Here is a 57,671-nt window from a genome sequence, read left to right as displayed (position 1 = left end):
TGCCTAATTTACCTACTCGCACCTCCACCCCTCACCCTGCTACTTTGGAGTCACAGCATGAGTCATAAAGTGGTCTTAAAAGCAGACAACCTACACAAGCATTACCCGGTATCGCAAGGATTGGGCAAGCCTAAAGCGTATGTTAAAGCCCTAAATGGCATCTCGTTTGAGCTTGAAGCGGGCAAAACGCTGGCGGTCGTTGGTGAGTCAGGCTGTGGTAAATCAACGCTTGCCCGCCAGTTGACCCTCATTGAAGAGCCCACTGACGGCGAGTTATTTATCAACGATGAAGCAACGACCGGTTATAGTAGAAAAGCATTAAAAGAGTTGCGTACCGAAATCCAGATGGTATTCCAAAACCCTTATGGCAGCCTAAACCCGCGTCATACGATTGGTTATCAATTGACTGAGCCTTTAGATATTCATACCAAGCTATCTAAAGAAGAAAAGCGCGACAAAATAAACGAGATGATGAGGCATGTCGGTCTACGTCCCGAACATGCGGGCCGTTATCCACATATGTTTTCAGGTGGACAACGCCAACGTATCGCCCTCGCCCGCGCGATGATGCTTAATCCTAAAATTGTCGTCGCTGATGAGCCAACCTCAGCGCTCGATGTGTCGATTCAAGCACAAGTATTGAATCTATTTATGGATTTGCAAGACGAATATCATACTGCGTACGTTTTTATCTCGCACAACTTATCAGTAGTACGCCATGTCGCCGATGATGTGATGGTGATGTACTTAGGTCAGGCCGTCGAACACGGCCCCAAAGAAGCGATCTATAATGCGCCAAAACACCCGTATACCATCGCCCTATTGGCGGCTGCCCCCACAGTAAATGGTCATAAAAACGATTTAACCCTACAAGGTGAGCTGCCAAGTCCGCTTAATCCACCAAGTGGCTGTGCACTACATAAACGCTGCCCCTATGCCAAGCAGCAATGTAGCGAAATAGAGCCACAACTGCGCGAATGGGATGGTCGATTGGTTGCTTGTTTACGCTTGGAAGAGATATATGGGTGAGAGATTCTAATAAATAATAAAACTGCTGCAATGGCGGTTTTATTATTTGTCAGCTTCAAACCAATCTTTTTTCTATCGAGATGTATTTTATAAAAATGTCTATCTTTCAATGTGCATCGCCGCTTCTAATGCAGCGGTGTCTTCGTGCATACGATATAAGCAAATCTTGCCTGCCTTATCAAAACGAACAATCATGGTCCAAAGACTGTTGAACACGTTGCCAGTATCCTTGACTGTGTGAGCCAATTCGCCAAACCTAACAATGTAATCATCGCTTGCGATAGAATCTTCCATCTCAAAAGTACCAAATTCAAACATCTGAGCCAGATTTTTAAAAAATACAGTGCCTGCCTCTCGACCAATGTGAGCGCCATAAATCGGCACTTGGCTGTCTCTCTCTTCTCGAAAGACCACAAATTTCACGTCTGCGTCACACAGCGCCATGGCTTGCTCGTAAGCCCCTGTAAAGACATGAGTGACGAACTGATCAAGGGTTTGGGTATTTACGGTTGTCTGCATAGGTTTTCTCACTATCATAGATGAATTCAATCGTGGCGTGTTGAGCTACCAGCGAGTGATACTCAGTCTAATGAGAAAAATGATAGATAAACAGACGACACCCACACGTCAACTGTGCAAATATGCACAATAGAATTTGCTAAGATAAAAGACTTATAACACAAGAGAATCGATATGCACTGGGACGATTTGGCTTACTTTGTTTGCTTGGTAGAAAAACAAACACTGACTGCGTGCGCTGAGGACATGAATGTGCAGCACAGTACGGTGGCTCGGCGTATCGAACACCTTGAGCAAACATTAGACGTCAACCTTTTTGATCGGCTGGGCAAACGCTACGTGTTAACTATCGAGGGCGAGCGGCTCTACCATCAAGCGGTAGAAGTCAAAAAAGAGATGGTCACTTTTCAAAGAATGGCAATCGATCAGAACGCTCTACAAGGCAAAGTGGTGGTATCCGCCCCACCTGTATGGGCAAATGAGGTGCTCATACCTGCTTTGGCTGACTTTCACCAGCGCTTGCCAGATATCGTATTGGCTTTAAGCGGTGATGTCAGTATGAGCAATTTACATCAACGAGAAGCCGATATCGCCATACGAACGCGCCGCCCCACTCAAGAAGACTTGGTTATTCGTACATTAGGGTCGTCGACTTATCGATTTTATACCCATAATAAATACCTCAAAGACACCAGACCTGAGCAATGGCAACTCATAGAGTTTCAAGCCAACGCCAGAGTGCTTGCTTGGTCGCAAGCGTTTATGCAGCAGCAAGACTATACGATTGCGTTTAGTACCAATGACTTATATATGGCGTGTCACGCGGCGCGTCAAAAAATAGGATTTGCGCTATTACCTGACTTTTTAGCCTGTCAGTACCCAGAACTGATAGCGGTTGACCCTATTAACAAAATCCCGATAACTACCTTAAAAGCTCATTCCTCAGCGAACAATTACGCGGCGGCTGAGCCATTACAACCTGAGCAGTTAGATACACAATCACCTATACCACTAGCACAATCGTATCCACTCTATTTGGTCATGCACCCAGATGTTCGGCGCTCAGCCCGAGTCAGAGCAGTAGCAGATTGGTTAATTGATTGTTCTAATCGATTAGAAGGGTTTGCGTAATATTTTGCTATTATTAAAATTTATTAATCGTGAAAAATCGTGAAAAACGTGATTTACACGAGCTATTATTGCAGGTATACTTCGCTAAAGTCATTATTTAACGAGAGGTATCCAATGTTGGAAAAAGAAATAGAATATTTAAATATTGTTACTCAGACCCTTATAGAAGAAGAGTTACTAGGCAATACTGTTTTAAGACAATGGCAAGTCATTACCAACTTAATAAAAGAGACTAGAACACTCAATATTAATAAATCTACGCTTATTAATATGACTGAAAAAGAAATGGGCAAAGTCACACCTACTAACTTTCGCAAACGCATTAGTATGCTAAACCAAGAGTTTGACGAGAATGATCTAGGTATTAATATCGAGAATAGTAAAAACAGTGTGGTTATCGCCATTGTTCAAGAAAAACTTAATGAAAATATTAATCAAAAGACTGCTGATTTTATTAAACAAAGCAATGTTCACAATGAGCTAAAAAATGATAAATTTGTAGCACCAAAGGCAAGTCCAAAACTTAACGAAACTAAAAGACAAGTATTATTTAGTTACTCATGGGAGTCAGATAAAGAAGAACTTACTATTCAGCGAAAATTTGCAGACATGCTAGAAACTGGTCTTAGTAATCCACCTGCTAAATATAAGGACAGTCCCAGAGTATCTTTATTCATTGACCATAAAGGTTTTGAATTAGGCGAAAATCAAACAGAACAGCAAGATACTATGTGTCAAATTACACCTGTTGCTGTTGTCTGCTACACACAGAAATATCTCTATTCTAAGGCTTGTCAACGTGAGATAGATTACTATTTATCAGAAGAAGGTCGAAATATTGTTAACCGTCGTGCTATCGTTGTACCGTTTGATTGTTCATACGGCGATATGGATAGTCGATTTCAGCAAAATCTTGCGCTCTCGCCTCCCAATACTTTCACTAATGGTCTAGATTTTTTTGACAGTGCATCACCTGCTGATAGAAAAATTTTTATCAATCATTTAGTTGAAAACATATACGATTGGTTTGAAAAAAATCCAAATCCACCAAAATTCGATAAACATTATGATGTTAAGAAAACCTTGCGAGATACAGGGAACAGTGTAGACCTGTCATCTGAAAAACCAGAATTTTTAAAAGGTAATACTCAACAGCATCAATACGAGGGTGCAATTGATATTGTTGACTATATGTATGAGTGGGCAACTAATACAACTGGTAAAGAAACACGGTTGTTCTATTTACTTGGTGACTTCGGTTCGGGAAAATCAACCAGCTGTCAAATGTTAACTAAAAAATTGATGAGTAACTATAATCAGCAAAAGCCTGAAAGCCGTCCTGTTCTACCCATCTACCTAGATCTAAAAAAATTGCTTAATGCATTCGGCAAGCAAGAAGATATTGTCACTCAATCTGTGAATAATTTGCTTGAAACTATGCTGAGTATAAGTGGTATTAACAATAATGTATCAGGGAGTACTATTATACAATTTGTTAAGGAATATCCTTGTCTTTTAATATTTGATGGATTTGATGAAGTAGGTCAAAAGCTCAACGCAGAGCAACAAACAGGTTTACTTAACAAGCTAATAGAAATATTCCCTAAAAGTATTTATCAGAAAGACCTTGAGCGTCTTCGTGAAGATGATGATGTAAAAGAACAGTCCACTGTTCCTGTCAATTCACGTATTTTAATAAGCTGCCGTACGCATTTTTTTAAAAGCTATGCGCAACAAGAGGCTTTTCATCAACTTTACTATCGTAATGAAACCAGCATTAGCGCTGGCGAAATTAAAAATTATCAAATCTACTATTTACTTCCCTTTACTAAAGAGCAGATCCAGAGCTATCTTATAAACTGGCTTGGTAAAGAAGATGCAGAAAAAGCAATAACATTCATTAATAACGTTCACGATTTATCAGGTTTATCCGAACGTCCCTTGATGTTAAATCTTATTCGAGATTTATTACCTGAATTACAGGAAGAGTTCAAAACTAACCCTCATATCAATGCTTCGACGCTTTATAAACTATTATTCGATAAGGTCGGATACCGCGATAACGAAAAGCATCTCATTCCTTTAGATGAAAAACGTAAGCTGTTAGGACGTTTTGCTTTATATCTTTGGCAACAAGGCGTGACTACCTTATATGTAGATGATTTAGACAGTTGGATGCTAGAACATCGGAACGATTACCCACAATTAAGTATCAAACTCAACTCAGGTCAATATGATCCCGAGTTAATATTGCAAGACTTACATAATGCTAGTTTATTGGTTAGAGATAATGATGACGAGTATCGTTTTGCACATACTTCATTCTTAGAATTCTTTGTAGCTGTGGGTATATTTGATACTGTCATAGGTTCAGATAATACAGAACAAGGTTTCGACTCTATATTCACACGAGACAACCTTAGTTATGAGATTGTTCAGTTCTTAATAGATTGGCGACTGGCTAGTCGAGAAGCCGAACAAATCAAATTTGATCAGAAATGGCAATTGCTTCAGCAGGCTGATAGTAGTGTTTCCGCTCGGCAAATAGCTTTTGATATTTGGTATTTTACTTACTACATGCGTCAAAACTTTACAACTTTAGAGAGTCCTAACTGGCAGTACCTGACACTTAATGATCTAAGATTTAATTCACACTTAGAGAATAATCCTTTAAACCTGAAAACTATCGATTTAACAGGGGCTAGTATTAGAGGATGCAATTTTACTTTTGTCAATTTTTCAAGTTTAAACTTAAAAAACGCTTACTTAGTACAAAATAAGTTTGAACATTGCATAGTGGAGAACGTTTCGTCTATCCAAGCTAAGTTTTATGGAAATAGACTGTATCGATGTAAAATGTCAGAAAAGTGTAGAAGTAACTTTTCTATATCGTCTAATATGGTAATCCCTTCTTCTTATAATAATCTGAACAAGCTTTTACCTATATCTCAACAACTAATAAATGAAACAGTACATTCCACTTCATTTAGTCTTCATCCAAATAGTATTCAAATATTGATAGGCGGACGTAGTGGTGCCACTATTTGGGAAATTCGTAAAGAAGATATAGTTTGTACTCATCAATTTGCTTGTGGGAAAAATATAAAAAGCTGTGAATTTAGTCCTGATGGTAGCCAGATAATTGTAATGGATTACGAAGAAGTCACTGTATATAAGGTAAATGAAAATAATATTAAAAAATTATATACCTTTCAACTAGAAAATTCTGTAGAGAAATGCCGATTAAATTCTGACTGTTCTAAAATATTTCTAGATGGAAGGCAGGGCGCTTATATTTGGGAAGTAAAAGAAGGGATGCCTAACTGTATATACCAAAATAAGGAAATTGAGAATGTAGTAAAGTATGAGTTAAGTCCCGATGGCTCTCAAATATTGTTAATGAGTCATGAAGGATTTAGTATCAAAGAAATAAAAAAAGAAGGTAATACTTATTTTCAAAGTTTTGACGTAATACAACGTATAAATGTATGTAAGTTTAGTCCTAATGGTAGTCAAATATTATTAGGAGGTGTGCACGGTGCAAGTATATGGAAAGTAGAAGACGACAGTCTAGTTTGTATACATCAATTTTTTAACGAAAGAACTGTTCGAAGTTGCCAGTTTAGTCCTGATGGAACTCAAATTTTATTAAACAGTATTAACGAGACCAGCATTTGGAAGGTAGATGTAAACAGAATTATCTGTACTCATAAATTCACTCAAAAACTAAATATTAAAAGTTGTCAATTCAGTAATGATGGTACTAAGATAGTTTCAAATAGTCAACTTAATGAAATTAGTATATGGGAAATAAATATAGATAGAATTGAATGTATATATCAATTTAATAGAAAAATACATACACAAATCTGTAAGTTTAGTCCAGATGGGACCACTCTTTTAATCGGGGATTATGAAAGTCTTAATATTTGGAAAATACAAGAAAACGTGCTTACTCTTTCTAATCGCTTTAAAGGTATACCCTTCATTCGAAGCTGTCAATTTAGTCCAGATAGTTCAAAGTTAGTTGTAATAGATATTATTGGTAAAGTTAGTATTTGGAAAATTGACGGAGAAAATTTTGAATGTATTCAAGAGATTACAGTTAATCAAGAAGTTCAAAGCTGCGAGTTTAGTCCAAACGGTTTATACTTACTCCTAAGTACTACAAGTGGTGCTAGTCTTTGGGATATAGATAATAAAGCTATTAACAGTATATATAGCTTTGCTGATGGACAAGACATTGAAAACGCTAATTTCAATGCTGACGGCTCTCAAATATTACTCATAGGTAGCATTAGTTCTAGTATTTGGAACGTAAATAAAGAGGGTGTTAAATGTATTCATCAATTTGATGAGCTACACTTAAATAGAGGTTCTAGGTTTAGTCCTAATGGAAATTATTTACTAATGATTGATGTCAAAGGAGCTAGTTTGTGGAAGGTAAATTTAGAAAAAGTTACTTGTCTTTATCGATTTGCAGATGGACAAAATATTAGAAGTTGTCTTTTTAATAAAGATGGTACTGAATTATTATTAGGAGGAAGTGAAGGTGTTAGTATCTGGTCAATAAGTAAGAAAGGCGTTTATTGTCTAAATCGATTTGCTAATGATTTACAAGTTTTCAGTATCGACTATAATTTAAGCAATGAGCTTATTGCTGTTGTTAGCTTAGACCATATTTATGTTTATCAATTAAATGAAGATAATGTGGAACTGAAAAATATAATACAATTATTCGATGATAGTGTCATTGATTATACAGACGACAGTTTTACTAGTATTAACTCTATACAAGGTAAAGCTTGGAAGTATTTATATAATAAAATTACTTATACTGACGGTGGTATTGAGATACTACCACCTGATACGCATCCAGATTGGGATAAAGCGTATAAAACGACTTAATCTTAACATCTATTTAGTCTATGAGAACCATGCTAATATTTCAATTAATTTTAAAAATAAAAAAAGCCACCAGATTTCTCTAGTGGCTCTTTTTTTATTCATAACAAAGTCAGGTTTATTACACCAAACTATTCACTGCTTCAACCACAGCGTCAGTTGTAATACCAAACTCTTTATACAAATCACTGGCAGGTGCAGATTCGCCATAAGTGGTCATACCGATGACTTTGCCATCTAGACCAACGAACTTATACCAGTAATCTACATGCGCCGCTTCTACTGCGACGCGAGCACGGATATTAGCAGGCAATACCGCTTCACGATAGCTAGCATCTTGCTCAACGAAAATCTCAGCACATGGCATAGACACCACACGGACGCCAATACCGTTTGCGCTCAATGTCTCGTATGCTTCCATCGCTAGGCCAACTTCTGAACCAGTGGCGATGATAATGGCTTTTAGCTCGCCCTGCTCTTTTGCCAGTACATAACCACCTTTAGTGATGTTCGCTACTTGCTCATTATCACGTGCTTGATGTGGCAAGCTCTGACGGCTAAAGATCAATGCTGATGGATTGCTTTCTGATTTGATTGCTTCTACCCAAGCACTTGCAGATTCAGTCGCATCACACGGACGCCATGTGCGTAGATTTGGCGTAGTACGTAAGCTAGTCAATTGCTCAACTGGCTGATGCGTTGGGCCATCTTCACCTAGACCGATAGAGTCATGCGTATAGACATGGATGACGCGCTGCTTCATGAGTGCGCCCATGCGTACCGCGTTACGTGCGTATTCCATAAACATCAGGAAGGTCGCTACGTAAGGAATAAAGCCACCATGCAATGCTATACCATTGGCAATCGCGGTCATACCGAACTCACGCACACCATAATAGATATAGTTGCCGTCAGCATCTTTTTCGATACCTTTAGCGCCTTTGAATAGCGTTAGGTTCGAGCCAGCTAAATCCGCTGAACCACCTAGCAATTCTGGCAATAACGGCTGTAAGGTATTGATCGCATTTTGACTGGCTTTACGGCTGGCAACATCACCGCCCTGCTCTTGAGTTTGTTGGATATAATCCTGCGCTTGCTTATCAAAATCCGCTGGCAATTCACCATTTAAGCGGCGTAGTAACTCAGCAGCTAGTTCTGGATAGGCCTTTTTATACGCTTCAAAGTCCGCATCCCAGTTCTTTTGTTGCACATCGCCTTTTGCTTTAGCATCCCACGCTTCATAGATTTCGTCATCTAATTCAAATGGAGCATGCTTCCAAGATAGCGCATCACGAGTCAAGGCAATTTCATCATCACCAAGCGGTGCACCGTGGCTAGCCGCTAAGCCTTGCTTGTTCGGGCTGCCCGCACCGATAGTGGTTTTACAGATAATTAAGCTTGGCTTAGTGGTCTCAGCAATCGCTTGCTCCGTCGCTTGCGTAATCGCATCGGTATCATGACCATCGACTTTGATAACCTGCCAGCCATATGCTTCAAAGCGTGCTTGCGTGTCATCAGTAAACCAGCCTTCGACATCACCATCGATGGAGATACCATTATCATCGTAGAAGAATACTAACTTACCAAGCTCTAGCGTGCCCGCTAATGAACAAACTTCATGGCTGATACCTTCCATCAAGCAGCCATCACCCAAGAACGCATAAGTATGGTGGTCAACGATGTTATGTCCGTCACGGTTGAACTGTGCGGCTAGGGTTTTTTCAGCGATAGCAAAACCAACGGCATTGGCAATACCTTGACCTAGTGGACCAGTAGTTGTCTCAACACCTGGTGTATAGCCAAGCTCAGGGTGACCTGGGGTTTTTGAATGCAGCTGACGGAAACCTTTAAGGTCATCAACGCTCACATCGTAACCTGATAAATGTAGCAATGAATAAATAAGCATCGAGCCATGACCGTTTGACAGTACAAAGCGATCACGGTTATGCCACTGTGGATCGGTTGGGTTGTGCTTCAAAAACTTGCGCCACAGAACTTCAGCAATATCAGCCATGCCCATGGGTGCACCGGGGTGTCCTGAATTGGCTTTTTGCACCGCGTCAAACGACAGTACACGGATGGCATTGGCTAATTTACGTTCGCTAATTGGAGCTGGCATAGAGTGTCCTAAGATTAAAGGAGAGTTTATTTGATTGAAAAAAGTTATTGAACTAAATTTGCTTAGATACTGGAATAGATGGCTCATTATAAACTAAGTGGCAACAATTTTCCCTGTTACCCCTAGTCCAGAACTTGATCGGGTCACATAATAAAAAACCAACTGATCGTTAACGACTTCAATATAATGTTTCTCAAATTCTTGATAGCAAACATACTGAAGCCATTTCTCCTCTAGATAATCTGCCATTTGCTGATGGCTTACATTGTGCGCAAAGTTGCAATACAACGTGAGCATACAATTTGCATTATCATGGCGCTCTTGATAAAGAAAGTCGCAACCAAGATTGTTTTCCATACAACAGAAATACACATTGGCATCTATTTCAAAGCCTAACAAATTGTCGCCACTACTTTGACCGTGGGTGAGATATTGTGAGTAATTGAGCTGATCAATTGTAGACAATGTCTTCATGACGTTACTATTATCAAACTTCTATTCTTTCCGCACCGCCCATAAACGGACGCAGTACTTCTGGAATGGTGATACTACCATCGGCGTTTTGATGATTTTCCATCACTGCCAATAAAGTACGACCAACGGCTAGACCTGAACCGTTTAAAGTATGCGCAAGACTAGTCTGCTTGCCGTCTTTGACCCGCGTGCCCATACGGCGCGCTTGGAAATCACCACAGTTTGAGCAGCTAGAAATTTCACGATAAGTCTCTTGGCTTGGTAGCCAAACTTCGATGTCATAGGTTTTTTGCGCGGCAAAACCCATATCACCCGTACATAATTTGACTGTACGATATGGCAGATTGAGCTGCTGCAAGATATATTCGGCTTGACCTGTCATTGCTTCAAGCAATTCATCAGATTGCTCAGCGCTAGCGATATTAACCATCTCGACTTTTTCAAACTGATGCTGACGAATCAGACCACGGGTATCACGGCCGTGCGAGCCGGCTTCACTACGGAAACAAGGCGTATGGGCGGTGAATTTTAATGGGAGCTCTTTGATATCTAAACGCTCACCGCGTACCAAATTGGTCATTGGTACTTCAGCCGTCGGAATCAGATAAAAATCCATATCATCATTATTCGTATGATTGGTCAATTTAAACAAATCATCTTCAAATTTTGGCAACTGACCCGTACCTTTTAGGCTTTCAGAATTGACAATATAAGGCACATACGTTTCAGTATAGCCGTACTTGATGGTGTGGGTATTGAGCATAAACTGAATCAAAGCGCGATGCATTTGCGCAAGCTGACCTTTTAATACATTAAAACGACTACCGGTAAGCTTCGCTGCGGCTTCAAAGTCGAGCATACCGAGCGTCTCACCGATATGAGTATGGTCTTTGATGTCGAAATCAAACTCACGCGGCGTACCCCATTTGCGTACTTCGACATTATCATCTTCTGACGTACCCACTGGCACATCTGCTGCTGGAATATTAGGAATCTGCAAGGCAGCTTGATTGATACGCTCTTGCAGAGTACGCAGCTCGTCTTCTGCCGTCTTAATCTCACCGCTGACGCTTTGCATCTCAGCCAACAGCTCACTGGCATCTTCGCCCGATTTTTTTAGCGCCCCTACTTGCTTAGCACCAGCGTTACGGCGCGATTGCAACTCTTCGGTTTTGACTTGTAGCGATTTACGCTCGTTTTCAATGGTTTGCCAGAACTCCATATCAAGCGTATAGCCACGAGCAGCCAACTGCTGTTGTAAATCGCTTAAATCGCCGCGTAAGAGTTTTGGATCAATCATAATAGTTGCCTGTAACGCTGAGAGTGAATAAGGAATTTTAAGAAAATATTATCAAAACAATAATGAGCCAAGCTCATTTTACAACCTAACCTATCGTCAACCCAAAATAATATCAATACAAGAAAACCGAGTACAAGCTATACAGTACTATGTTTAGCGAAGTTGACGCTGTAGTGATTTTATAGTGGGCAGGCTATCACTTTATAACTTATGTTATGACATCTTGTTTGTCATGAGAAAATAGGTAGTCGCTATAATACCAAGACCCAGCAGATTTGACCATGTTTTGCCCCTATTTAGACGCTATTTTGACTACTTTTCGGCTATTTTCGTACCTGTGACTGTCCTGTGTTATAGCAAAGTTTTTAGTGTGACGCCATGTTTGAATGCTGCACGTTATGCCACTATCTTGCTATGAAAAATTTAAGGTTAGCTTCCACAATCAGTCCCAATCTCTATTAATGCCATTAATATGACGTCTATCAATGAACAGAGCGGCTTATATGTTTCATTTAGGAGCACTTTTCGGTAAGATAAGCGCATAGCTTTATTACACTTCTAGCCAAGTACCGCATCGCAGCTTCGCTTTGGCGATTTAAACCCAACGCTTTTACTACAAGTATTTGAGAAACCTTTATGGCCCTGTACCCCTATACGCTCCAACCTGTTGCCTTAAACCTGACCGAGGCGGAATTTCATCAAGCACAGTATGAACTGTTTGCCAGTGCCAGCCCTTCGTTTGGTCTTTCAAGTTTGAAGACCAAAGAATGGGTCATTATGGCGGTAGTCGTGATACTGGCCATTGCAGGGTTAATCTTTGTCACTGGCTATTCCACAATTATTTTTTGGGTCATGTTGGTTGCAGTCGTGGTTTATCTGTTGGTGCGTACCTTAGGTTTTAAATGGTACGTCAAAAGAGAGTTTGAAAAACAAGTGGCTGATCAAGAGATGCCAGATGAGATGCGCCAGATGAAGTTGGGTGTACAAAAACATGGCTTGGTCATGGCGATGCCAACCAATCAACCTGATATGATGAAAAACTCGCAAATGCGTGGCATGCAAATGCGTGCAGGAGCGACCCAACAAGCGGTTATTCCATGGACAGCGGTCAAAAGCTGGGACGAGACTGACGACTATATCTTTATGATGTTTGAGATGAAAGGTCAACAAGGCAGTCAAATTGTTCCTAAACGTCTACAAGCACAGAAATTTCCAATCGATACGGTACGTCAACACCTACAAGAAGTGGTTCCAGTTAAAGGTTTAAATCCTGAAAGCTTACAACCCCCTGCATAAAGGGTAATAGTCCATTTTTTGAACTCATAAGCTTATAATTTTAAAAAACCAATCATAGACTTATAATTATTGAACTTAACTTATCGACGCTGCTTTGCTATTATAATGAACATCGACAGCAAGATTATGACGGACTTAATAAATAGATCTTTATGAATTAAAATAGCGTTCTATAATTCAACACAAGAGCAAGCATAGTAGTGCATCATAGGGCTTGCTATACTCTTAGTCTGTTATAACCAGTTTCTTACATTAACACTCACACTATAAGGATAATATTATGAGTAATACTAATAATGCGACCAACCAAATCGGTTTAGAACAATCAGACATGAGCGGTGTCATCACTAAACTTAATAGCTTACTATCAAGCTATCACATGTTCTATATTAACGTTCGTGGCTATCATTGGAACGTCAAAGGTGAGCACTTCTTTACTTTGCACCCACAGTTTGAAGAGCTGTATACCAGCCTACAAGTCGAGATTGACGAAATCGCTGAACGTATTTTAACCTTAGGTGGTACACCACTCCATGCGTATAGCGACTTTACGAAACATACAAGTATTCAGGAAGATAAAAACGTCAAAGATGGCAATACTTGTGTAAAAGGCGTAGTTACTGGCCTACAAGCGCTTATCTCAGAGCAGCGTCAAGTATCAGCGCTGGCGGTAGAAGCGGAAGACCAAGGTACTGCCGATTTAGTCGACGGCTATGTGCAGCAGCAAGAAAAGCTAATTTGGATGTATAATGCTTTTTTAGCAAAATAGTTAATACTTAAAGGTAGCTGACTTTAAGAGCGACCAGCCTTAGAAGTCGGTTATAAGTAAAATTATATGTCATAAAAAAGCACCCGCTATGGGTGCTTTTTTGTGGGTGAAGTTTGGGTTATGTCTTCACATATTTATAGGGGTAAAATCTACTGTTGTACCCACTGGCGAATTTTTTCGCGTTCAGCTGGCGTTGCTTGTAGCCATAACTGCATGAAGCTATCAAGGGTATTGGTGCTTTGATTGCTCGTCCCTACTGGCGCCACGGTATAGGTATTTGAAGACATACTACCTGTATTATTCTGAGTACTCGCCGTTGGCTGATTGAGAGCTGCGATTGCGCGTTGGTTCTGTAATTCTGCATCACCGCCACCACCAAATACGCCGCCTATCGCTTTACCCAATCCAGCAAACAAGCCATCATTACCATTTGCAACGCCCTGTTGACTGGCAATAATGGCATCGTCTTGCTGTATCGCAAGGGTTGGCTGTTTGACATAATCTTTGGCTGCCTCATACTTTTCTGGTTGATTAGGCATGGTCAAGCGGTATGTCTGGTTGTCTGCCAGTTCGGCTGTCACACTCACATTGCCTGAACGCAAATAATCATGCTCGTCACGCGGCAGATTATACAAGCGGTCATACTTAGCAGTAATCGCATGCTGACCCGGCTGCAAGGTGAATTGTTTAGTCAACGCCTGAAAAGGACTCTGTTGAACTTCTTGACCATTGATAGCAGTCACTTTGATATAGTCATCAACGAGTAAAGTAACCGCGGCATTTGAGAGCATAGATACCGATCCGGCACTGATAAGTAAGGTGCTGATGGTCAGTTTTTTTAGCGAAGAAGTATTGGTTTTCATAAATGGTCCCATTGATAGTAAATGCATTGATAACAGCGACATTTTGGATAGAAACAAATGGTGTTTCTAATATTTAAAATTCAGTATTAAAAATCGAGTGGCATCGTATGTTGATCCTGACTGGCTGCCTCATTATCCACTTGTGTCTCTTGTGCAATATCCGCAAGCTCAGCTGCCAGTGTTTGCTCATCAATCGTACGCAAAGCATCACTGATGACCGCTTTAGAGATATTGCTACGCCCAAGGTTTGAGAACATTGGCTGAATATAATTGAGCACCTCCATCATAGCACCGATACGATGTGGCCCTTCGGTCAGAAGATAATCAATAATACGCTCATCAAACTGCCAACCACGGCGACGTAAGATAGACTGCAGCAAGGCTTGACGGTCAGCAAGATCGTGACCATTCGGTACTTTAAAGGTAGGCGCTTGTGCCAGACGAGTGAGCAAATCCCTCAATTGAAATGGTAACTCGCCCGCAGGCTTATTGGCAGCAAATAATAACTGGCGCTGCCCTTCACGGCTACGATTAATGAGATGGAATAAGGCTTCTTGCCATTGACTACTTTGCTCAAGCACTTCTAAGTCATCGATGGCGATAAGCGAGAAGTTCTCAAGAGAAGACAGCACATTGACATCGGTATGGATCAATTCATTGAGTGACAAACAAATCGCTGACTTGTCCATCTCAATGAATGACTCACAGATAGCGGATAGTAGATGGGACTTACCAGTTGCAGGGCTGCCAAACAGGTACAGCTGACCAATCAGGCCGACATGTAGCTGCCGCACTGCATCAATAATCGACATCCAACCGGGACCGGCAAAGTCACTGAGACTCGCATCATGCTTAATGTCCAGATTGAGACTTAGCTGTGCTTCTGCCATGAATCATCAACTCGGTTTGCGTAGCGCAATAGATAGAAAAGGAAAAGGCGTGGTAACTTTTAAAACAGGCTCAGTTTAAGTAGGCTTAATAAAATAAACGAGCTTGAGGTTTTGATTACACTCAGTCAAACATGATATTTATCAAAATTAACGACGTGTATCAAAACGCTCACAGTAACAGCTGTTAGCGTTACTACTGCGCCTATATATAACATATTTGCAAAATGACTGACAAGTCTTTTACTTACTAAGCTTTGTCAGTCATTAATTATTAAGCCTAAATGACACCCTTATTATCTAGCTATTTTATCAATTTTCAATGACGTTACACCTATTATTTTTTAAATAACACCAACTGTTTACGACCTTTATAAAAGTCCGTGGAGAGATAATAAGCATATAAGTGGCGGAACAATACGTTGAGGACGGCGGACACTGGTAGCGCGATAAGCATACCGACAAAACCCAATAGACTTGCGCCTGCTAGTACCGAAAATATAACCCATAAAGGTGACAATCCGATCTTATCGCCCAACAATAAAGGCTGTAGGATGTAGCCTTCTGCCGCTTGACCGATTAAAAATGCGCCAACGATTAAGGATAAATACGTCCAATCTAAGCCAAACTGGAACAAACACGCAATAATAGCAGCGATGAAGCCAATACCGAAGCCCAGATAAGGCACGAAGCTAGCAATACCCGCAACCATGCCGATAATAAGACCCAGCTCAAGGCCAATGAGCTGAAGTTGTACGGCATAAATGGCACCCAACAACACCATCACCAACAGCTGACCTTTGATAAACGCCATCAATGCCTGATCACACTCTTGGGCAATACCAATAACTTTTTCGCAGTACGGCCCTGGAATCGCTGTCTTCCACATCTGTATGCGTTTGTCCCAATTGAACAAAAAGTAAAAAGTCAAAATCGGTACTAAGACAATCAATCCTGCATTATTGATAAAGCTCATGCTTGAAGCAAGCACCTGACTCATCATCGAGCTGGCATCAGAGAACTTATAATGTGTTTGCAGATATTCAACCAAGGTTTCAGAGAATCCTTTGGTTTCTAGTATGGGCAAGCGGATATTGGCATTCGCAACAAACCATCCGCGAACTACCTGATTATACCAATTCAAAACCTTGGGCAGATATTCCCAAGCCGCTTGTAGCTGATGCAGCAATGTCGGTATCAGCCACCAGAGCAGCAATACCATCCCCAAGGTAATGGTAGCATAAACAATAATAATAGCTATCCAGCGCTTGATATACTTTGAGAGACGTTTGACCAATGGATTGAACAAATAAGCGAGTACAAAAGCAAAGATGAACGGCAAAATGACCGGCATCATTAAATAAAGCAAAACAACAGCAATGATGAGCACGGCGACGATAAATAAGCGCCGGAAAAAAGGGTCTATCGATTGTTTGGTCATTAAGGGCCATCCTAAAAGTAAGCTAATCGCGATAACTTATCGTTGAGATTGCAGTTTTATTGCTACAAACTCACTGTATCGTTATCGGTACGTCTACAAATTCTAAGTGCTTTGATTCTAAGTGTTTTATTATCGCAGAGTCGACAAAAAAAGCAGTCATTTTTTGTTTCTTAACTTTTTATTTATCGCTTATTTCTAATCTTGGCCGAATATTGGCAAGTTGCTTTGCGAGTGAGGTCTATTATTAGGTATAATGCGCCCACTAACTTCAAACTTTGTAACATTGACTGCTATTATTAATGTCAATAAATAATTTATCGGTTAATTCCAATTATATAGCCCCCAACTGTGAGATGACTATGAGTGACAAGCCTTCGTTAAGCTACAAAGATGCCGGCGTTGATATCGATGCAGGCGATGCATTGGTGCAACGAATCAAGTCCGTAGCAAAAGCCACGACGCGTCCTGAAGTCGTGGGTGGACTGGGTGGTTTTGGCGCGTTATGCCGTATTCCGACAGGTTACACCTCGCCGCTATTGGTTTCTGGTACAGATGGTGTCGGTACTAAGCTCAAACTCGCGCTACAGCTCAATCGTCATGAGACGATCGGCATCGACTTGGTAGCGATGTGTGTCAACGACCTATTGGTATGCGGTGCTGAGCCTTTGTTCTTTTTAGATTACTATGCAACGGGTAAGCTCGATGTGGATGTGGCTGCTACTGTTGTCAGCGGGATTGGTGATGGTTGTAAGTTGGCCAATTGCGCGCTTATAGGTGGCGAAACTGCTGAGATGCCAGGCATGTATCAAAACGATGATTACGACTTGGCAGGGTTTTGTGTCGGCGTGGTTGAAGAAGCGGAAGTCATCACTGGCGAAAATGTCGCAGAGGGCGATGTTTTAATCGCCCTTGCCTCAAGTGGCGCGCATTCTAACGGCTACTCATTAGTGCGTAAAGTCATCGAAGTCAGCGGGATTGATGTCACTAGCAGTGATGAGCAATTAGATGGTCAATCTATCCAAGACGCGCTAATGGCACCGACGCGTATCTACGTAAAAGCCATTAAAGCCTTGCAAGATACTCTTGGTAGCTCAGCTTTACATGCCATGTCACATATCACCGGTGGCGGCTTAACGGACAACTTACCACGCGTACTGCCTGAAACTCTAGCCGCTAGCATCGATACCAATAGCTGGCAGTTCTCAGAGCTGTTCACTTGGTTGCAAACCCAGGGTAATATCGAGCAAAGTGAGATGTACCGTACCTTTAACTGCGGCGTCGGCTTTGTCATTGTCGTACCAAAAGATAAAGCAGATGCTGCTATTCAAACCTTGAACGATGCTGGCGAAAAAGCGTGGCAACTAGGCGAAATGATCAAGCGCAGCACTGATGATCAGGCGGATGCCGTGGTGTACCGTTAATGTCAGACAGTCCTATCAAAACTAGCAACAATAAACCATTACGCATTGCCGTTTTAGTATCAGGTAGTGGTAGCAATCTACAAGTATTAATAGATGCAATGCAAGCAGGTGCACTACCAATTGAGATCGTCGGCGTCATTAGTAATCGTGAAGACGCCTACGCTATCAAGCGTGCCGAGCAAGCTAACATACCTGTCGCCGTGCTATCACATACTGATAGTGGCAAACGCATGGCCATCAAAACTTTTGAGACTCATGCCAGCGCCCAACTAACGACATGGCAACCTGACCTAATCGTGTTGGCTGGCTTTATGCGGGTACTTAGCGCAGGTTTCATCGACAATATGCCTCCACCGATGATTAATCTGCACCCTTCCCTGCTACCTGTTTATAAAGGCCTTGATACCCATCAACGTGCCATACAAGTAGGCGAACGTCATCATGGTTGCAGCATCCATGTCGTCACCGCTGAGCTCGATGCGGGCGCTGTGCTAACCCAAGCACTGTTAGAAGTGCATCGAAAAGATACTGCCGATAGCCTACAAGCGCGCGTCCAAAAGCTTGAACATCAACTGCTACCTTGGACAATTTTATTATTAGCTAAAGGTGTCATCAACCTGAACAGTCAGGACAAAGGAACTTTTTCTATATTGCCCACATTACCTTTAAAGCTGTATTTAGACAGTTAAAGCAGTAACAAGTAGTAAAGAAAATTAGTAATCATTTAAAACTATCAATCATAAAAAAGCCCAGTCACTCAATTAATGAATGACTGGGCTTTTCAGTATCTAATATTTAAAGCGTTTTAGCTTCAAAATCTGTACGTGCTCTTAGCTGTTATGCACGTGGACACCTTTGATGTTTACAAACTCTTTAATACCAAAACCACCATGCTCGCGACCATGACCTGAGTTTTTCACGCCACCAAAAGGTAGTGCTGGATTTGCGAGGCCATAACCATTGATATAAACCATACCGGTATCAAACTCTTCATTAGCTAAGCGAATCGCTTTGTCTTCATCTTTAGAGAAGATAGCGCCACCTAAACCATAGCGGCTGTCATTAGCGATACGTAAGGCATCATCTTGATCTTTGGCGCGGATTAGCGATGCTACTGGACCAAATAGCTCATCGTCATAAGCTGGCTGACCTTTTTCGACATTTTCCAAAATAGTCGCTGGGTAGAAGCTGCCCTTACCTTCTGGTAATTTACCACCGACAGATATAGTAGCGCCCTTACTTACACTCTCTTCTACTTGTTCATGCAACTTTTCTTGCAAGTCTTTACGCGCTAGTGGTCCAAGATCTGAGCTGTCATCCATTGGATCGCCGGCTTTTTTACTTGCAAACTCTTCAACGATACGCTCACGGAACTCGTCATACAGGCTATCAACAACGATAAAGCGCTTTGCAGCCACACAAGTTTCGCCATTATTTATCAGACGCGCTAGCGTACAAGTTTGTACTGCAAGCTCAAGATCAGCATCTTCTAAAACGATAAATGCGTCATTTGAACCCAGCTCTAGAACTGCTTTTTTGATTGCTTTGGCTGCTTGCTGACCGACGATACTACCTGCACCATCACTACCAGTGAGCGTCACACCGCGTACTTTATCATTACCAATTAATTTCTCTGACTGATCGTGGTCAATTAAAATGGTACGGAACAAATCGTTCGGTAAGTCAGACTCATGGAAGATTTTTTCAATTAGTAAGCCAGAACCAGTTACGTTTGCTGCGTGTTTTAGCAGAACGCTGTTACCTGCCATCAAATTGGCTATGGTATAGCGGAACACTTGATACGCTGGGAAATTCCAAGGCTGCATGCCATAGATAACGCCAATAGGCTGATAAGTGACAATACCTTTTTTGAGACCTTCGATGTCACGTTCATCGTCAGCAAGCGCGGCCACACCTTTTTCTGCAGTGTAATCACAAATGGCTTTACACAGATCAACTTCTTGTAGACTCTGACTATAAAGTTTACCACGCTCCTCAGTCATAAGACGAGACAGCTCTTCTTTATACTTCATCAGGGTTTCGCCAATAGAGTTAATAACCTTCGCGCGCTCTTCATGACTGGTTTTACGCCATTCTAGAAACGCTTGATGTGAGGCTTCAACGATGTTGTTGACCTCATCATTACTCATATAGTCGTAATCTTTAATATCTTCGCCTGTTGCTGGGTTTACAGTAGTAATATCTGCCATGATTGTTGCCCTTATTTATTTGTTGTTCTTAGTTAATGCTAGTTAGCTAATGCTAATTTAGAGTTGCACTTAATCAAAACTTTAAAAAGCTTCGATAGTGTCGTCTGTCTTAACAATTGATACTCTAGTTGTCTTTTTTCTTAATGTAGAGCTATCATAACAAATCATTTGCTTTGAAGTTTTACAAGATATAAAGAAGTGTGCTTAAGATGTTAAGAGTGTGACTCATTCGTTGTTAAATACATATTTGGCAGATTATTAGCATATTTATCAAAACTATTTAGGGCGTGTTGAACATTCGACCATGGCACTGACAGAGACTATTTGTGAATGTTCAACACGCCCTAATATATAACTGCTTATAGTCAAAATATCCCAAAAACGTGACGGTATTGCTGATATTGATATAACTTTTCACTGACTATATATTTATGAAATCTTTGATAATAAATCAAGCAAATAAAAAACCAGCACATGATATATGGGCTGGTTTTATCGATTGTTTAAGCGATACTTATGTTATTCACATTTTGTTAGAACAAATGATTGATAATAGGGATATCTTGAGGAGGATTCTCTTCCTCGTCAACGATTTGACGCGCTACATGCATAATGAGCTGGCGCAACCAACGATGGGCTGGGTGATGCTGCAATAAAGGCGACCACGCCATCGTTAGCTCAAATTCAGGAATAAAAAATGGTGGCTCTTCCATTTTTATACTGTCGTTATTGGCCTGCATTTTTGCCACCCGCGTCGGCAATGTCGCAATCAAATCTTTATTGGCGGCGAGCATCGCCGGCATCTGATAGTGACGCGTAAAGACGCTGATTTGGCGTTTTTGACCCAAACGTTGCAGTGCTTGATCAATTGAGCCTAGGCCGCCAGATTTTTCTGGATTGACCCCAAATCCCACGCCCATGCCTGTCTTGGACACCCAAACATGCTGGGCTTTTAGATAGTTTTTTAGATTGAAACGGTTGGCATAGGGGCTTTCTGACGACAGCAAGCAACTAAACGTATCGCGCCATACGAGTACTTGATGGAAGCTTTGCGGTATTTCATTAAAGCGGTTGATCGCCAAGTCCACCCGTCCCTGCTCCATATCGCGATAGGAGACATCGGATGGCGTCAAGAAATCCAAAATGACGTTGGGCGCTTCGGAACGTAGCGCTTTTACTAGCTTGGGTACTAAGGTCGCCTCGGCATAATCTGAAGTCATAATGCGAAAGACGCGTGAGGTACTATAAGGGCGAAACTCGGTACGTGGCTCTAACACTTGCGTGAGGTCAGCCAATATCTCGCGAATACGTGGCTGCAACTCAAGGGCGCGCTCAGTTGGGGTCATGCCCTCTGATGAGCGTACTAATAGTGGGTCATTAAACAGCTTACGTAAGCGCCTTAGAATATTACTCATCGCCGGTTGGGTAATGCCAAGCTGTTCAGCTGCACGTGTCACATTTTTTTCTCGCAACAACACATCTAAATGTACCAATAAATTCAAATCAACCCGCTGCAAATTCATATGTATTTCTCTTTGCCTTAGAATAAATACCACTATAAATATTGGTATTTTTAGTGCTGTCATAAATATTTATCGTCTATAACTGCATAATATTACTATTTTTTTGTCTAGGGGTTCCTATAATCAGCTAATTATAACGCAAACTAGCCATCATAAGACATTGTTTTTTATATATTATAACCAAATAAAATACCCAAGATAACTATCATAAATTAGATAAATCTTGGTAAGGCAGTTATAGTGAGTGACACAGACAAGCCGTCACGCAAACAATAAACCGTAGGCTGAGACGCTGATTATAAGCTTACCGACCAACATAATATTTTAATGGTCCGTATCGATAGCAAAACCTAATCAACTGCCTAGCAATCGATTTAAATAAATTTTTTGCCAGTGATATTTTTTAGCTGATTGCCTCAATGATTATTGTAACACCTCTCATCGCCAATTATAAAACCACAGCGCTATAATTGTTTAGGTAGCACACAAAACATACTGAATGAGCGTCACGCTATCACTATGTATTAGACAATTTGTTAACTGCTGAGTTCAGCAAATCTCTTGTGTTTATAGATAGGTTTGTTTAGGGTAAGTAGGGCTGGGTTCAATATACATTTATTTTTAGCTGATATAACCATTCATTCCTTTTCGTTATGTCTATATTTATTAGATGTCGAGAACCTTAATAAAAATCTTATTTTGTATCTCTCAATAACAGACAGTCGTGATCAATTTATCACTTAATTTTTCTCGTTTTTACACCCCACCAAGGAGACTATAGATGTCAACTGTTTATAAATCAGCGATCGATTTAGTACGTGAATTAAAGCAAAAGCACGGTAACTGGCAAAATATCAGCGAAACCGATGCAGCACGTATGATGGCACAAAACCGCTTCAAAACAGGTTTGGATATTGCAAAGTATACTGCAAAAATCATGCGTCAAGATATGGAAGAGTATGACAATGATACTTCTCAGTACACGCAGTCTTTAGGTGCTTGGCATGGTTTTGTTGCCCAGCAAACCATGTATGCTAAGAAAAAATACTTTGGTACCACGTCAAAAACTTACATCTACCTATCAGGTTGGATGGTTGCAGCCCTTCGCTCTGAGTTTGGTCCTCTTCCTGACCAATCTATGCACGAAAAAACCTCTGTACCTAAGCTAATTGCAGAGATCTACACCTTCTTGCGCCAAGCCGATGCTAAAGTACTAAACGATTATTTCCGTGAGCTAAACGCTGCAGAAGAAGCCGGTCAAGACACCTCAGCTATCCTAGAAAAAATCGAAAACTTTGATTCGCATGTTGTGCCAATCATTGCTGACATCGATGCAGGTTTCGGTAACGAAGAAGCGACTTACTTGCTAACCAAGCAAATGATCGAAGCGGGTGCTTGTGCTATTCAGGTTGAAAACCAAGTATCTGATGCTAAGCAATGTGGTCACCAAGCGGGTAAAGTAACTGTACCGCATGAAGACTTCATCTCTAAACTAAATGCGATTCGTTATGCATTCTTAGAGCTTGGTGTTGAAGACGGCATCATCGTTGCTCGTACTGACTCTGAAGGCGCATCACTAACGCAAAAAATCCCAGTATCAAATGAGCCAGGCGATTTAGCTTCTAAATACATCGACTTCATCGAAATGGAAGAAGTGACGCTAGAGAACGCCAACGAAAACGACAGCTTGCTTAAGCACAACGGCAAATTAGTTCGTCCAGTACGTCTAGCCAATGGTCTATATCAGTTCCGTGAAGATACGAACATCGATCGCGTTGTCCTTGACTGTGTTACTGCTCTAGAAAATGGTGCTGACCTATTATGGATCGAAACACCGACTCCAGACGTAGAACACATCAAAATGATGGTTGATCGTATCAAAGAAGAGCAGCCTAAAGCGAAGCTTGTATACAACAACAGCCCATCATTCAACTGGACGCTTAACTTCCGTAAACAAGTAATCGCTCAGTGGGAAGAAGAAGGCAAAGACATCTCTAAGTACAATAAAGATGACTTGATGAGCGCTGATTATGACGGTACTGAGCTTGATGAAGCAGCTGATATCGCTGCTAAAAACTTCCAACGTGATGCATCACGTGAAGCGGGTGTATTCCATCACTTAATCACGCTACCGACTTACCACACCACGGCACTTAGCGTGCATGAGCTTGCTAAAGGCTATTTCGGTGAAGACGGTATGCTTGCTTATGCAGCTGGCGTACAACGTAAAGAAATCCGTGAAGGCATCGCTTGTGTTAAGCACCAAGCAATGGCCGGTTCTGACCTTGGCGATGACCACAAAGAGATCTTCTCTGGTGACAATGCCCTTAAAGCTGGCGGCGGCAAGAACACGATGAACCAGTTCTAATCACCGACACTTTATAAATACTTTTTATAAGTAAAGGTTACAAGAAAAGCCGCCCTACACTATGTAGGGCGGCTTTTTTATGAGCAGATTTAGGACGTGTCCTCAATCTGAACAAAGTACCTAAAAGTGAGGACACGCCCTACTCAATTATAAAAATGCCATCACAAACTGATTGCATTGAAAAATATTTAAAAATTAGCGTCCAATAGACAAAATGCTTCAGTCATTAGAATGGCGGTCATCAATATGACTATTGCCCTTGGTTTTTATCTCAGACCTACGTTTTGCGTTGAGCTTGGCGTGGTTCATACGCCTAGTACTTCTACGAAATTTGCGATACAGCATTTTTATGAGTCTATAGACCCCATAAAATACTGCTAGCAGTACGACAAGCCACCACAGTCTAATCAAAGTAATAGCGACTTCTCTTAACATCTCCCAACCTTGTTTGAATGCCTGACTCACTTGTGCGCTAAAGCTTGGGCGTTCAGCCTCTATCAGCAGATCTATATTCTGCGTCGTTTCTTTATAACTGATATCTGGTTGTGTAAAGGTTAGGTTGATCGTACTGTATTTCACTCTATCCGTAATATTCATTTGCTCTAACTGCGCATATTCCTGCTGTTGCCGCGCAGCATAGGTGGCGGTGATCGTATCGACATTACTGGTTTGATCTTTGTCATTTTTGCTATTAAGCCGCTCTTGACTGAGATCCTTTGCCATATCACTATTGAGCTTACTTGCCAGTTGCTCGCGATATATATCCAAAGTGACATCTTGAGCCGAGAATTCCTGTTCATTCAAAAAAGCCACTTGCTGCTGCACTTGTTTTAGGAACTTGTTCACGTTTTGTCTAGGGATACGTACGGTCATCTCAGCTTGTCGATAATAAGTCGTCAAAACAACATTTTTATCCCCTTGCACAAAACCACGACTATCACGCTCCCGATTGCTAATATGACTTGATGCCACATAACCGCTTTGCTGATAGGTCAGATTCTCAATAGCGCTACTGCTCTCAACCACATCCTCTACTTTGAAGTCAGCTGCCGCCGTAATCAGTAATGTCTTCCCTGCTATTTTGATATCAGCCGCTTGGCTATTAAGGGTCTGCTCACTATCATTGGATAGGTTTTCTACTTGTAACTTAAGCGAGTCTTTATTATTGGTATCTGATATATCAGCACCCTGATCTGTTATCTCTTCAACCGCTTGTTCCGTCGTCACATATTCAGTCTCAGCGCTACTCTGTTCTGATTCATACTCCTCATTTTGTGGACTGCAGCCACTAGCGACAATAGTAGTCAAGGCTATAACGCTACATACTTTAAGCCAGTTAGCAGTTTTGTAGATAGAATCACTGTAATCCGATGCTGACGTGTTTGGTTTAAAGGTTTGCCTGACAGAAAAAGCCCTTGTCTTCTTTAATCTCGTTTTCATCGCTGCAACTCCATTTTTATCTTACTTTTGTTTAATTCCTTGCCCTGATTATAATGATTATTTGCCAAAAGTATATTGTTAGCGATAAAACGCACGCAAACAGTCAAAATTTCACTTGTGATTATGAGATAGCTTTCATACGATGTTATTAAGTTGATTATAATTATCAAACAACTAGGAATATACGATGCAAGAAATAGAGCTGAAATTTTTGGTACCGGAGGCACGGTTAAAAAGTCTAATGCGTCAAGCTCAAGTCAAATCGTCACAAGTACTGCAACTGGCCGCACATTATTTTGATACCCCTGATCAGCAACTGGCGCAAGCGGGTATTGGTCTGCGTATTCGTAAAGAAGGCGATGCTTGGGTACAGACCATCAAAGCAGGTGGTGATGGTATTGCGGCGCGCTTAGAGCACAATGCCGTATTGAATAATGAGCAGGTACAAGCAATGCTCGACAAGCATGAGCTCATGCCAGATTTAACGATTTATCAGGGCACGCCAATTGCACCAGCATTGGCGGTATTTAACCTCAAAAAACTGGCTCAGCAGCTTAATCGTCAGTATGTCACTGATGTACGGCGTACCACGCGCTTGCTGGTAGAAGAGGATAGTGAGCAAGGCGACAATATGATCGAGATGGCGTACGATTATGGCGAAATCATTCATGGTAATGATGATAATCATCGAGAGGCCATTCAAGAGATCGAATTTGAGCTAATCTCAGGAGATTTAGATTTTTTATTTATCACCGCAAAAAGCTGGTGTCAGCGTTATAAACTCTGCTTGTCTACCGTGACGAAAGCGGAGCGCGGTGGTCTACTTATCCAAGGACAGCCCCATAGCCCAGCAGTTAGCGCTAATCTTAGTCAGCTAATGGTTAAAAAAGACGGCAGCATGCCCGCCTTTGTCCGTGCGGCAGTCCATAACTGTCTGCTACAAATACTGCCAAACAGCAGTGCTATCGTCGCTGGCAGCACAGATGATGCGCATGTTCTACAATTGCGTATCGGTATTCATCGCCTGCTTACTACGCTGAAAGCCTTTGCAAGCTTCTCTGATGAGATCAACCCGGATTGGCCGCTGATACTGAAACAAACCGCCAACTTATTGGCTGATTATCAAGAGGTTGCTTATCTTGCCAGCCATATCGAGCCGAAATTACAAGAGCATGGCGCGCCTGTGGTTGATTGGTCTACAGATATGAATACGGTCAAGATTAACCCTATCGATGCAGTACGAGCCAATGACTTTCAGCTGACTTTGCTCGAGCTAATAGCTTTTACCATGAGTGACCCAAACCTTGAGCCCAAAGCTGATAAGCTTGCCCGTGATAAAATAGTAAAAGTACTTAGCAAACAGCATAAAAAAATGCTCAAAGCTATACAAAATCTTGATGATATCAATAATGCTGAACCAGATAGCTCTGACTTAGAAGGCTCTGATTTAGAAAGCCATGATTTAAAAAGCTATGATTCATATAGCAACGATAAGCAACAAGCCCAGCATAAATTACGCCATCAGCTAAAAAACTCACGTTATATCAGTGAATTTGCCACGCCGTTATTGCGTAAAAAGGGGGCTAAAAAGAAAAATAAACGCGGGTTAAAACGTCTGATCAAAGCGCAAAAAGCACTGGGGCGATACCTAGATCATAATCAATACCAACAGCGTTATCAGCAAAAATCCACAGTGGATACCAATGCTTTGTATGGCGCCGGTTGGTTTGCTGCTAGGCTAAGTGATGACTATAATCGCCATCATAAACGCTTGGCTAACGTTAAAGATAACGATATATTTTGGTAGTCACCATTAGGTAGACATATTTATATCGACATGAACGCTTAGAAAAGACAGCTCAATGCATTATGGCTATCTTTTTAGGTTTCATTGTTTATTAATACAGTACCATTGAAGGGTTTATAAGATGTCTTTCTCACTCGCTACAATCGTGACGGGTGTACCCTCTTCGACTTGTTCAAACAACTCGATAATATCTTGGTTGCGCATACGCACGCAGCCATGTGAGTAAGGCGCGCCCATCGGTTCGCTGTCTGGTGTGCCATGAATATAAATATAACGCTGATAAGTATCGCAGCCACCTTGGCTATTGCGACCTTTATTAACCCCTTCCTCAACACCGCTTAACCATAAAATACGGCTCAATATCCAATCACGCTCAGGATGTAGAGCCCCAAAGTCGGCACTATATACTTCTCCTGTAGGCACACGACCGACAAACACAGCATTACGAGGTGCGCTACTGCCTATTTTTTCTGCGATAACATGCTTGCCAAGCGGGGTACAGCCACTGTCTTGTTGGCTGCCAATGCCATTTTTGGCGGTAGAAACTAAGTATTGAGCGAGCTCTTTATTCTGCTGATATACCGTCAAGGTCTGCTGAGCGATATTAATCAGTAACGTCGTAGCGATATCTGTATTTGGAGCAAGGTCTGCGTTATTGGTCATAGCGGTCTTCCGGCTGTCATTTGGAGTATTATTAGCAAAATGATTGAGATTTTCTATTATTAAGGGATTGTATCAAGGCTTTTGGCACCGTAATATAGGGGCACACTTTTTGATGCTAGCAGATTATGACGACTATTTCACCGACACGTGTGTCGATGTATGATTTTCTATATCAAGATACCCAGCCGATGGTGTCATTATTGGCTGATGCCGCCAAGCTTTCTTTGCCGCAAGCGCGCTTGGCAATTGATTGCAGTTTGCAGGCCATTATTAGTGCCCTTCTCGCTTATCAGCAGCGCTATCAAGGTCAAGTCGTTAGCAAAAAGCTGTTTGGACGCAGTGCTGTCAAAGAGCTTAGGCAATACAACTCGATGAATTTTGCGACCATCAGTGCGACGTTATACCATCGCCACGATGCTGCAGACGCCATATTTAACGATAGTGCTCGCGTGATAAAGGCCAGTGAGTACATTGCAAACCGCATTGATGCTACGACGCCACAAGTGCAGATTTTACTGACATCGCTATGCGTGATTGTGCTGCGCGAGCTGGCTATTTTAGCGGAATACAGTCAGCTTGATAATGATGAAATTAATAAATGGTTTGCATTGCAGCCACAGTTTTTGTCGATAGATCGATTCGCCGCCGACCAGACCCAGATAATGCCTACGACCTTAGCCGACACTGATAATAACAAAAGCAGCACTTTGTCTTCAGACGCTACAGAAATAGTATCGGAAGATGGTGCAGAATGTGAGTTGTTAGATGCAGAGCAACTCTTAAGTACGCCACCACCTTTCGATCCTTATTGGTACAAACTGAATAATTTTAAAGCTGATAATTATGAGCCGGCACAAGATATGCAGCTGGCTACTGGCAATTACTTAAAGGCGATTGGCCGCTCTACTGAAAACATTCAGCAAGGTGGACACAATGATTTATTGATGTTTGCAGAAATGACTGCCGTTACCTTACCGCATCAGCGCTGGCTATTGCAGTTGGCCAAGATTTCAGAAATATATTTACAACGTAATCGGCTACGTATTACCTCGGAACCTGCTACCCCGCCAAAACCGCCGCTGGTTAGCTTAGGGTTGATCGGTGGGAACAATGACAATACACCGGCCACTACCAGTGAAAAACCGATTGAATATGATGCGGCCACACCACTTTGGAAAAACCCAGTGATTCTTATCATTATTGTGGTCATTGGTGTGCTTGGGGCGCTGGCTACTTTAAAATACCAAACGCAAAAATCTAACGGTGCCGTTCCAGCAACCGAAGAGGTCTTAGCGCAAGAACGCAGCGAGGAACGTCAGCAGCAAGATGTGGCCATTGTCATAGTAGATGATGAAGCAGCTGGTGGCACAGAAAAAGCGAAAACTGAATAGATATCAGCAATACCGTCGCGTTTTTAGAGTATTTTGGCGATACAGTTTCACCAATCACTATCATCCATAAAAAAGCAGAGACACTATCAATATAGGTCTCTGCTTTTTTTGTGATTTATCAGCTCAATTAACTATTATCTAACGATAAATAGCTAGAAAGCTTATACCATGCACAAAAATTAGAGTAGTAAGGAAAAAGAGTGCAAATACTACGCATTGTAGGTTAAGCGATTTTGACACAGCTAATCGTCTTTTTGGCGTTTGGTATTATTTTGATAAATCACGACCACGGCTGGCTTCAATTGCTAGACGTAAGCCATTCAAACGAATGAAACCTTCTGCGTCTTTTTGATCATAAGCACCAGCATCATCTTCAAAAGTGGCAATTTTTTCATCGAACAATGAATCATCAGACTTACGACCGACGACGCTCACAGCGCCTTTATACAGCTTCACACGTACGGTGCCGTTGACATATTCTTGTGACTTGTCAATTAATGCCTGTAGCATCATACGCTCAGGGCTAAACCAGTAACCATTATAGATAGTCTTGGCATAACGAGGCATTAGCTCATCTTTTAGGTGTGCCGCTTCACGGTCTAGCGTTAGCGACTCAATACCGCGATGCGCTTTTAGCATAATCGTACCCGCTGGCGTCTCGTAGCAGCCGCGTGACTTCATACCGACATAACGATTTTCGACGATATCTAAACGACCGATACCATGCTTACCACCAATCTCGTTGAGCTTAATCATTACTTCATAAGGCTTGAGCGCTTCGCCATCAATCGCAACGATGTCGCCTTTCTCATATTCTAGCTCTAAATACTGTGCTTCGTCAGGGGCTTGTTCTGGGCTAACTGACCAGCGCCACATGTCGTCTTCTGCTTCGGCATACGGATCTTCTAGGATACCGCCCTCATAAGAGATATGCAGCAAGTTGGCATCCATTGAGTACGGAGATTTTTTCTTATTGCCCGCATAATCAATCGCAATATCATGCTCTTTGGCATATTCCATCAAGCTCTCACGACTCGATAAATCCCATTCACGCCAAGGTGCGATTGTCACTACATCTGGTGACAAGGCAACGGCACCTAGCTCAAAACGTACTTGGTCGTTACCTTTACCAGTCGCGCCATGACTGATGGCATCAGCGTTATGTTCTTTAGCGATTTCAACCAAGCGCTTGGCAATGAGTGGACGCGCAATAGAAGTACCTAGCAGATACTCGCCTTCATAAATGGCATTGGCACGGAACATTGGGAATACGTAATCACGAGCGAACTCTTCACGCAAGTCTTCGATATGGATATGTTTGATACCCATGGCTTTAGCTTTGGCACGCGCCGGCTCCACCTCTTCGCCCTGACCGATATCAGCGGTAAAGGTAATCACTTCGGCATCATAGGTTACTTGTAGCCACTTCGCGATGATTGAGGTGTCAAGACCACCTGAATAGGCCAGTACGATTTTATTAATATTTTTTGGATCAAGCTGAGCCATGAATAACTCCTATTATGAGAATTTATTGTCGAATACATTTAATAAGACGTAAAAATGCGAATGATGAGATAAAATCAATAAAAGATATATTGCTTGCTCAGTGTACAGCATATTTACTATTGGCAAAAGTGTAACTGCCACAAGGTACTAGCTTTTGCTGTCAATGCCTCTGTCATCCCTCTGCATTATTTGTCCAAAAATACACACTCATGATGATAAGAACAATAACCCATGAATGCTGCAAAGACATTTTGCCGCTTATCTCGTCACGTATTTAGTCGCACTGACAAATCTGTTATTATAGCCACACAGTATCATTCCCTATTATTCCCAATACGACGATATAGAGCGCGACGACACTATGACTGATTCGATTACAGAATTGACCATCCTTCAGCCAGATGATTGGCATATTCACCTTCGTGATGACAGCGCCTTAGCTACTACTGTACCGCATTCAGCCAGTAGCTTTAACCGTGTTATTTGTATGCCAAATCTAGTGCCGCCTGTCAAAAATGTTGACGATGCGCGTGCCTATCGCGCACGGATTATGCAGCAGCTACAAGCCAGTGACTTATCTGCTGAGCGCCAAGCCGCATTTGACCCGCGTATGACGTTATACTTAACGGACAGAACGACAGCACAAGATATCGAAATGGCAGCACAATCGGGTATCGTCCAAGCAGTCAAGCTCTACCCTGCTGGTGCTACCACCAACTCTGCGGATGGTGTCACTGATATCAACGCCTGCGTAGATGTCTTTGAAGCGTTAGAAAAACACAACCTACCACTGCTATTACATGGTGAAGTGACGCAAGACCATGTGGATATTTTTGATCGCGAAAAACGTTTTTTAGATGAGGTACTGGCACAAATTATCGTTAAATTCCCAACACTAAAGATTGTGGTAGAGCATATTACCACCAGTGATGCCGCTGACTTTGTCTTGGCGCAAGGCAACCATATCGCTGCTACCATTACGCCGCAGCATTTGATGTTTAACCGCAACCATCTATTGGTCGGTGGCATCAAACCGCACTTTTATTGCTTGCCTATCTTAAAGCGTGAAAGCCATCAAAGAGTATTGTTGGATGTTGCTACCAGTGGCAATCCGAAATTTTTCTTAGGCACTGATTCTGCTCCGCATGCCACAGATAAAAAAGAGGCTGCGTGTGGCTGTGCCGGTTGTTATAGTGCCGCTACTGCGCTACCGTTATATGCCACCGCTTTTGATAGTGTGGGCAAAATAGACAAACTTGAAGGCTTTGCCAGTCGTTTCGGTGCCCAGTTCTATGGGCTGCCTGTTAATGACAGCACAATTACCCTCATCAAAACACCTATGCAAGTACCCGCAGACTACCCATACTTTGACGGTAGCTCACTGACACCGCTTATGGCTGGTGAGACGTTGCCTTGGTCTCTTAAAGTGTAACGCTTGCTCAATGCTAACAGACCCTAGTTTATTCTAAAGTATCAGTGATACCCTTGTGGCAAGCGGTGTGGCTGATATTTTAGTTTGTTCTTGATTTCATTTTTTAATTCAATACCACTGCACGACTGATAAAAGCGATTTAACTTAATATGACCACTCAAACCGATGCGACCTTGCCTGCAGACGACCCATCAAATAACGTCGCTAATAGTCATCCAAATAGTGACTTAGCGACTGATAACACTGATAACGTTAATAACATTGATACTAGTAGCGTCGACGCTAACAACACCGACAGTAAAGTGGTGCCAGATAATGACACCCAAACACCGATGAGTCTAAGAGACCGTTTTCGTAAGTTTATGCCTGTCGTGGTCGATGTCGAAACCGCGGGTTTTAACTCGCAGACCGATGCTTTATTAGAGATAGCTTGTATTCCGATTTTGCTGAATGAGCACGGTGTATTTTATCCCGGTGACGCTTTTAATGCCCATATTGAGCCTTTTGAAGGTGCCAATTTAGAACCAAGTGCCCTCGCCTTTACGGGTATTGACCCCAATAACCCAATGCGGAAAGCCATTGCAGAAGATGAGAAAACGGCACTACGCCGCATTTTTAAGGGTTTAAAAGAAGTGCGCCGCGCTGAAGACTGCCGTCAATGCGTGTTGGTCGGTCATAACGCCCACTTTGACTTGGGGTTTTTAAATGCAGCGGTGCTACGTACTAACAGTAAAAGCCACAACCCTTTCCATAACTTTTCCGTCTTTGATACCGTAACCCTCGCCGCGCTTGCTTTCGGTCAGACAGTATTGGCACGCGCCTGTAAAGCTGCAGGTCTTGACTTCGATGGTAAAGACGCCCATTCAGCCTTATATGATACCCAAAAAACAGCCGAGCTGTTTTGTCATATCCTTAACCACTATCCTATGTTGTCTAATGCTTTACATACCGAACAAAGCAAAGTAGAGTTAACAGATAACGACGCGCAATAAAAGGTTATTTTTACAGTAATAACTGATCGTTTGCTAAAGTTGACGATAGTAATTTTGCAACACCTTGATGACTTTGACATCTTGATTTCACAATCAATAAGGATATGATTGATACCATGATAAGTAAGGTGGCTACTTGGGCCAATGTCATGTAGCGCTGTTAAAAGGAATTAATAGCTCACTTACTTGCCACTATTTTGCTCTCAAACAACACCTTTATATCCTATAGATGGTTTAAGTCGCTCACACTGCCCTGATAGCTGAGGTTATTGATATCGATAATGCCCCTGCTGTTAAGGCTTAATAAGAGGGACTTTATTATGGATCCACAGCTTAAATTATGGGGCACCATCATCGGTTATATGCTGCTCGCCTTAACCATTAGTGGCTGCACATCTTTATGGATTCGCCACCATTTAAAGAGTAATGACCTACATCCAAGTCGTGCACTCAAAAAAAGATACTTAATATTAAAAAGACGAAGAAAAAGGCTTGACAGCAAACGCAGACGCCATTAAAATACGCACCACTTCAGCATAAATGGTGAAAGCAGCTGAAGCGTTGTTACTAGTCCCCATCGTCTAGAGGCCTAGGACACCGCCCTTTCACGGCGGTAACGGGGGTTCGAATCCCCCTGGGGACGCCACTATTTGGCGTCACTGATTAGCACTTTTGCTGTAAAGCATAAAATAAGACTAATAAGCGTACCATCAAAAAGTCCGGTCACATTCTATTGTGACTGGACTTTTTTTATCTCTGTATATTCTCTTAATATTTCAGATGACTACACTACTAACGCTGCCAGCTTACAACCCTCTCCACTCTCAAATATAGACGGGCATGGATACGGTATCACTGACTAGCCACTTATTAATTGTTTGATTATCTATTTCGAGCGCTGATCTTCTGATAAAAAAGTGCCTTATCAAATTTTTATCGCAAAAAAGCCAGCAATCTTAGCTGGCTTTTTTTATAAGCTGTCTATCCATAATATCTTAAAAATTATGGCAAGCTAAAAAATCTTGTCTGATAACACAAACCAAAGAAGTGCCAATATAATGAGTGCACCCAATACCGTCTGAATTAAGAAAAAGGCTTGGTGCTGACCAACGACTTTACCTAGCGTTAAACCTAAGGTGCTGTATTGGATCGGCTGACTGTCGATCTCGCCTGTTCTGACCTGCTGTTCATAGTAACCTTGCAAGATATCTAAAAACTCCGTCCATTCGTCAGTGTTCCACTCATAGGGCTTGAATGGCATAAACCTTTTAAGCTTAGGCTCTTTAATCATCCAACGTTCAAGAGTGATAGAGCGCAATGACCAACCAGCGAAACGACGTTCTGCTAGCGCAGAAAAATCTAAAATGTTTAGATCTTTATGTCTATCGTCCATTACTAAGCGATTTTTGAGATTGGTTAATGCTTGTTCGCTACCTTCTACGCACTGTAAAAAATAACCATTGCCGTAGCAAAGAATACCCGTAATATTATCAGTTTTGTTACGCTTGCTGGCGACTTCTGCGATATCGTTCAGTGTACTGGCATTTGATAGACCAGTCGACGTAATGCGGCTCAAATACACAAGTTGGCAGAGGTCTGTCGTGACTGGATTTGTTGAACTATTGACTGTTGACAATCAGCTTCTCCCTATTATCAGGTAAATTTAGCTAAGACAACCATACTAACTTTTGAAAAACACATAGAGACAAGACAATTAGGATGTCAAATTGGCTTGATACATTATTGATTTTATAAGTATTTATATTAATTGTATTAAGTTGGTTACAACATAGTTTAGTTTGGTCATCAAAGCAACCTATGATTATCTTATAACACTACTTATGTATACTAAACAATCATTTAGCATTATATATATTGAGTATGTGACATATAACGATATATTTTTGCTGTCTAGTACGCTACTTTTTAAGAACAAAAATGGATATCAGCGGTGCCTAATGTATTGATATTACTTTTCACTGACCATAGCTAACGGCTTACGCGTTAAAATGAATAGGTACAGTAAAGCAATCACTCAAAAATTTTAAGTGATTGTTTAAATATCTTTAAGAAATGATTAGGACTGAGCGTTGAGAATCGCTGCTAGCAATGTAGCGTCGTCTGGATAAGTGAGTTTTATGTTTTGACGACTGCCAGTCACTAAACGTATAGGGAGATTTAGATGTTCAAACGCGCTTGCTTCATCGGTAATATCTAGCTGATGCTTAGCGACATGTGCGAGTACTTGCTGCAACTCACCTAGGCGAAATACTTGTGGGGTTTGTGCTTGCCACATATTACTGCGGTCGATAGTGCGTTTAGCATAAGAGTGTGAGCTGCTGCTATTTATCGATGTATTAACAAGCTCAGATTGAGCAGTAGAATAGACATATGACTCTTTTAGCGTATCAGCCACTGGCGTCGCTAAGATAGCACCATAAGGCTCTGACATCGCTGCCTCGATAACTTGATTAATATCATTACTGGGAACGGCAGGGCGCGCGGCATCATGAATCAGCACTAAATCTGAATCGTCAGCACCTGAATGACTGATTGCCTCTACCCCTGCCTGTACTGATTGCCAACGTTCAGTGCCGCCAATGGCATAATATATAGGAAGTGCAAAATCAAGCGTCTGCGCTGTGCTGTCATCTGCTGCGATGACCAATAAGCACTTGTCAATATAAGCACTTGACGCAAGCCGTGCCACGCTATGCTGTAGCAAAGTCTGCCCTTGCAAGATTGTATATTGCTTAGCAATAGACGCACCGAAGCGACTACCGCGACCAGCGGCGACAATCATGGCGTGTATATTAGGTGTGGTATTCATAAGGTGGTTTTGATTGATACTCATGGTTGGATTCCATGATGATAGGACGGGGAGGAAGTGAAAAAGAGGTTTAGATTTAAAAAAAAGATTTTAGGGCGTGTTGAACATTCACAAATAGGCACTGCTGATTGCTAAAATGGTTTCATACAAGGCGCAAGTCGACGATAATGTTAATACCTTAGCTAGACTTGCAACGCAGTATGGGGCGATTTTAGCATCAGCCTGTAGGGACAGGACTGTTTTTTGCCGCTTCTGTGTTAAAAATAGACGTTTAGAAAGACTAAACTTAAGATTTTTAACGTTGAATCGCCTAAAAAATAGTCTCTGTCAGTGCCATGGTCGAATGTTCAACACGCCCTAAGATCAATAATGTCTCTACTATAGGTGATAGAAGAAATTCATTTTATGAGGTTGAGAGCAATCAATAACGGCTGTGCGTTGTCGGCGCTGTTGATACTTGTACAAAAGTCTCATTTGGCTTGATTAAGCCCAAATCTAAACGCGCGTGCTCTTCTACTGCCTCAAGGCCGGTTTTTAGATCATGAACGTCCGTACGCAGCAAGTTATTTGCCGCTACTTGATTGTCATTTAAACGCTGTTGTTCTTCAATCTGGGTCAATAATTTATGATGCTCAAATTGACCGTTTTCACCCAGCCAATACTGGTATTGCAGCCCTAACAGTACAGCGACCGCTAAAGCAAGTAAGATAAATTGGCTAAAGTATTTCATAAAGTATTAACGCCAAGTGATAAAGAGATAATAATTAAAATCGAAAAAATTAGATTAACTGATTAGGCGCTATATCATCCTGTGAATGACAATATAGCGCTTAAGTCTACACTAAAATTCTTAGCTACTCAGCTTATTAGCCACGTAGACCGATAAACTCTTCACGGCCACGGTAGCTTGCTCGTACTTGCTGCTCAATACGTAATAACTGATTGTATTTCGCAACGCGATCTGAACGGCATAGTGAGCCCGTTTTAATCTGACCAGCAGCTGTACCTACTGCCAAGTCTGCAATGGTGCTATCTTCAGTTTCACCTGAACGATGCGAGATAATCGTTGCATAGCCGTTTTTCTTCGCCAGATAAATCGCATCTAGCGTTTCTGACAAGGTGCCGATTTGGTTAAATTTGATCAAAATTGCATTGGCAATATGCTTATCAATCCCTTCTTGCAAGATAGCAGGATTGGTCACAAACAAATCATCGCCAACCAATTGGACTTTATCACCAATCTGCTCGGTCAAATACTTCCAACCATCCCAATCAGACTCATCAAGACCGTCTTCGATAGAGATAATAGGATATTGACGTGCCAAGCCTACTAGATAGTCTGAAAAGCCTTGGCTATCAAAGGATTTATTACCCTCGCCTGCCAAGATATATTGACCGTCTTTGTAGAATTCGCTGGCCGCGCAATCTAACGCCAAATGAATGTCTTCGCCTGCTTTATAGCCGACTTGCTCAATCGCTTGCATGATAACGGTGATGGCTTCTTCATTGCTACGCAAGTTTGGGGCAAAGCCGCCTTCATCGCCAACCGCCGTATTCAAGCCTTGTGCTTTGAGGACAGATTTTAAGCTATGGAAAATCTCTGTACCGGCACGCAGCGCTTCTGAGAAGCTAGTAAAACCAACAGGCTCAATCATAAACTCTTGAATATCAACGGTGTTATCCGCGTGCTCGCCACCGTTTAAGATGTTCATCATCGGTACCGGCATCGTCAATGACGTCTGATTGCGCAAGTTAGCGATATACTGATGTAGTGGCAGATTTTGTGACTTGGCAGCTGCTTTGGCAGTTGCAAGAGAGACTGCTAGCATGGCATTAGCGCCAAGGCTGTCTTTGTTTTCTGTACCATCGAGCGCAATCATAGCATCATCAATGCCTTGCTGCTCGGTGACATCTTTGTCCATCAATGCACTGCGGATCTGGCTATTAACGTTGGCAACGGCTTTTTTGACACCTTTACCCCCATAGCGACTTTGGTCGCCATCACGTAGCTCTAATGCCTCACGTGAGCCAGTTGAGGCGCCACTTGGGGCAGCAGCACGACCGATCGTGCCATCAGCTAAGATGACATCGGCTTCAATCGTTGGGTTACCGCGCGAATCTAAAATCTCACGGGCGCGAATGTCTTTAATTGCGGCGACGTTGGTGGTTTCTTCAGCGTACATAATATCTGTTAATTCCTTTGGTCATGCCAAGTTTGTGGGATAAATAACGGCAACTAGAATACAAAAAAGATAAAGTAAAATATCGTATAGCACATATGCTCAAACCAGCTTTACTTAGCTATATGATCAGTAAGTTTTGAGCAGGATTAAAGGTATTTTTAATACTTTAACCCTCAGCTATAGTGCTTGGCATCATAGCATAAATTTTATCAAACTTCCCTTATCTTACACCAACTTGCGCGCATAAAACCAGATATAGTCAGCAATAATCAGCCGTTATCAAATCGTATTATGAGCGCTATTATTGGCAGTAAAGCAACACCTATGCTTTTGTTAAACGTTCGCTATCAGTGTGTGAGCCAGATACCGTATTACTGAGCTCAACCTTGGTTTTAAATCGTGTTAAACGTAGCGCATTCATTAATACTGAAATAGAGCTCAGCGCCATCGCCGCGGCAGCAATCATAGGATTTAAAAAACCAAAAGCAGCAAGCGGAATACCAAGGCAATTATAAATAAAGGCAAAGAATAGATTTTGTTTGATATTGCGTAGTGTTGCATTCGCAATTTTTTGCGCCGCATCGATATGCATCAGCGACTCACCCATCAAGCGTGCAGAGGCACTATGTTGGGCGACATCCGTACCTTCAAACATGGCAAAACTGGCATCAGCGGTTGCCATCGCTGGCGCATCGTTGACGCCATCGCCTGCCATCGCTACTTTGTGACCCGCTGTTTGCAATAGGGCAATTTGGCTCGCCTTGTCGCGTGGGCTCATTTTGCCATAAGCCTGCTCGATACCCAGCTGCCCTGCCACATGGTCGACGACCGACTGCTTATCACCACTCATCAAGATGACATCGATGCCAGCATCTTGCAGCGCCTTAATTGTTTGCGGTGTATCCGCTTTTAAATCGTCCGCTAGGGCAAAAGCACCAAGCGGCTCATCATTAATACTAATCGCTACGGTACTGGCAATTTGCCATACCTTGGGCATCAGCTTCGGCAACGTCAAATTAGCAAACTCTGCGCTACCAACTTTTACCAGTCCCAACCCTTCGATGTTTGCCTGTATGCCTGCACCTTTGATGACGCTAATATCAGTGACAGTCATTAACGGTAAGTTGCGTTCACTAGCCGCGTTAATCAATGCCGTCGCTAAAGGATGGCTAGCGTGCGCCTCAACGCTGGCGGCTATTTGCAGCACATCATCAACAGCAAGCGATTTATCCACCATCACCTGATCGACGATAGTAGGCTTACCAATGGTCAAAGTCCCCGTTTTATCGAGCACCACCGTATCGATATTACCTGCCGCCTCTAAGCTTTGCGCATCTTTAAACCAAACGCCATGACGCGCGGCGACGCCCATACCAGCCATAATGGCCGCTGGTGTGGCTAAACCTAAGGCACAAGGACAAGCAATAACCAACACCGATACTGCATGCATTAAGGCAGTATCAATCATTCCCGTTAGCCACCACGTTAGCCCAAAGGTGATGAGTGCAATGGCAACGACGACTGGGACAAAAATGGCCGTTACTCTATCAGCAAGGCGCGCTAAATTGGCTTTTGAGCCTTGCGCATCGCTGAGCGCTTGCACCATGTCGCCAAGCTTGGTATCGCTACCTTTAGCACTGACGCGATAAAGCAAACTGCCGTTTTCGACCAGTGCTCCTGCTAATAAACCATCGCCTACTTCTTTTTTGAGCGGTACCGACTCACCCGTTAAATGACTCTCCACACACCAACCGCTACCATCGATAACGACCCCATCCGTTGCAACACGGCTGCCTTGTTTGGCACGCAAAATATCATCAATTTGCACATCTTTAAGAGCCACATTATGAAAATCACCATTTGGCTGTTGCTGTTCAACTTCATCAGGCGTTAAGGACAACAATAAATCGATACTGTTAAGGCTGTGCTTTTTAGTGCGCTCTTCTAGATATTTACCCGTTCGCACAAAAGCAATGACCATGACGCCTGCTTCAAAATACACAGCAGGGCTATTGCCAGTTCCATGACCACCAGCGTGACCACTTTGCAATAGACTGTTTAACGTGCCATCGCCATGGGTCAGCCATAGATAAGTCGAGTACGCCCATATGGTTACCGTACCAATGACGACCAGCACATCCATATTAGCAAGACCACCTTTGATGGATGCCCAAGCGCTTTTATAAAACGGTAAAGCAAATCCGAACTGTACAATCGTCGCTAGGATAAATTGAATCCAAACTGCTGGCATCCACGCCATACCCTGTCCAACGAGCATGCCTGCCATACCAACCAAGAACGGTAGCAAACAAACCCACAGCGCAATCAGGCGCCATGGATAAACAGTTGCGGTATCTTCATCCGACTTAGCAAACAAACTATCAGCGGCCTGCAAATTGGCCACAAAACCAGTTTTATTCACCCATTCTGTTACCTGCTCAGGTGTGGTTTGCGTTGGATCATAATCGACGTTAGCCGTCTCGCCAGCGAAGTTGACGTTGACTTCATAGACCGCCGGCTTCTTATTAAGGACTTTTTCAATGCGAGACGCACAAGCCTGACATGTCATGCCATCAATGGCCAGCTGCAGGTGTGCACGCTCCGGTGCAAGCGTTGTATTGGACTGAATATCAGTCTCAACTTCATAGGATTGCTCAGTGGCGGTACGGGTAGCGTCATTCATAGAGAGAACTCGTTATTGCGTTAAAGCGCATGATAGCGTTTATACATTTGGGCATTCGTTTGCGCGAAAAAAACTCAGCGACTTGATAAAATTTTTAGGCAAAAGCGTATTTGAAGACCAGTTTTCTAAAACTACTGGGATAAATATTAAATGGTTATGATTAGCGATAATTCAAATTTTTCTATTGTTTCAACGCATCAAGACCTATTGGTACATACATAAAAAGCAGTTAGTTATTGCTGCCTCATTATTTTTTAGCCATTAAAAAAACCAGCCATCAGAGCCGGTTCTTTTATAAATAAAAAAATCTTAAGAGTTAGCGACGGTGGCATCAAAGCCTGCTTCCTCGATAGCCGATGCAATAGCTTCTGCACTGGTCTTACTATCATCGAAGCTAACTGTTGCTAGATTGTCAGTGAGATCAACAGTAATAAGATCTAAACCATCAATCTCACCAGTAGCAGCATGGACACTTGCCACACAGCCACCGCAAGTCATGCCATCAATTTTAATAATACGTGTTTGATTTGCCATGGTAGGCTCCTTATTTTTGTAAATGAATTTTTATTAATTAGGGCGTGTCTTCAATTCACTCGATAGTTATCTAAATGAGCTAAAAATGGCTAAATCTTGCCAAACATCGTCAAATAGCTGATTAATATCCCGATATTATCTGCGCTATTTTTCTTATTTAACGGCAATTTATCTCATTTTTATCACCATTTTTGAAATGAAGACACGCCCTAGTATTTTTATAAGTCAAATAAACTGCTTTTATAGTTTTTTATAACATTCACTTTAAATGCAGGATGTCACTAGCATAAGCCGAATTGAAGCGAACAACAAGTTTGACTGCTAATATCTTTAAGAAAGCACTTTATTAAACGACTTTTTCTTTATAAGTGCCTCACCGCTAATCATGATGATGTGGATTTTGCGGTGAATCAATCGGAAACGGCTGGGTAACATAATCGACCATGCTAATCGCGGCAGTTAACGCATGGATACTGGTATCGGTATCATCATAGCGTACGGTAGCAACGTCCTTAGCAGGATCAAGCTCAATCTCAGTGACTCCTGTAATATTCTTAAGCGCGGTCATCAAGCTATCAAGACCTTCCGCGTCATCGATATTGTCGATACTGACGTGTGCAATTTGTATGGCCATTGTCTTACCCTCTTATCGTTTATAGCATTAATGCGTATCTAATACTTCAAAGCCTTTGACCAACTCATCAATCTGCTTGAGTTGACGTAAGAACGGCTCTAACTGACTGGTTCTTAAGGCACACGGACCATCACATTTTGCGGTTTCTGGGTTCGGATGCGCTTCCAAAAATAGCCCTGCCAACCCTGTCGCCATACCTGCACGTGCAAGGGTGGTGATTTGCTCACGGCGTCCACCGGCGCTATCACTACGACCGCCCGGCTGCTGCAAACTATGGGTTACATCAAAGAATACCGGTATATCCATCTGCTTCATGGTATCGAAGCCTAGCATATCAACGACCAAATTATTATAACCAAAGGCACTACCACGCTCACAAAGGATGAGCTTATCGTTACCACCTTCAAGGCACTTGTTAACGATGTGACGCATCTCATGTGGGGCTAAAAACTGGGCTTTTTTAATATTGATAATCGCATCGGTCTTCGCCATCGCATGCACCAAATCCGTTTGACGCGACAAAAATGCTGGCAACTGGATAATATCCGCAACCTCAGCGACGGGCGCGGCTTGATACGGCTCATGCACATCAGTAATAATCGGCACTTGGAACTTTTCTTTAATTTGCCCCAGCCAATCGATACCCTTCTCTAGACCTGGGCCGCGATATGAATGCAGACTTGAACGGTTGGCTTTATCGAAACTGGCTTTAAAAACATAGCCGATACCCAAACGCTGGCAAATCTCGACATACTGCTCGGCAATCTCGAACGCCAATTCTTTGGACTCTAAAACATTCATGCCACCGAACAATACAAATGGCTGGTCGTTGCCTATATTAATCGTATTGCCACTTGGCGTCGTAAGCTCTATATGCGATTGTGCAGTTAATAAATTTTCCATAAAGTAGTGACCCTCATTATTGTTATATACTGTTGTTATTAATATTACTCTCCCATATTGTAACCGATAGCCCAATGAATAAAAGTATCCAAGCGTAATTACATCTCGCTGATACTGTAGATTACTTAATCAAACCGCTATTGCTAGGGCGTGTCCTCATTTTAAAAATGGTGATAAAAATGAGATAAATTGCAGTCAAACAAGGAAAATAGCGCAGATAATATCGGGATATTAACCAGCTATTTAACGATGTTTGGCAAAATTTAGCCATTTTTAGCCCGTTTAGATATGATCAATTGAATTGAGGACACGCCCTAGAAAAAACTATTAAAAAATGGCTAAATAAACAGTCAAAAAAAAGACCAATCCGCAGATCAGTCTTTTCATTTATGTTAAAAATTCATTTTAAAACAGCAAGGCTTTTAGTATTATTTAGTATCGCTATAGATTTTTGCGGCTTTTACAAAGCTGTTAAACAGTGGATGACCACCGCGTGGCGAGCTGGTAAATTCAGGGTGGAACTGTACCGCGACGAACCATGGATGATCGCTAATCTCAACCGATTCGACTAAATGTTGCTTGGCAGAATAACCTGATATAGTCATACCTGCTTGCTCTAACGGCTCGATATAACGATTGTTCATCTCGTAACGATGGCGATGACGCTCAGTGATATTACTAGCGCCATAGATTTGGCTCAGCTTGCTACCTGCGACCAGCTCGGCTTGCTGCGCGCCTAAACGCATGGTGCCACCAAGGTCTGAATCATCACTACGAATTTGCAACTCACCGCGCTCATCTAACCATTCAGTGATCAGACCAATGATTGGCTCAGCCGTCTTGCGATCAAACTCAGAAGAGTTGGCATCGATATTCATCACATTACGCGCGTATTCAATGACGGCCAACTGCATACCGAGGCAAATCCCTAAATATGGCACGTTGTTTTCTCGAGCATAAGTAATGGCTTTCATTTTACCCATAGTACCGCGTTCACCAAAGCCGCCTGGTACTAAGATAGCATCGGCGTTATTAAGCTGTGCAAATAGGGTATCGTCACCTTCTAAACGTTCAGCATCGATATAATCAATCTTCACATCTGCCTTGTGCGTGATACCTGCGTGTAATAAGGCTTCGTTAATAGACTTATAAGCATCAGGCAGCTCGACATATTTGCCGACCATTGCCACGGTAACAGTGGATTCAGGATTGAGCTGGGCTTCAACGACTTTGTCCCAATCGCTCAAATCGGCTTCAGGTACATCCAAACCAAAGCGCTCACAAATCAAATCATCAAGATCTTGCTCATAAAGGGTACGCGGTATTTGATAGATACTTTGTGCATCTTCACACATGATGACCGCACGTTCTTCGACATTGGTAAATAGCGCAATCTTACGGCGATTGTCTTGTGAGATGTGATGATCAGAGCGGCAAATTAAGACATCAGGCTGTAAACCAATAGAACGCAGCTCTTTCACTGAATGCTGGGTAGGCTTGGTTTTGGTTTCACCCGCACTCGCAATATAAGGGACTAGGGTCAAATGCATTAGCATAGCGCGATTGCGACCTAGCTCTACTTGCATTTGGCGTACGGCTTCCATGAAAGGGAGTGACTCGATATCACCAACCGTACCGCCAATCTCGATAATAGCGATATCATAACCTTCACCACTGGCAAGAATCTTGCTCTTAATCTCATCGGTAATATGCGGGATAACCTGCACAGTGCCGCCAAGATATTCACCGCGGCGCTCTTTATTCAAAACGTTTTGATAGATACGACCACTGGTAAAGTTATTACTTTTACTCATCTTAGAATGACGTAAAAAACGCTCGTAATAACCCAAATCTAAATCCGTCTCAGCGCCATCTTCGGTGACGAACACTTCGCCATGCTGGAACGGACTCATCGTACCTGGATCGACGTTAATATACGGATCCATTTTGGTCATCGTCACGCTCACGCCACGTGCTTCAAGGACTGCGGCAAGAGAGGCTGCGGTAATACCTTTTCCTAGTGAGGACACTACCCCACCGGTCACAAATATAAACTTGGTCATAGTACTCTGTCGGTAATTGGTAAAGAAGGATTTTACTAAAAATACGCTACAAAATATAGGGCAAAAGCGCAAACTCTTTAAAACACTCAGTTTTTAACGCTTAATTGTCATAAGTGCGTAATCATCGTAAATACGTAGCTATTATAACCCACTGCGGCTTTAAAAAGGTCACAACAAAAAAACTCACCCCGAAGGATGAGTTTTTTATAATACGTTTTCTAATGTTTAGATTAGAATTTGTATTCAATACCCGTACCTACAATCAAGTCATCTTTGTTATTGTCACGGCTGATTTGCCCTGCATAAATATGACCCGTGGTCGCTTTATTGAATGCATATTCTCCACCAACTGCGATTTCATTTACATCAGCATCTTTTACGCCTTTTTCGTCAGTGGTATTAACATACTGTGCTTTAACTGCCCAAGGTGTTGCACCAACTTTATATTTACCACTAATTAGCCAAGATTTTTCATCTTCACTGGCTTTGTTAACGCGGTTGTTGTTAACGATGCTATAATTATCGTAGTATTGGCTTTGTTGGTATAGAGCACCTAAAGTTAAGCCCGAAACCATATTCATTTTGCCCATATCTAAACCAGCAACCAAACGCCACGTATTATCAATCACGCCAGTATTTACATTGTTAGCACCCATGTCTTTGTCATAAGCACCGGCTAGATAAACACCATTTTTGTCATAGGCTAATAAAGCAGAATAACCGTTATCTTTTACTTTTCTATCACGATAGACTGCAGGCTTCGCACCAGATGCTGCGGAAACGAGAATATCACCGTCGGCATCAGTTTCTGATAATGCGGTAGCTGCCATAAAACTCACTGGCATACCGACAATAACAGGTGATTGATAGGCCACCATATTGTTAGCACGGTATTCACCTGAAACACCCGCATTTTTAATATCAAATAAGCTATCATTAAACACGTCAACTTTGTTTTGTGCAAGTTTCAATGGGGTATCATGGCGTCCCGCTAGTACAGTACCTAAAGTGTTGTGGGCTAAGCCTACATAAGTATTACGTGATCTAAACTGTTGGCTATCGTCATCAACATCAATACCATATTCCAATTGATAGACTAATTTAGTGGTATCAGTAAGATCATCTTCACCTTTAAAACCGATACGTGATTGATTAGAGTTAAGTTTAAATGTATCTTCATCTGTCTTGTTAGCTGCATCGTAGTCTGTACTAACATAATCTAAGGTTAAAAATGCTTTACCATATACAGTTGGCGCAGCATGGGCAGCAGAAACTGAAAGTGCAGCGACGGCTGTGGCTAAAAGTAATTTTTTCAAAGGATATCTCCACTTTACGATTTGAGTGATAAATGGTCTAAGATCATTAGATATATAATGGCAAGGTCCTATACCTTCGAAACCATATATATAGCGAGCCATAAGAACTGCTTAGACATAACTTTACCAAGCAAATATTACAGTAAGATGAAAAAACCAAAGTTTACACAAATGTTATTATTAATTTTACGGATTCTGTTATTTAAGACACGCTGTTGTTCAAGACACAGTATTGATTACAAAACAAAAAAACCCACCCCGAAGGATGAGTTTTTTATAATACGTTTCTAATGTTTAGATTAGAATAAGTATTCTAGACCGCCACCGATAGCGAGTACATCAATATCACCACGTAAGTCGATTTCATTAACATTGCCGTCTTCGTCTCTCGAACCAAAACGACCATTGTTTAATTCCGCTGAATTTAGACCAGCATAGGCATGAGCGATCATATTATTTTTAAACGCATATTTGCCACCTACAACGACTTGATTTGAGTCATTATTCTCAAGACCACTGATATTGTCGGTTTTGTCATACTGAATATAAACAGAGGCTGGACGGGCAAAATTCGAAAGACCCATTTCAGCACTCACCACTAAACCGTCCTCTGTTGCAGTAGTAGTACCGGCATAGTCAGCTTCTTGATATAGAACGCCTAACTTTACAGGAGCTGCGATATATTTACCTAAATCGACGCTAGCACTGCCACGGATAATATCACCACTAACACTCATGTCTTGCTCATAAGCAATACCAGCGGTAATGCCTGTACCTGGATCAAACATCAATGAGGCACCATAGCCTGCGTCACGATCACTCTCAGATATAAAGTCTTCATCAGCACCATACATCAGCGCAAGCGCTAATGGTAGGTCATTGTATTTAGGCGCTTTCCAAACGATTGAATTATTGATACGGTTACCAACGGTCGGGGTCAAAATATTAGCAAAGCTGTCGTTGTTGTTCAGAGTACTAGAGCCAAGATTATCCCAATAACCTTCATTAACTGATACGTTATTGATATAGTCAATGACTGTGTAGTTACGACCAAAGCGGAATTCACCGAAGTCTTTATTTTTTAAACCTAAATAAGTATCACGACTTTTGAAGCCAATGTTATCGCTACCACTATCATCAACTTGAACGCCGTACTCTAATTGGTAAATTACGTCAGTGTTGGCCGTTATCGCTTCAGAGCCTCTGAAGCCTAAACGTGAAAGCTTAGAATTAACTTGTAATGAACCGTTGTCTTCATTAATTCTGTTATTATTATCCATATTCTGACCATCAATTTCAGCATTAACGTAATCAGTAGTAACGAATACTTTACCATAAACGGTAGGTGCTGCCTGTGCTGCAGATACAGATAGGGCGGCGATTGCTGTCGCTAAAAGTAGTTTTTTCATGGGGGTATCTCCACTTTACAATTGTAGTAATGAGCAAGCTGTGATTAGCTGGCGCCCATAATGGTATCGTCACAAATCCTCAAAGATATAATGTGTAACTAGCTACCGAGATTGGTCAGAAACAAGTGTGGCGAAGTTCTATTACAGTAAGATAAAAAACCATGACTCACATGACTGGGATTAAACAACGTAACTGCCATGTAAACTTAAGTCTTATGCGTCCTACTGCGTAACATCCGTTACCAAACTCATACTTAGAGTATAAGCATAACAACTTTGACATAATTTGCAACATATTTTTAAGTCTTTGATGACGAAAAATCCTTAAACCCATATTTAATCTAAGGTTTAACGATTGTTCAGATAAAAACAAAAAAAATACCCCTACTTGCCATTGGCAAATAGGGGTAACTTTTATAAATAAAGTAGAAATACATTGCTTTAAGTATGCTTGAGTAATACTAAGTATTGAAGGACTACTTAACCATGGATAAGTAGCCCTAAAATGGCTTTTATAAATAAGGAATTAGCAATGCGTATTGGCTTTTAAGTCTAAACGCGCTTGATGCAATAATGGCTCAGTGTAACCACTTGGCTGCTCACGACCTTTAAAGACCAAATCGCAGGCAGCTTTAAAGGCGTAAGAATTATCGAAGTTATTGGCCATTGGCTGATAGCCATTATCGCCCGCATTTTGCTCATCGACGACTTTTGCCATGCGCTTCATGGTATCCATGACTTGCTGCTCGCTTACCACGCCGTGATGCAACCAGTTAGCGATATGCTGACTTGAGATACGCAAAGTAGCACGGTCTTCCATTAGACCTACATCATTGATATCTGGTACTTTAGAACAGCCAACGCCTTGGTTTACCCAGCGTACGACATAACCTAGGATACCTTGAGCGTTATTATCAAGCTCTTGCTGCTTTTCTTCTTCTGTCCAGTTGCTATCTTTGGCCAATGGAATGGTCAAGATATCATCTAAGCTGGCACGCTCACGGGATTTTAAGCTGTCTTGCACGTCGGCAACATTGACCTCATGGTAATGCATGCTGTGCAAAGTAGCGCCCGTTGGTGATGGTACCCAAGCTGTGCTAGCGCCTGCTTGTGGATGGGTGATTTTGCTTTCCATCATCTCTTTCATCTCGTCAGGCTTCGCCCACATGCCTTTACCAATTTGAGCGTGGCCTTGTAGACCGGTCTCTAAACCGATATCGACGTTCCACTGCTCGTAAGCAGGCTGCCATGCTTGCGATTTCATATCGCCTTTACGGACAAAGGGTCCGGCGTTCATACTGGTGTGCATCTCATCACCCGTACGGTCTAAGAAGCCGGTATTGATAAAGATGACGCGCTCTTTTGCTTGGCGAATGGCTTCTTTTAAGTTGACCGTCATGCGACGTTCTTCGTCCATGATGCCGATTTTTAGAGTATTGCGCTCTAGACCCAATAGATCTTCTGAAGCGTTGAACAAATCATTGGCCATTTTGACCTCTTCAGGGCCATGCATTTTTGGCTTAACGATATACATCGAACCTTTGCGTGAGTTCGATAGCGCAGTTTTACCTTTCAAATCATTTAAAGACAATAGCGGCGTGATTAAGCCATCCATCAGACCTTCAAAGATTTGCTCTTGCCCATTACCCAAGTCGACCAAGATGGCTGGGTTTTGCATCAAGTGACCAACGTTACGAATCAATAGTAGTGAACGGCCTGGCAGGATAAGCGTGCTGCCATCTGGTCTGATATATTCACGGTCTGGGTTTTGTTTACGCGTACGGGTCTTGCCACCTTTTTCAAAGGTTTCTTGCAAGTCACCATTCATTAGACCAAGCCAGTTACGATACACTTCTACTTTTTCTTCTGCATCGACAGCAGCGATTGAATCTTCGCAATCTTGAATTGCCGTAATCGCTGATTCTAATAGTACATCTTTAATACTTGCTGGATCATCTTTGCCCACTGGATGATTGCCATCGATTTGAATCTCAGCATGCAGGCCGTTATTCTTGAGCAAAATACCAGTAGGCTGCTCTGCTTCACCAACGAAACCAACAAATTTCGCGGCGTCTTTTAGATCAGTGCTATTATCACCTTGAACAATTTCAAGTTTGCCATCGACCACTTTAAAGCCGGTCACATCGTTATATGACCCTGATGCTAAGGCAAAATGTTCGTCTAGAAATGCTTTGGCATAAGCAACAACAGCAGCACCGCGCGTTGGGTTATAACCACCTGTTGCTTGTTGGCCATTTTCGTCACTGATGACGTCAGTACCATATAATGCATCATATAAACTGCCCCAACGCGCGTTGGTGGCGTTCAATGCGTAGCGAGCATTACGGACTGGTACGACCAGCTGTGGACCTGCAATATGGGCAATCTCGTCATCGACGTTTTGAGTACTGACTTTGAAATCATCACCTTCTGGTAACAGATAGCCAATTTCTTGCAAGAATGTTTTATACGCGGGGTAATCAATTTCGCCATCTTTGGCAGGGTTGTCCAGATGCCATTGGTCAATCTGCGCTTGAATCTTGTCACGAGTTTCTAGCAGCGCTTTGTTACGCGGGGTAAACTCTTTGATGACCTTTTCAAAACCTGACCAATAGCTGTCTGAATCAACACCGACTTTCGGCAGCACTTCGTTTTCAATAAAGTCATACAATTGCTGGTCGATGGCAAGAATGCCTTTTTGAATACGATTGGCGTTAGAAGACTGGCTCATATTGTTATCCTTATCTGTTCGTGAGGTGTGTTAATGCTAAGTTGCTACAATAACGGTGTGAAAATATGTGCTCTTGGAGCATTTATCCCTAGTTTGCTTTGCGGTGAATAAATAGCAAACATGACAATGCGAACTGTTGGTGGTGATTGAGCATCTATTAATGTAATAACTGTTTAAGACTGAATTTGTCTGATGCAGCGTCTGTGATTTTGGGAGTGTCTGTAAGCAGAGCTGTCTATAATTCTTAGGTTTTAATACAGGATTGGCACTTGATATAATGCCTATCGCCCGCTACTAAGTAATGATCAATAGTAAGACAAAATGCCTGAAAAGCAAAATCTCATCCTACTATCAAATAATAAAATAAACAAGGAAACGTCATTCACCAAGTAAATACTTAGGCTGTATAATAATGATACTCTATAAGCCACCTACTCTAGAGGCTTTAATCAATACTTTAGAGTTAGACCATTATACGTTCAGTATAAACTGTAAGTAATCATTACAGCATTCATTTATGCTTAACGGTTATCTATTTAACTTTTAATATTTGATTAAGAGATGTTGAACCTTCGACTATGGCAAAGACTATGAATAATGAAAATATGAAAATCAATAACAGTAATGACAAGGCTGTGAGCGACAGCCATACAGAAGAATACAAGATAGAAAAAGACGGTCTAACAGAGGAAAGTATGGAACCAGACAGTATCGATATCGCACAACTGCGCACCCCTATTAAGGTCGACTTATCTGTTGTCTATGATTTTCTGGGAGCGCGAACCACACAGGCTTGGGTGGAGGCTGCCAGCGCTGATGTGCCTTTAATCATCCAAGATCATGCCAATTGCGAAAAGAAAGCAGCCGGTACAGCGATGAATCTACTATTCCGCTATGAGTTTTCTTACGACTTACAGCGAAAATTGGCGCAGTTAATACGTGAGGAGATGCTGCACTATGAGCAAGTCCTAGGCATTATGAATGAGCGCGAGCAAGAGTGGGGATATCTGAGTGCGGGGCGTTATGCCAAAGGGTTGCTCAAGCATAAACGTACGCATGAGCCAGCAGCAATGGTTGATGTATTAATCATCGGGGCGTTTATCGAAGCGCGCTCTTGTGAGCGCTTTGCCGCGCTTGCTGAAGTCATCGATGATGAACGCTTAGCCAAGTACTACCGTTATCTATTAAAATCAGAGAGTCGCCATTTTGAGGATTATTTGGCACTGGCACAATCGCTATCTGACGACAATATCGATGAGCGTGTCGCATTCTTTAAAGAAGTAGAAGCAGAGTTGATATCCAGTCCTGACACTGAACTGCGTTTTCACAGTGGTACACCTGCTGAGCGCTTCAGCTGATAGCTTGTGTCAAATAAGCGCTATGCAAAGATACTCATATCGTATCCATAAAAAAGCCAACACTAGCGTCTTAAACCATGCCTAGCGTTAGCTTTTTTATTTGTCTGTACAGAATATGATGCTCAGTTATGACTGTTTCTTATCTTCCATAAGTGGACTGTCATACTGCTTGGTATTTTTTGCGACATTATGCGGATCATGATCATCAGTCGCTTGCTCTGCAGCGGCTGGATTTGCCTTTTGTAATGCATCATCAGGGACGATACCATTATTATCATCTGCATCTTTGAGCTGATGGTTATCATGGTTAACTGTATCATTAGACTTATTCATAACCGATCCTTATTATAATAACTTTCTTCCACATCGAGCATTCGATAACTTGACTATACTCATATTAATAATGCTCAGATTAATAATATTCAGAAATATCTTGCTAAGAAATCAGTCTTTTTCATCCGGATTTAATACACGAGTTTGAGCGTTATCAACGTTGGCATATCGATTCATATCCGTAATACCTTCACTTTTTGGCGCTTCACTGCCCACGGTATCTTCGTTAATATTGTCATCAAACGGACTGCTGCCCTGTTGATCACGGCGATCTGGCTGGCGTGCTGGGTTGTCATTTTCATTGACATGCTCAGACTCTACTACACCCTCTTCAAAAGTGTCGGTACCTTTATTTTCATTGACGTTTTCTTCGAGCTCCTCATGGTTTTTCACCGTTTGAGCACTGTCTAAAGTTTCATGCGTGTCCGTTTCTGCGATTCGAGTTTTACTTAAAGCAGGATCTCTGGTTTCCATTGTTTTGTCCTTATTATAATTATTGTTTGTATCGATAACATATTGTGCTTATCATTTGTTAGTCGTCTCGACTCAGATCATAAGCATTTAGGTCCGATACGTTTTTGCCACCCGCAGGCAGATCTTCTTCTTTGCGCGGGTCGACATAGACCTCGTCTGTCTCCTGTGAGGCTTGTTCCGGCCCATCTATATTTGGCTGGTACTTTCGGCCTTCGTAGCTGTCTGGCGCATTGTCCGAGTGTAAGGCTGCTGGATCACGAACAGCTACCGCTTCTTCATGATTTGGCTTGGTATTATCTGGCATAGCGTGTCCCTCGCGTTTATGATGTTAATTGTTCATTTGACCTGATCGATGATATTGTTGTTGCTATTGATATCTTTGCTATCAATATCGCTCAAACGGCTCCTTACTTATCTGTCCGTAACTCTTCATCAATAAAAGAGGTTTGCTCTTCTTCACTTAGTGATTTAGGCGCATCGACTTTTTTGTTGTCTTCTAGATTTTTCTCAATCTCTTGACCGTTTGCTTGCTCTGCTGCTTTTTTGATGTCTGAGGTATCATTGTTCGTCGTACTCATGATTTATTTCCTATTTTTATTGTTGACTGAATTTAAAGTTTCTCCGGTGCGGCATCATTATGTACTCAGCCACTTTTAGACAGTTGCTTTTGTTCAGTTACTTTTAGATAGATGAGTGATGAGGTTTTTGATAAAAATAATAAACTGCACCAGAACTGATATTAATTATAGGTAGGATACTGTGAGATTCACCAGTGTACTGCCGTATCAATATGTGAATAAATGTGAGGTTACAAGACAGTTTGTAACTTTGATGCGTTGTTAATACAAAAAAAACCAAGCACTAAGGCGTATCAGCGCTTGGTTAACTCATGACCATAATGATCGACGATATAAGGTACGGTGTTAGCAACCATTGTTTAACAACATCTTGTTTAAACGAGATGACGTTGAGCTTTGTCCAAATCAGTTGGACTCGTCGACACCATTGATCACTTTTAATAAGTGCTCTTGAGCAACGTGTGGCGTCTCACCTGCTGCTGGCTGAAGCTGCTGCCAAACGCCTGTGCCATCCAGTGTCCACGCTTGCGTGTTGTCTTGTAGATAGTTTAGTAGCCCATCCTGATAAATTTGCTTAAACAGCTTTTTGTTTTCAATCGGAAAGGCGACTTCGACGCGATGGAAGAGGTTACGATCCATCCAGTCAGCACTGCCGCAATACAAGCGCTCATCACCATCATTATAAAAGTAATAAATGCGTGTGTGCTCTAAAAAGCGCCCAATAACCGAGCGTACAGTGATGTTTTCAGACAAGCCTTTGACTTGGGGGCGCAGACAACACATGGAGCGCAAAATTAATTCTATTTTGACACCTGCCTGCGAGGCATCGTATAGCTTATCGATCAGGCGACGTTCCGTCAACGCATTAACTTTGATAATAATATGCGCGCGCTTGCCAGCCTTGGCATGGGCAATTTCATCATCGATAAAGCTCATTAACTTTTCGTGCAAGGTAAATGGCGCGTGCAACAGTTTTTTTAGATTGGCAGGCTTGCCCATACCCGTCAGTTCTTGGAAAATTTTGTGCACGTCTTCTGAGATGTCAGGGTCAGCGCTGAACAAGCCGTAGTCGGTATAGACTTTGGCATTGGCCGCATGATAGTTGCCGGTGCCTAAATGCACATAACGGCGAATGCGATCGTCTTCGCGGCGCACGATAAGCATCAGCTTGGCATGGGTCTTGTAGCCGACAATCCCATAGACCACTACTGCCCCAGCCTCTTGTAAAAAATTGGCGACGGCGATATTGGACGCTTCATCAAAACGGGCGCGTAGTTCGATGACAGCCGTGACTTCTTTGCCATTACGAGCCGCAGCAGCCAGTGCCTTGACGATCTCTGAATTGGTGCCTGAGCGGTACAATGTCTGCTTAATCGCCAATACTTTGGGATCGCTCGCCGCTTCCCAAAGCAGATTGATAATCGGTGAAAACGCATGAAAAGGATGATGTACCAAGACATCACCTTTGCGCATGGCAGAAAATATACTGGTACTCTTATCAAGCTTGTCCAGCTCACGGCGAAAGGGTTTTGGCACGATATGGGTAAAAGGCTGATAACGCAGCTTGGGTATGTTAAAGTCGAACAGCAAGCGCGTCAGGTTCACAGGGCCATTGACGCGGTACAGCTGATTGTCATGTAGCTCAAACTCATTAAGCAGGTAATCACTAATCGGTGTTGGGCAATCAGTCGTCACCTCGAGCCGCACTTTGTCACCAAAGCGGCGATTTTCAAGCTCGCCTTCTAGCGCCTTGGCAATATCATCGACATCATCGGCCAAGTCCAAGTCTGCGTTGCGCGTGAGTCGGAACTGATGGCAACCCGTGACATTCATACCGGGGAACAACTCGCCGATATGCTCATGAATGACAGCCGATAGCATGACATGGTGCTCTTTGCCACCGGTCAGCTCGTCTGGCAGACGAATCACGCGCGGCAGACTGCGCGGCGCTGGGACAATCGCCAGATTAATATCGCGACCAAAGGCATCTTTGCCTTCTAAAGTGGCGATAAAATTGAGGCTCTTATTAACCAATCTTGGAAACGGATGCGCCGGATCGATACTTATAGGGGTCAGCACTGGTGAGACTTGCTCAGTAAAATAGCGTTTCATCCATGCCGATTGCTCAGCATTCAGCTCGTCACGTTTTAGATAACGAATGTCTTCCTTGGCAAGCGCTGGCAAGATGTCTTCGTTCAAAATACGATATTGCTTATCAATCGCCTCATGGGTGACGGCGGATAACTCTGCCAACACTTCGCTTGGGCGCATGCCATGCGGACTACTGACCACATCACCGAGGTTTAACTTTTGCATAATGCCAGCGACACGAATCTCAAAGAACTCGTCTATATTTGATGAAAAAATAATCAAGAAAAATAGGCGCTCAAGTAACGGATGACGAGAACTGGCGGCTTGCGCTAAGACCCGCAAATGAAACTGTAATAAGGACAGGTCACGATTGATATAACTGCTGGGTGAATAGCTACCATCTTCAGAGCGCTGCCATGCAATATCGGTCAGCTGCTGGCTCAGTTGCTGTATATTCAGCTCGTTAACAGTGGCATTATCGTTAGTCATGACACTTTTATTCTGATTATTAATATCCACCATACTGCCATCCCCTGTCATTATCGATATATCATCACTGATGTAATTTATTTTTACTGCCATTACCTATCTTTTTTTATGGCTAACTTCACTGTATCCGTAACTTTATTTAATCACTTATTTTAAACAAATTTATTTTGATACCTAGGGTCTGTTGAACATTCAAATGTGGCACTGGCAGTGGCTATTTTTTAGACAATACGCAGTGAAATTTTTGACGCCTAGTCGTTCTAGGTTAGACAATTTCGCCATGTATTGGCAAAAAACAGTCCTGCCCTGAAAGGCTGATACTAAAATCACCTCAAACGTTGTTGTAAACCTAGCTAAGGTCTCGACATTATCGTCGGTTTACGCCTAGTTTGGGACGATTTTAGCAATCAGCAGTCCTAATATTTGAATGTTCAACAGACCCTATATATAGTGGCGTTCATAATATAGTGACGTTCTATTATTGCAACCATATGACTATCAATCATGTCATGAGTTTATCGTACTACTTACCCTGCTATTTATCATTCAAAAAACTACTGTTAGTAAATACTCATTAAGCCGCTTGTGGCAAGACCGCATTCTTCATACGTTTTTTAATAATACGCTGTTTATTACGTAGGCGTCTATCACTGCGATTGTCTTCATAGTATTTAGGATTGGTCAGCATACTAATGAGTAGCGCGGATTCATCACGATTGAGATTGGCAGCAGATTTATCAAAATAATGGTGCGCCGCCGCATCGATACCATAGATGCCATTGCCAAACTCGGCGACATTTAGATAGGCGGTCAAGATACGCTGCTTGTCCCAAAATGTTTCGATCATCACGGTGATTACCGCTTCCTCGCCTTTACGAATATACGAGCGATGCGACGTCAAAAATAGATTTTTGGCCAGCTGCTGAGTAATGGTCGAGCCGCCAGCCGAGGTGGTGCCAGACTCCTCATTTTTTTTCATCGCCAGCTCGATGCCCTTCATGTCAAAGCCATTGTGTTGGCTAAACGTCGAGTCTTCGCTCACTATTGCCGCTTGCTTGGCTGATTTGGCGATGGCATCGTACTCAGCCCACGTCTGCGTGACCGTACCGCCGCTCAAGCGATGGGTAAGCATAAACATGCTGTTGTTAATTGGCTGCGTTTTCCAAATTAATAGCAGTCCTGCCACCAGCATATGAAATGCCACGACCAATAACATGAATGCCAATAACACTCGTTTCATAAATTTGCCAAAACTTGCCATGCGTGCGCTACCTGAGTGGATAAAAAGATAATAAGATAAAATTGAGAATCATAAACTGCAGCTCATCTTACCTAATCTCACAATCGCTGTCATTATTTACCCCATTTCTTTATCATGTCATAACGGCTAAGCCACATTGGTATGTCGGCTTAAAAACAGCACACAAGTATTTTGCGACAAGGCTTAACATAAGAGTAGAAACATGCATAATGATAATAATACCCCACTCTCAACTTTAAAAGTGATTGAAAAAAGAAGAGCACCTCACTAATCTATTGTTTTCGACCAAGAATACAATGGAGTTGTGAGATGCCC

General features: G+C 42.1%; 44 protein-coding genes and 1 tRNA gene (1 of these 45 running past the window's edge). 15 read left to right on the top strand and 30 right to left on the bottom strand.

Annotated features, from left to right (window positions below; all coding sequences use genetic code 11):
• Together AAEY79_RS03230 and AAEY79_RS03225 are read left to right on the top strand one after the other, a co-directional pair.
• Nucleotides 1-68, top strand: partial view of an ABC transporter ATP-binding protein gene (locus AAEY79_RS03230; protein WP_265088701.1) — the 3' end only. The gene continues 1,021 nt to the left of window position 1, outside the view; only the last 68 of its 1,089 coding nucleotides appear in the window; its start codon lies off the left edge, out of view; it ends in the stop codon at nt 66-68.
• Nucleotides 58-1,029 (top strand): peptide ABC transporter ATP-binding protein, encoded by a 972-nt coding sequence (locus tag AAEY79_RS03225; protein ID WP_352287223.1) that lies wholly within the window; start codon nt 58-60, stop codon nt 1,027-1,029. The genes AAEY79_RS03230 and AAEY79_RS03225 overlap by 11 nt, the downstream gene beginning before the upstream one ends.
• A 99-nt stretch (nt 1,030-1,128) precedes the next feature.
• Here AAEY79_RS03225 and AAEY79_RS03220 read toward each other — a convergent pair whose 3' ends face one another.
• On the bottom strand, nt 1,129-1,548 hold the full coding sequence (locus AAEY79_RS03220; protein WP_352287221.1) for a nuclear transport factor 2 family protein: 420 nt from the start codon (nt 1,546-1,548) through the stop codon (nt 1,129-1,131).
• 174 nt (nt 1,549-1,722) lie between these two features.
• Here AAEY79_RS03220 and AAEY79_RS03215 point away from each other — a divergent pair, with 174 nt between their 5' ends.
• Nucleotides 1,723-2,679, top strand: a complete 957-nt coding sequence (locus AAEY79_RS03215) for a LysR family transcriptional regulator (protein WP_352287217.1) — start codon at nt 1,723-1,725, stop codon at nt 2,677-2,679.
• A 114-nt stretch (nt 2,680-2,793) separates the two neighbouring features.
• Entirely contained in the window at nt 2,794-7,587 is a 4,794-nt protein-coding gene (locus tag AAEY79_RS03210) for a pentapeptide repeat-containing protein (RefSeq protein WP_352287214.1), read from the top strand.
• Nucleotides 7,588-7,705: 118 nt separating this feature from the next.
• Here AAEY79_RS03210 and tkt read toward each other — a convergent pair whose 3' ends face one another.
• The 3 genes from tkt to serS form a co-directional block, all read right to left on the bottom strand.
• Nucleotides 7,706-9,703 carry a transketolase gene (tkt, locus tag AAEY79_RS03205; RefSeq protein ID WP_352287211.1) on the bottom strand — a complete coding sequence of 666 codons (1,998 nt, stop codon included), beginning with the start codon at nt 9,701-9,703 and terminating at the stop codon, nt 7,706-7,708.
• Between the two features lie 93 nt (nt 9,704-9,796).
• The gene (locus AAEY79_RS03200; protein WP_025651374.1) at nt 9,797-10,177 is read right to left on the bottom strand and encodes a hypothetical protein; all 381 of its coding nucleotides are present in this window, start codon (nt 10,175-10,177) and stop codon (nt 9,797-9,799) included.
• A 13-nt stretch (nt 10,178-10,190) separates the two neighbouring features.
• Nucleotides 10,191-11,477 (bottom strand): serine--tRNA ligase, encoded by a 1,287-nt coding sequence (serS, locus tag AAEY79_RS03195; protein WP_352287208.1) that lies wholly within the window; start codon nt 11,475-11,477, stop codon nt 10,191-10,193.
• A 636-nt stretch (nt 11,478-12,113) separates the two neighbouring features.
• On the opposite strand from serS, the gene AAEY79_RS03190 reads away from it, so the two are divergent.
• Both AAEY79_RS03190 and AAEY79_RS03185 read left to right on the top strand, forming a co-directional pair.
• Nucleotides 12,114-12,773 (top strand): YcxB family protein, encoded by a 660-nt coding sequence (locus AAEY79_RS03190; RefSeq protein WP_352287206.1) that lies wholly within the window; start codon nt 12,114-12,116, stop codon nt 12,771-12,773.
• 280 nt (nt 12,774-13,053) lie between these two features.
• Nucleotides 13,054-13,542: a Dps family protein gene (locus AAEY79_RS03185; protein WP_025651371.1), complete on the top strand. Its 489-nt coding sequence runs from the start codon at nt 13,054-13,056 to the stop codon at nt 13,540-13,542.
• Between the two features lie 149 nt (nt 13,543-13,691).
• Here the strand turns inward: AAEY79_RS03185 and AAEY79_RS03180 are convergent, their stop codons facing one another.
• From AAEY79_RS03180 to AAEY79_RS03170, 3 genes are all read right to left on the bottom strand, one after another.
• On the bottom strand, nt 13,692-14,405 hold the full coding sequence (locus AAEY79_RS03180; protein ID WP_025651370.1) for a DUF2057 family protein: 714 nt from the start codon (nt 14,403-14,405) through the stop codon (nt 13,692-13,694).
• A gap of 86 nt (nt 14,406-14,491) precedes the next feature.
• Entirely contained in the window at nt 14,492-15,295 is an 804-nt protein-coding gene (gene hda / locus AAEY79_RS03175) for a DnaA regulatory inactivator Hda (RefSeq protein ID WP_025651369.1), read from the bottom strand.
• 334 nt (nt 15,296-15,629) lie between these two features.
• The gene (locus AAEY79_RS03170; RefSeq protein WP_025651368.1) at nt 15,630-16,733 is read right to left on the bottom strand and encodes an AI-2E family transporter; all 1,104 of its coding nucleotides are present in this window, start codon (nt 16,731-16,733) and stop codon (nt 15,630-15,632) included.
• 359 nt (nt 16,734-17,092) lie between these two features.
• Between AAEY79_RS03170 and purM the strand changes: the two genes are divergently transcribed.
• Complete coding sequence (gene purM / locus AAEY79_RS03165) at nt 17,093-18,154, top strand: phosphoribosylformylglycinamidine cyclo-ligase (protein ID WP_025651367.1); 1,062 nt, start codon at nt 17,093-17,095, stop codon at nt 18,152-18,154.
• Nucleotides 18,154-18,843: a phosphoribosylglycinamide formyltransferase gene (gene purN / locus AAEY79_RS03160; protein WP_025651366.1), complete on the top strand. Its 690-nt coding sequence runs from the start codon at nt 18,154-18,156 to the stop codon at nt 18,841-18,843. Before purM ends, purN begins: the two co-directional genes overlap by 1 nt.
• Before the next feature lie 141 nt (nt 18,844-18,984).
• Here purN and AAEY79_RS03155 read toward each other — a convergent pair whose 3' ends face one another.
• Nucleotides 18,985-20,364: an NAD-dependent succinate-semialdehyde dehydrogenase gene (locus AAEY79_RS03155; RefSeq protein ID WP_352287204.1), complete on the bottom strand. Its 1,380-nt coding sequence runs from the start codon at nt 20,362-20,364 to the stop codon at nt 18,985-18,987.
• 533 nt (nt 20,365-20,897) lie between these two features.
• Nucleotides 20,898-21,887, bottom strand: a complete 990-nt coding sequence (locus tag AAEY79_RS03150; RefSeq protein WP_025651364.1) for a LysR family transcriptional regulator — start codon at nt 21,885-21,887, stop codon at nt 20,898-20,900.
• A gap of 781 nt (nt 21,888-22,668) precedes the next feature.
• On the opposite strand from AAEY79_RS03150, the gene AAEY79_RS03145 reads away from it, so the two are divergent.
• Entirely contained in the window at nt 22,669-24,255 is a 1,587-nt protein-coding gene (locus tag AAEY79_RS03145) for an isocitrate lyase (RefSeq protein WP_025651363.1), read from the top strand.
• Between the two features lie 219 nt (nt 24,256-24,474).
• Here the strand turns inward: AAEY79_RS03145 and AAEY79_RS03140 are convergent, their stop codons facing one another.
• Nucleotides 24,475-25,563, bottom strand: coding sequence for a DUF4349 domain-containing protein (locus tag AAEY79_RS03140; protein WP_173239933.1), 1,089 nt, complete (start codon nt 25,561-25,563; stop codon nt 24,475-24,477).
• Nucleotides 25,564-25,882: 319 nt separating this feature from the next.
• Between AAEY79_RS03140 and AAEY79_RS03135 the strand changes: the two genes are divergently transcribed.
• Nucleotides 25,883-27,502, top strand: coding sequence for a CYTH and CHAD domain-containing protein (locus AAEY79_RS03135; RefSeq protein ID WP_201565770.1), 1,620 nt, complete (start codon nt 25,883-25,885; stop codon nt 27,500-27,502).
• 114 nt (nt 27,503-27,616) lie between these two features.
• Here AAEY79_RS03135 and AAEY79_RS03130 read toward each other — a convergent pair whose 3' ends face one another.
• Nucleotides 27,617-28,165 carry a L,D-transpeptidase gene (locus AAEY79_RS03130; protein WP_025651360.1) on the bottom strand — a complete coding sequence of 183 codons (549 nt, stop codon included), beginning with the start codon at nt 28,163-28,165 and terminating at the stop codon, nt 27,617-27,619.
• A gap of 125 nt (nt 28,166-28,290) precedes the next feature.
• On the opposite strand from AAEY79_RS03130, the gene AAEY79_RS03125 reads away from it, so the two are divergent.
• Nucleotides 28,291-29,556 carry a hypothetical protein gene (locus AAEY79_RS03125; protein ID WP_025651359.1) on the top strand — a complete coding sequence of 422 codons (1,266 nt, stop codon included), beginning with the start codon at nt 28,291-28,293 and terminating at the stop codon, nt 29,554-29,556.
• 267 nt (nt 29,557-29,823) lie between these two features.
• On the opposite strand, the gene AAEY79_RS03120 is transcribed toward AAEY79_RS03125, so the two are convergent.
• Entirely contained in the window at nt 29,824-31,062 is a 1,239-nt protein-coding gene (locus AAEY79_RS03120; protein WP_025651358.1) for an argininosuccinate synthase, read from the bottom strand.
• A 361-nt stretch (nt 31,063-31,423) separates the two neighbouring features.
• On the opposite strand from AAEY79_RS03120, the gene pyrC reads away from it, so the two are divergent.
• The 3 genes from pyrC to AAEY79_RS03105 all read left to right on the top strand — a co-directional run bounded on the left by pyrC (nt 31,424) and on the right by AAEY79_RS03105 (nt 34,132).
• Entirely contained in the window at nt 31,424-32,494 is a 1,071-nt protein-coding gene (gene pyrC / locus AAEY79_RS03115) for a dihydroorotase (protein ID WP_025651357.1), read from the top strand.
• A gap of 332 nt (nt 32,495-32,826) precedes the next feature.
• The gene (rnt, locus tag AAEY79_RS03110; protein ID WP_037025694.1) at nt 32,827-33,486 is read left to right on the top strand and encodes a ribonuclease T; all 660 of its coding nucleotides are present in this window, start codon (nt 32,827-32,829) and stop codon (nt 33,484-33,486) included.
• Nucleotides 33,487-34,056: 570 nt separating this feature from the next.
• Nucleotides 34,057-34,132 (top strand) — tRNA-Glu (locus AAEY79_RS03105).
• A 366-nt stretch (nt 34,133-34,498) separates the two neighbouring features.
• On the opposite strand, the gene AAEY79_RS03100 is transcribed toward AAEY79_RS03105, so the two are convergent.
• From AAEY79_RS03100 to AAEY79_RS03045, 12 genes are all read right to left on the bottom strand, one after another.
• Nucleotides 34,499-35,122 carry a BLUF domain-containing protein gene (locus AAEY79_RS03100; protein ID WP_025651355.1) on the bottom strand — a complete coding sequence of 208 codons (624 nt, stop codon included), beginning with the start codon at nt 35,120-35,122 and terminating at the stop codon, nt 34,499-34,501.
• Nucleotides 35,123-35,563: 441 nt separating this feature from the next.
• Nucleotides 35,564-36,340, bottom strand: coding sequence for a 2-C-methyl-D-erythritol 4-phosphate cytidylyltransferase (ispD, locus tag AAEY79_RS03095; protein ID WP_051395118.1), 777 nt, complete (start codon nt 36,338-36,340; stop codon nt 35,564-35,566).
• Between the two features lie 397 nt (nt 36,341-36,737).
• Nucleotides 36,738-37,046, bottom strand: a complete 309-nt coding sequence (locus AAEY79_RS03090) for a septum formation initiator family protein (RefSeq protein WP_068407112.1) — start codon at nt 37,044-37,046, stop codon at nt 36,738-36,740.
• Between the two features lie 136 nt (nt 37,047-37,182).
• Nucleotides 37,183-38,499 carry a phosphopyruvate hydratase gene (eno, locus tag AAEY79_RS03085; protein WP_201566152.1) on the bottom strand — a complete coding sequence of 439 codons (1,317 nt, stop codon included), beginning with the start codon at nt 38,497-38,499 and terminating at the stop codon, nt 37,183-37,185.
• Nucleotides 38,500-38,821: 322 nt separating this feature from the next.
• Nucleotides 38,822-41,182 carry a cation-translocating P-type ATPase gene (locus AAEY79_RS03080; protein ID WP_352287198.1) on the bottom strand — a complete coding sequence of 787 codons (2,361 nt, stop codon included), beginning with the start codon at nt 41,180-41,182 and terminating at the stop codon, nt 38,822-38,824.
• A 309-nt stretch (nt 41,183-41,491) separates the two neighbouring features.
• The gene (locus AAEY79_RS03075; protein ID WP_025651350.1) at nt 41,492-41,716 is read right to left on the bottom strand and encodes a heavy-metal-associated domain-containing protein; all 225 of its coding nucleotides are present in this window, start codon (nt 41,714-41,716) and stop codon (nt 41,492-41,494) included.
• Between the two features lie 379 nt (nt 41,717-42,095).
• The gene (locus AAEY79_RS03070) at nt 42,096-42,350 is read right to left on the bottom strand and encodes a heavy-metal-associated domain-containing protein (RefSeq protein ID WP_025651349.1); all 255 of its coding nucleotides are present in this window, start codon (nt 42,348-42,350) and stop codon (nt 42,096-42,098) included.
• 27 nt (nt 42,351-42,377) lie between these two features.
• Nucleotides 42,378-43,253, bottom strand: coding sequence for a 3-deoxy-8-phosphooctulonate synthase (gene kdsA, locus AAEY79_RS03065; protein ID WP_201566154.1), 876 nt, complete (start codon nt 43,251-43,253; stop codon nt 42,378-42,380).
• A 428-nt stretch (nt 43,254-43,681) separates the two neighbouring features.
• Nucleotides 43,682-45,316 carry a CTP synthase gene (locus AAEY79_RS03060; RefSeq protein WP_352287195.1) on the bottom strand — a complete coding sequence of 545 codons (1,635 nt, stop codon included), beginning with the start codon at nt 45,314-45,316 and terminating at the stop codon, nt 43,682-43,684.
• 230 nt (nt 45,317-45,546) lie between these two features.
• Nucleotides 45,547-46,632, bottom strand: a complete 1,086-nt coding sequence (locus AAEY79_RS03055; RefSeq protein WP_025651346.1) for a porin — start codon at nt 46,630-46,632, stop codon at nt 45,547-45,549.
• Nucleotides 46,633-46,931: 299 nt separating this feature from the next.
• Entirely contained in the window at nt 46,932-48,041 is a 1,110-nt protein-coding gene (locus AAEY79_RS03050; protein WP_025651345.1) for a porin, read from the bottom strand.
• A gap of 526 nt (nt 48,042-48,567) precedes the next feature.
• Nucleotides 48,568-50,772, bottom strand: coding sequence for a malate synthase G (locus AAEY79_RS03045; protein WP_352287191.1), 2,205 nt, complete (start codon nt 50,770-50,772; stop codon nt 48,568-48,570).
• Nucleotides 50,773-51,362: 590 nt separating this feature from the next.
• Between AAEY79_RS03045 and AAEY79_RS03040 the strand changes: the two genes are divergently transcribed.
• Nucleotides 51,363-52,130 carry a tRNA-(ms[2]io[6]A)-hydroxylase gene (locus AAEY79_RS03040; RefSeq protein WP_173239943.1) on the top strand — a complete coding sequence of 256 codons (768 nt, stop codon included), beginning with the start codon at nt 51,363-51,365 and terminating at the stop codon, nt 52,128-52,130.
• A gap of 126 nt (nt 52,131-52,256) precedes the next feature.
• On the opposite strand, the gene AAEY79_RS03035 is transcribed toward AAEY79_RS03040, so the two are convergent.
• From AAEY79_RS03035 to mtgA, 6 genes are all read right to left on the bottom strand, one after another.
• The gene (locus tag AAEY79_RS03035) at nt 52,257-52,463 is read right to left on the bottom strand and encodes a hypothetical protein (protein WP_025651342.1); all 207 of its coding nucleotides are present in this window, start codon (nt 52,461-52,463) and stop codon (nt 52,257-52,259) included.
• Nucleotides 52,464-52,574: 111 nt separating this feature from the next.
• Nucleotides 52,575-52,937 carry a hypothetical protein gene (locus AAEY79_RS03030; protein ID WP_201576361.1) on the bottom strand — a complete coding sequence of 121 codons (363 nt, stop codon included), beginning with the start codon at nt 52,935-52,937 and terminating at the stop codon, nt 52,575-52,577.
• A gap of 58 nt (nt 52,938-52,995) precedes the next feature.
• Nucleotides 52,996-53,241 carry a hypothetical protein gene (locus AAEY79_RS03025; RefSeq protein ID WP_201576364.1) on the bottom strand — a complete coding sequence of 82 codons (246 nt, stop codon included), beginning with the start codon at nt 53,239-53,241 and terminating at the stop codon, nt 52,996-52,998.
• Nucleotides 53,242-53,344: 103 nt separating this feature from the next.
• Nucleotides 53,345-53,515, bottom strand: coding sequence for a hypothetical protein (locus tag AAEY79_RS03020; RefSeq protein WP_352287188.1), 171 nt, complete (start codon nt 53,513-53,515; stop codon nt 53,345-53,347).
• 405 nt (nt 53,516-53,920) lie between these two features.
• Entirely contained in the window at nt 53,921-56,095 is a 2,175-nt protein-coding gene (gene ppk1 / locus AAEY79_RS03015) for a polyphosphate kinase 1 (RefSeq protein ID WP_227691678.1), read from the bottom strand.
• A 574-nt stretch (nt 56,096-56,669) separates the two neighbouring features.
• The gene (gene mtgA, locus AAEY79_RS03010; protein ID WP_201577200.1) at nt 56,670-57,356 is read right to left on the bottom strand and encodes a monofunctional biosynthetic peptidoglycan transglycosylase; all 687 of its coding nucleotides are present in this window, start codon (nt 57,354-57,356) and stop codon (nt 56,670-56,672) included.
• Between the last annotated feature and the right edge of the window lie 315 nt (nt 57,357-57,671).

Origin of the sequence: Psychrobacter sp. GW64-MNA-CIBAN-0177 (genome assembly GCF_040309585.1) — a bacterium.
In the GTDB taxonomy this organism is placed as follows: Bacteria; Pseudomonadota; Gammaproteobacteria; order Pseudomonadales; family Moraxellaceae; genus Psychrobacter; species Psychrobacter okhotskensis.
This window is presented reverse-complemented; position numbering and strand designations above follow the sequence as displayed.

Coding starts and splice junctions, on each gene's coding strand:
- AAEY79_RS03225 (WP_352287223.1), top strand. CDS start 58: ATGAGTCATAAAGTGGTCTTAAAAGCAGACAACCTACACAAGCATTAC.
- AAEY79_RS03220 (WP_352287221.1), bottom strand. CDS start 1,548: ATGCAGACAACCGTAAATACCCAAACCCTTGATCAGTTCGTCACTCAT.
- AAEY79_RS03215 (WP_352287217.1), top strand. CDS start 1,723: ATGCACTGGGACGATTTGGCTTACTTTGTTTGCTTGGTAGAAAAACAA.
- AAEY79_RS03210 (WP_352287214.1), top strand. CDS start 2,794: ATGTTGGAAAAAGAAATAGAATATTTAAATATTGTTACTCAGACCCTT.
- tkt (WP_352287211.1), bottom strand. CDS start 9,703: ATGCCAGCTCCAATTAGCGAACGTAAATTAGCCAATGCCATCCGTGTA.
- AAEY79_RS03200 (WP_025651374.1), bottom strand. CDS start 10,177: ATGAAGACATTGTCTACAATTGATCAGCTCAATTACTCACAATATCTC.
- serS (WP_352287208.1), bottom strand. CDS start 11,477: ATGATTGATCCAAAACTCTTACGCGGCGATTTAAGCGATTTACAACAG.
- AAEY79_RS03190 (WP_352287206.1), top strand. CDS start 12,114: ATGGCCCTGTACCCCTATACGCTCCAACCTGTTGCCTTAAACCTGACC.
- AAEY79_RS03185 (WP_025651371.1), top strand. CDS start 13,054: ATGAGTAATACTAATAATGCGACCAACCAAATCGGTTTAGAACAATCA.
- AAEY79_RS03180 (WP_025651370.1), bottom strand. CDS start 14,405: ATGAAAACCAATACTTCTTCGCTAAAAAAACTGACCATCAGCACCTTA.
- hda (WP_025651369.1), bottom strand. CDS start 15,295: ATGGCAGAAGCACAGCTAAGTCTCAATCTGGACATTAAGCATGATGCG.
- AAEY79_RS03170 (WP_025651368.1), bottom strand. CDS start 16,733: ATGACCAAACAATCGATAGACCCTTTTTTCCGGCGCTTATTTATCGTC.
- purM (WP_025651367.1), top strand. CDS start 17,093: ATGAGTGACAAGCCTTCGTTAAGCTACAAAGATGCCGGCGTTGATATC.
- purN (WP_025651366.1), top strand. CDS start 18,154: ATGTCAGACAGTCCTATCAAAACTAGCAACAATAAACCATTACGCATT.
- AAEY79_RS03155 (WP_352287204.1), bottom strand. CDS start 20,364: ATGGCAGATATTACTACTGTAAACCCAGCAACAGGCGAAGATATTAAA.
- AAEY79_RS03150 (WP_025651364.1), bottom strand. CDS start 21,887: ATGAATTTGCAGCGGGTTGATTTGAATTTATTGGTACATTTAGATGTG.
- AAEY79_RS03145 (WP_025651363.1), top strand. CDS start 22,669: ATGTCAACTGTTTATAAATCAGCGATCGATTTAGTACGTGAATTAAAG.
- AAEY79_RS03135 (WP_201565770.1), top strand. CDS start 25,883: ATGCAAGAAATAGAGCTGAAATTTTTGGTACCGGAGGCACGGTTAAAA.
- AAEY79_RS03130 (WP_025651360.1), bottom strand. CDS start 28,165: ATGACCAATAACGCAGACCTTGCTCCAAATACAGATATCGCTACGACG.
- AAEY79_RS03125 (WP_025651359.1), top strand. CDS start 28,291: ATGACGACTATTTCACCGACACGTGTGTCGATGTATGATTTTCTATAT.
- AAEY79_RS03120 (WP_025651358.1), bottom strand. CDS start 31,062: ATGGCTCAGCTTGATCCAAAAAATATTAATAAAATCGTACTGGCCTAT.
- pyrC (WP_025651357.1), top strand. CDS start 31,424: ATGACTGATTCGATTACAGAATTGACCATCCTTCAGCCAGATGATTGG.
- rnt (WP_037025694.1), top strand. CDS start 32,827: ATGAGTCTAAGAGACCGTTTTCGTAAGTTTATGCCTGTCGTGGTCGAT.
- ispD (WP_051395118.1), bottom strand. CDS start 36,340: ATGAGTATCAATCAAAACCACCTTATGAATACCACACCTAATATACAC.
- AAEY79_RS03090 (WP_068407112.1), bottom strand. CDS start 37,046: ATGAAATACTTTAGCCAATTTATCTTACTTGCTTTAGCGGTCGCTGTA.
- eno (WP_201566152.1), bottom strand. CDS start 38,499: ATGTACGCTGAAGAAACCACCAACGTCGCCGCAATTAAAGACATTCGC.
- AAEY79_RS03080 (WP_352287198.1), bottom strand. CDS start 41,182: ATGAATGACGCTACCCGTACCGCCACTGAGCAATCCTATGAAGTTGAG.
- AAEY79_RS03075 (WP_025651350.1), bottom strand. CDS start 41,716: ATGGCAAATCAAACACGTATTATTAAAATTGATGGCATGACTTGCGGT.
- AAEY79_RS03070 (WP_025651349.1), bottom strand. CDS start 42,350: ATGGCCATACAAATTGCACACGTCAGTATCGACAATATCGATGACGCG.
- kdsA (WP_201566154.1), bottom strand. CDS start 43,253: ATGGAAAATTTATTAACTGCACAATCGCATATAGAGCTTACGACGCCA.
- AAEY79_RS03060 (WP_352287195.1), bottom strand. CDS start 45,316: ATGACCAAGTTTATATTTGTGACCGGTGGGGTAGTGTCCTCACTAGGA.
- AAEY79_RS03050 (WP_025651345.1), bottom strand. CDS start 48,041: ATGAAAAAACTACTTTTAGCGACAGCAATCGCCGCCCTATCTGTATCT.
- AAEY79_RS03045 (WP_352287191.1), bottom strand. CDS start 50,772: ATGAGCCAGTCTTCTAACGCCAATCGTATTCAAAAAGGCATTCTTGCC.
- AAEY79_RS03040 (WP_173239943.1), top strand. CDS start 51,363: ATGAATAATGAAAATATGAAAATCAATAACAGTAATGACAAGGCTGTG.
- AAEY79_RS03035 (WP_025651342.1), bottom strand. CDS start 52,463: ATGAATAAGTCTAATGATACAGTTAACCATGATAACCATCAGCTCAAA.
- AAEY79_RS03030 (WP_201576361.1), bottom strand. CDS start 52,937: ATGGAAACCAGAGATCCTGCTTTAAGTAAAACTCGAATCGCAGAAACG.
- AAEY79_RS03025 (WP_201576364.1), bottom strand. CDS start 53,241: ATGCCAGATAATACCAAGCCAAATCATGAAGAAGCGGTAGCTGTTCGT.
- AAEY79_RS03020 (WP_352287188.1), bottom strand. CDS start 53,515: ATGAGTACGACGAACAATGATACCTCAGACATCAAAAAAGCAGCAGAG.
- ppk1 (WP_227691678.1), bottom strand. CDS start 56,095: ATGACTAACGATAATGCCACTGTTAACGAGCTGAATATACAGCAACTG.
- mtgA (WP_201577200.1), bottom strand. CDS start 57,356: ATGGCAAGTTTTGGCAAATTTATGAAACGAGTGTTATTGGCATTCATG.